The sequence below is a fragment of the Thalassotalea mangrovi genome, assembly GCF_005116735.1.
In the GTDB taxonomy this organism is placed as follows: Bacteria; Pseudomonadota; Gammaproteobacteria; order Enterobacterales; family Alteromonadaceae; genus Thalassotalea_A; species Thalassotalea_A mangrovi.
Map to the genome: position 1 here is coordinate 115,343 of NZ_SWDB01000022.1, position 46,828 is coordinate 162,170.

Consider the following 46,828-nt stretch of genomic DNA (forward strand, 5'->3'; position numbering starts at 1 on the left):
CATCAGGCAATTAATGAGTTGGTTGCCCGGCAACAGCAAACCCGAGAACAGCGAGCGTTGCAAATCGGTGAGAAACTTGCCAAAGCGGGCTTTAGTGATGCTTATAATGAAGCGAAAAACCTCGCCGGTGGCGGCAGTATTACCCGTGCCCACTTTGCCAAGGTGCTTCTTCTCCAGGGACACGTTAGCGGCATGCAAAAAGCGTTTGATAAATACCTGGGAAAAGGCAAACGTGCCTATGTCAAACCCGGCTGGGTCGATATCGAGCAGGCGGTAACTGCCATTCGCTCTGCTGGCGGCATCGCGGTGATAGCACATCCGATGAAATATGGGTTGTCGACAAAATGGCTACGACGACTAATTGTCGACTTTAAGGCGGCAGCTGGCCAGGCTATGGAAGTCGCATCGCCACAAATGAGTTTTCAGCAGCAACAGCTTTTATTGGCTTTTTGTAAAGAATATGAATTACTAGCCTCAGTAGGTTCCGACTTTCATTATCCGACTCGCTGGAGCGATTTAGGTCGCAACCTTAATGTGCCTGAAGACACTCAGGTAGTCTGGCAGCACTGGTAATTTACAACAGCAAAGCGCTGCAAAACCATTAGAGGTTCAAATCATGAGTCAGTTTTTTTATTTGCATCCGGATAATCCGCAGCCGAGGTTAATTAAGCAGGCCTGTGAAACGATCCATCAGGGGGCAGTAATTGTCTATCCGACCGATTCTGGTTATGCCCTGGGGTGTCATATCGGCGATAAACGGGCGCTGGAGAGAATCTGCCGAATTCGAAATATCGACAAACAACACAATTTTACCCTGTTATGTCGGGATTTGTCTGAATTAGCAACCTATGCACGGGTTGATAATGCTTATTTTCGCCTGTTGAAAAACAATACCCCTGGGAAATACACCTTTATTTTTAAAGGGACCAAAGAGGTACCAAAACGCTTATTAAACGAAAAAAGAAAAACTATCGGTATCCGTATTCCCGAAAACAATATTGCCATGGCATTGTTGACTGAGTTAGGTGAGCCGTTAATGTCTACCAGCCTGATCTTACCCGGAAATGACAGCACAGAATTTGATCCGGAATTGATCCGTGATAACTTAGAAAAACAGGTGGATTTGATCTTAAATGGCGGATATCTCGGAGAAAAGCCGACAACCGTGGTTGATTTGACCGATGAATATCCGGTCATTCTTCGCCACGGAGAGGGCGATCCATCACCGTTTGAGTAAACCGATCGGGCGAGATCTTAATGGCAACGAAAAACGTGGAAAATTCAGCATTAAATAAGGACCAGGGAGAGATGCAGCAACAGGTGTTGCCGCTGGCGCTCGTCCATGGGGAAGCCGTGGTGGAAAAGCCGCAGGATTTGTTTATCCCCCCTGATGCGTTGGAAATAATACTCGAGGCGTTTGAAGGGCCGCTGGATTTATTATTGTATCTGATTCGCAAACAAAAATTCGATATCATCGATTTACCAATTGCTGACATCACCCACCAGTACATGGAATATGTAGAAGTGATGAAGTCACTCAAGCTGGAACTGGCGGCGGAATACCTGGTTATGGCGGCAATACTTGCGGAGATTAAGTCGCGATTGTTGTTACCAAAAACCACGGTGGAAGATGATGAGGAAGATCCCAGGGCTGAATTGGTACGTCGTTTGCAGGAATACGAGGTGATTAAACAAGCCGCTGAAGAAATTGAACAACTGCCTCGCCTGGAACGGGATATCCATTTAACCAATGTCGATTTACCGGAAAGTTACAAACCGCGGGTGGTTGAAGTCCAGGTCGACCTACAGGATCTGATGCTGGCGATGCAAGGCGTATTAAAGCGAGCCGAAGCATTTGAACATCATCATATTCAACGTGAAAACCTGTCTACCCGGGAACGAATGAGCGAAATCTTATCGCGATTACAATCGGCAGGATTCGTCGAGTTCAGTCAGTTATTTCAGGTACAGGAAGGGCGCTCTGGTGTCGTGGTGACATTCCTCGCGATTCTGGAGTTAATCAAGGAATCTTTGATAGAATGTGTGCAGTCTCAGGTGTTTGGCCGCATTCAGGTCAAGGCAGTGTGATCATAACGCATGTTGCCATCAATTAACCTCAGGGATGATTATGAGTAAAAATAAGCAATTGAAAAACCTGATTGAGTCGATGCTATTCGTGGCCGATTCGCCATTATCCATTAAGGCGATACAGACCACATTGGAAGATGATTTGGCGTTGTCAAAAAAGCAACTTCAGGAAATCCTCTCTGAGTTGAAACAAGATTATGCCGACCGAGGAATCCACCTGGTGGAAGTGGCCAGTGGTTTTCGCTTTCAGGCAGCCAATGAACATGCCGATCAGATCGCCTTGCTTTGGAAAGAAAAAGCACCGCGCTACTCCCGGGCGATGTTGGAAACATTAGCATTGATTGCCTATCGTCAGCCTATTACCCGAGGCGAAATTGAAGATATACGTGGCGTTTCTGTGTCTAGTTATATAATTAAAACATTGCAGGAGCGTAACTGGGTGAAAGTAGTCGGTCATAAGGAAGTTCCCGGACGTCCAGCCTTACTGGCGACAACCGATGAGTTCCTTGATTATTTTTCGCTAAAATCACTGGCAGAGTTACCTGAGTTAATGCCAGTTTCTGAAATTAACCTGAATATTGAACAGGTTGAAGAACAGTTAGAAACCGCAGAGGCCTAGTCAAGCCTTTGTCTTAGAGAACATAAATGTCTGAAAAATTGCAAAAAGTGCTGGCACGTGCCGGCAAAGGCTCCCGTCGTGAGATGGAGGCTATGATCAGTGCTGGCCGTGTCAGCGTTGATGGGAAAGTCGCTTATCTGGGCGATCGTGTCGAGGGCACAGAACAGATTCGTTTAGATGGTCATCCGGTCAAAATCGTCGATGTCAAAGAACAGATTTGCCGGGTTCTGGTTTACAACAAACCAGAAGGTGAAATGTGTACCCGTAAAGACCCTGAAGGCCGTCCGACAGTCTTTGATCGTTTACCAAACATTACCGGTAGTCGCTGGATAGCGGTAGGTCGGTTAGATATTAACACATCAGGAATGCTGATTTTCACCAACGATGGTGAGTTGGCAAATCGTCTGATGCATCCGTCTCATGAAGTTGAGCGTGAGTATGCGGTACGGGTATTTGGTGAAATTGACGAGGCCATGTTGCAGCGTCTGCGCCATGGGGTGCAACTCGAAGATGGAATGGCAAAATTCAAAAAGATTACTTACCGTGGCGGTGAGGGGCGCAATCACTGGTTCCATGTGGTGTTAACGGAAGGACGTAATCGTGAAGTGCGTCGTTTGTGGGAAAGTCAGGACGTACAAGTGTCGCGACTTATTCGTGTGCGGTACGGTGATATGACCATGGAGCGCCGGTTACCCCTCGGTGGCTGGCTTGAACTTGGTTTAAAGGATGTGAATTACTACCGTAAACTGGTGCAGCTACCACCAGAGACACAATCCAAAGTCAAAGTTGATGAGAAACGTATCGATAATACCAAAAGTCGTAAGATTCGCCGCAATGTGAAAAAACATCAACAGCGTCGCCAGACCGCCAAGAAACGCTGATAATTCTCTTTTTTACTAACCATGGGTTGTCGAAACTTATTCGGGCAACCCTGGCACCATTTCTTGCTTTTGCATACGCAAATCCAACTTTTTTAATTTTTTCATTAAGTTATAAAAAATCAGCTGAGCTCCATCCTCAGTCCCCGGAGATGTTGAGATTTCAACAATAATTTTTTGTAATATGCACTAGGACGCCCGCAAGCCTTTTGCTACAATCGGGCGATAAATTTTTAAGGTCCTGTTTAAAAAGAGACACTCATGTTAGAAAAAATTAGAGAAGGCTCAAAGGGAGTTACTGCCAAAGTTATACTTGGTCTCGTGATCGCTACCTTTATTTTTGCCGGTGTAGGAACATATACCAATCAAGTTGATACCTCTGTTGCTAAAGTCAATGGTGAGGAAATCAGCCAGCAGGCTTTCCAGGAAGCCTACCGTCAGCAGCGTAACCGACTGCAGAGCCAGTTTGGTGAGATGTTTGCAACATTAGAGTCAAACGATGCATACATGGCTAATTTACGCGAGAGCGTACTTGAGCAACTGATCAACGAAGAGTTGCTTGACCAAAATGCCGTGTCTCTGGACATGCGCATTGGCGCCGAGCAAATCAAACAAACGATTTTGCAAATGCCTGAATTCCAACTGGATGGCAAGTTTGATAATGGTCGCTTCCAGGCCCTGATTCAACAGGCTGGCTTTTATGATGCATCTTCGTTCAGCCGTTATCTGAGCGAAACCATGCTACGTCAGCAACTTGCACAGAGCATCAGCGCTACTGAATTTAGTCTGCCATACCAGCAGGAAATGGCGATTAAATTGAATAACCAGACTCGTGACGTCCGCTACGCCATTCTGTCAACCGAAGGATTCAAGTCTGATATCCAGGTTAGTGCAGAAGAAGTGGAAGAATATTACCAGGCGAATCAGGCTCGTTTTGCGACACCAGAAATGGTAAAGCTTGACTATGTCGATTTAAACCTGGCTGATTTACTTGACGATATTTCCGTGACTGAGCAACAGGCACAGGAATTCTACGAGCAAAATACGAATTCATATACAAAAGCCGAACGCCGTCGCGCAGCGCATATCCTGTTTGAATTTGGTGACGACAAATCTGCCGCGAAAAAGCAGGCTGAAGAGGTACTTGCCAAAGCGAAAGCCGGTGAAGACTTTGCTGAGTTAGCGAAACAATACTCTGCTGATACGTTCAGTGCTGAAAATGGTGGTGATCTTGATTGGTACACGCCAGGTTCAATGGATGAAGCGGTGATGGATGAAGCGTTATTCAGCGTGTCTGAAGATGCACCAGTAGCTGACCTGGTTGAGACCGATTATGGTTTCCATGTGATTAAAATGACAGGTTTCGAAGCCGAGCAGGTAAAAACCTTTGCTGAGGTGAAAGACGAAATTCTGGCGTCGCTAAAAAATGACCAGGCACTGGAACGCTTTTACGAGCAACAGTCAACCATGGAGCAGTTAAGCTTTGAAGTAGCAAACTCCCTGGATGACGTGGCAGCGGCATTAAATACAACCGTTAAAACCACTGACTGGCTGACTCGTGCCGGTAACCCGGAACCATTCAACAATGTCAGCATTCTAGATGCAGCATTTTCAAATGAGTTGATGGAAGAGGGGTTAAATTCGGAAGTTATCGAAGTGACTCCTGAGCAGTTGTCTGTGGTTGTCCGGGTAGCTGATTACAAAGCCGCTGATACTAAACCTCTCGCGGATGTTAAAGATGAAATTAGCGACATCTTAATTCAGCAAAAAGCGACTGAAATTGCGCGTAGCAAAACGGATAACCTGATTGAACAACTACAGGCCGGAGAAAATGTTGATGCCGGATTAACTGAGTTGGGCACGGAATTTGTCGAGCATGCAGCGTTGACCCGTCGTGATGCGACCGTCGAAGGCGCGATTGTACAAACCGCATTTAGCCTTCCACAGCCAACTGCAGATGCTTTATCGGTAAGTAGTGTTGAGCTGGCGAATGGCGATTACGCGCTTATCCACCTTGTAGCAGTAAACGAAGGTGTTGCCGGTGAACAAGATGCCACCGTTGCTGAACAACAGCAACGCATGTTGGCACAATCGGCATTTGCTGCTTATCTTGAGCAGTTAAAAGCCAACGCGGAAGTGGTAAAAACCCTGTCTAAGGCAGACGCACCGCTATATTAATCCGGTATTGTCCTGTTAGCAGAAAGGTCGCATTAGCGGCCTTTTTTTTACTCTGAATGTGCGATTAATCGGGATTAATAGCGGATAACCATTTGTCAAAATTGGTATTTTCGAATTTGTACTATACTTCCCGGGTAGAAAATTAATCGCAGTTTTCATAATCCGAAGTATGGAGTTGTAATATGAAATTGATTAACGTTTTCAGGAGTGCGTTGTTAATGCTGCTGCTTCTGTGCAGCTCCAGCACGTTTGCAGAACTGGTGCAACTCGTTGATTTCAAGAAACTAGCCAATCAGCGTTCGATTAACACCAGCATGCAAAGCTTCTCCATCCCTCTTGATATCCTTGAGCCTGGCCTGGCAATTAATATTGATAACCCGGCAAATATTTCCTCTTTGCTAGACCCTGCTAATGGATTACTGGTATGTCGCGGTAACCGTGCCTGTGGTGCCGACCCTGACGATATACTTGGTATTGGTGAATTCTTACAGTTTACCTTTACCTACCAGGGAGAAATGCTTGATCTCGGTGAATTTGACTACCAGGTAATTCAGTCCGATTCTGCGGGCACCCTGTTCATTACCAGTTCTAATGCAAATATCAACTCGTTCGGCATTGAGACTTACCTGGAAATACATTTTGATTATTCTGGAGCCAGCCGTGCCGGAGAACTGTTTATTACTTCAATTTATACCCGTATTCCCGATCAAAACGGTGGCGACCTGACTGACCCTGGCGGCGGTTCAGGTGGTGGTTCAGGTGGTGGAAGTGGTCCGGATGAGGTGGATCCTCCCTCGCAACAGGTACCCGAACCCTCAGGCCTGTTTCTGTTAGCAAGTGGCATAATATTGATTTTGCTTCGCCGTCAGCGCGACTGAGCTGAGTTGCGATAAGGAATTATCAGACGAGTCTGGCTGCTTCAATCACTTGTTGCCGCAACCAGATATGGCTGGGTTCGTGATGGATCAGCGGACTCCAGATCATTTTCAGTTCAATATCGGGAATTGCAAACGGTGGCGGTTGAACCCGATAACTCGCCTGCGAAGTATGAATGGTTGTGGCCTTACTCGGCAAAGTCGCTAGCAGGTGATCATCGTGAGCAAGTTGCATCGCAACCTGATAATTTCGCGTAAACAGCTTGATGTTGCGCTTTTTGCCGATTTTAGCCAGGGCTTCATCGACCCAGCCAAGCTTTTGCACGTCTTTCGGATTCATACCGACACCTACGCCAAATCCGGTTTTCGACACCCAGACATGCTGGGCCTGTAAATAGTTTTTCAGAGTTAGCGGGTTGGCTAAATGATTATCGCTATGAGTGATGCAGGAAAAGCTGTCTTGCCATAACACCTTTTGATGAAAAGACTGGGGTAATTTCTCGAAGTGATTAATGGCCATATCAATTTTGCCATTTTCTACATCAACAAAATCCACATCACTGGGCGTCATTATATCTAAGGTAATGCCTGGAGCCTGTTCATTTAATCGATGCAGCAGCGAAGGGAGTAAGGCGGAAGCCGCGTAATCACTGGCCATAATTCGAAACAGGCGGTGACTCGCCGTCGGATTGAAACTATCAACTTTTTGCAGGGCATCGGTTAAATCGAGGAGGATTTTTCGTAATTTGGGTGCCAGCTTCCTGGCCTTTTCGGTGGGCTGCATGCCCTCAGACGTTCTGACCAGAACCGGATCATTGAGTAACTGCCGCAGTCGCTTCAGGTTACTGCTCATGGCCGGTTGGGTCATATTTAACTGTGCTGCTGCGCGACTGACATTTTTTTCCCGAAGCAGCACATCAAAGGCAACGAGTAGATTTAGATCGATATTTGCTAAATTCATCTCACCTGCCTGGATTCCAATAACGTTGCTTAAATACTATATACCAAAGTCAGTGAGGTTTCGGTACGGGTCTTTTTAATATTTCCCTGTACTTTCGAGTTGTAATCGACGGTAAAAGCAAATTTCAATGCCAGTGACCCAATCAGGTCGGTGGTAAAAGCAGTAATGGATTTATATTTACTGCTCTCGTCAGCCTTCGGTGCCAATTCCGCACTGACAATCTGTTTAAACAGAATGGTTTCAAACACCGAAGTTTCGTAGGTTGCCGCGGTACGGACAATAAATGCTTTTTCAGTGCGGTTGTTTTCGGTAGCCGTCTCACTGATTTCATCAATCTTGTAACCAGGTCCGATTTCCGCATCGAAATAAGAGATATCGTCTTCATACCAGCGACGACCCCAACCGGCCGCGACGGAACTTTGGTATTCGTAGCCGTTAAAGCGGTCATCTTCATAGGACGCGAAACCGAATCCATAATTTTTACCACCTCTCTCAAAGGTGTAGTTACTTTGCAGGTTGGTTGACCATTTTTGATCTGTGGTGCGATATTCTTCCGTCTGGGTTAGTTGGTCAAACTGCTTGGTCTTACGGATAAACATATCGACACGAACATTGGTTCTTAGCTTGCCGCGCTCGTGATCAAGGTCGATGCCGGTTTTGGCAAACGCAGAATTGGTAGCATCGGTCTTAAAGAAAGCTCCTACCTCAAATGCCCCGGAATAGGACGACGGAATATTATTACACTCAGGTAAGGCAATATATTGTTCAGGTGGTATCTCGTCGGTGAAGTTATAACAGGTTGGCTCTTTTTCATCGTAAAGTGCTTTGACCAGCGCCTCATTTGCTTCGGAGATGGAATCTTGATCTTGTGCAGCAATGACCGGTAAAGACAGGGCGCAAAGGCCAATAATGGAAATGATTTTATGCATAGCCTCTCTGGTGGCTTATCACCAGCCTTATTGTTATTAGTGGGGATGCGTCATTATATCGACAAATCTGCGGCTATGGCTAGGCCTTGTTGGCCATTCATGAGTGAAATTTGTGCAATTAAATGTGAAGTTGCAATTCTTACAGAGATTGGTGAATCGATGTCGTCTGGACAGGGAATGAGAATTGGGGAAAGGCCAGTAGCTTAGCCACCGGCCCCGGGGAGACGTAATCGTTATTTGATTAACGCATCAAGTTCGCCGTTGGCATATTTCATTGCCATATCGTCGAGCGAAATCGCTTTGATTTTGCTGGCCTGACCGGCAGTGTTGAATGCTTCGTAACGGGCTTTACAGATTTCGTACATCGCCTGAGTGCTAACCGCAAGATACTTACGAGGATCAAACTCACTCGGGTTTTCAGCCATAAAACGACGAATCGCACCGGTAGATGCCAGGCGTAAATCCGTATCTATGTTTACTTTACGCACACCATTCTTGATACCTTCCTGAATCTGCTCGACCGGAACGCCATAAGTTTCCGGGATAGCACCACCGAACTCATTGATTACCGCTAGCCAATCCTGAGGCACTGAAGAAGAACCGTGCATCACCAGGTGAGTGTTTGGGATTCGGCGATTGATTTCTTTAATGCGATCAATGGCCAGGATGTCACCTGTTGGTGGACGAGTGAATTTATAAGCACCATGTGATGTACCACAGGCAATCGCCAGGGCATCAACCTGAGTTTTAGCTACAAAATCGGCAGCCTCTTCCGGGTCAGTAAGAAGCTGTTCATGGCTGAGAACACCTTCAGCGCCGACACCGTCTTCTTCGCCAGCCATACCAGTTTCTAATGAACCCAGGCAACCTAATTCACCTTCAACACTCACGCCACAGGCATGTGCCATTGCTACCGCTTGTTGAGTAACTTTAAGGTTGTACTCATAGCTTGATGGTGTTTTACCATCTTCCATCAGCGAGCCGTCCATCATCACCGATGAAAAACCCAATTGAATAGAGCGCTGACACACCGCTGGAGAGGTACCGTGATCCTGGTGCATAACCACAGGAATGTCAGGAAACTCCTCAATAGCTGCCTGGATTAAGTGGCGCAAAAATGGTGCGCCTGCATATTTTCGGGCACCTGCGGATGCCTGTAAAATAGCCGGGCTGTTGGTGGCCTGCGCCGCCATCATAATCGCACGTACCTGTTCCAGGTTATTGACGTTAAAAGCGGGGATACCGTAATCATGCTCGGCCGCATGATCCAGCATTTGTCGCATGGAAATTAAAGGCATAGAAATTCTCCTGCAATAATAATGGGACAACACCGTTGTCCCGGTTGTTCTTTTGTTTTCGCGAGTTACTGTTTTAGCGCTTTATTATTATTTTTGTGAAGCGCGTTGTTCTAATATGGCGACGGCGGGTAACTTCTTCCCTTCCAGAAATTCAAGAAAGGCGCCACCACCGGTCGAAATGTAAGAAATTTTATCGGCAATGCCATACTTATCGACGGCAGCCAGGGTATCGCCGCCACCGGCAATAGAAAATGCGTTGGAATTGGCAATCGCATTGGCAACGATTTCTGTGCCATTGCCAAACTGATCAAATTCAAACACGCCGACCGGGCCATTCCAGACAATGGTGCCAGCGTTTTCTAGAATCTTAGCTAAAGTATTGGCCGAATCCGGACCAATATCAAAAATCATGTCCTGGTCGCTGACGTCCCCGACCGGCTTAGTGGTCGCTGTCGCATTCTCTGAAAATTCATTACCGACAACCACATCGGTAGGGATTGGAATATCACCGCCAGACTGTTGGGCACTAGTGCGCAGGCGTTGCGCTTCGTCGATTAAGTCCGCCTCATAAAGAGACTTACCAACGGTATGGCCTTGGGCAGCGATAAATGTATTAGCGATACCGCCGCCAACAATGAGTTGATCTACGACACCGGAAAGGGATTCAAGTACCGTCAATTTAGTCGATACTTTCGAACCACCGACGATAGCGACCATCGGTCGCGCCGGGTTATCCATCGCCTGAGCCAGTGCGGACAATTCATTCGCTAATAGTGGTCCTGCACACGCAACCGGAGCATACTCTGCTACACCATAGGTACTTGCCTGGGCGCGATGGGCGGTACCAAACGCATCCATGACGAATACATCACACAAAGCTGCCAGTTGTTTTGCCAGTTGTGGATCGTTTTTCTTTTCACCGACATTGAAACGTACGTTTTCAAACAACAGTACTTCGTCTTGCTTACTCTCTACACCATCGAGGTAATCGCGAACCAGACGAACCGGTGTGTTTAATGCGGCCTGCAGATAATCAGCCACTGGTTGCAATGAAAACTTATCGTCAAACTCACCTTCGACAGGTCGACCCAGGTGCGACATTACCATAACCTGAGCGCCTTGTTGCAATGCCAGTTTGATGGTTGGTAATGCAGCCTTCAGGCGGGCATCAGACGTGATTTTTCCATCTTTTACTGGCACGTTTAAATCTTCACGGATAAGCACCCGTTGGTTCGCTAGGTCAAGTTCAGTCATTTTGATGACAGACATGAGTTTTCTCCATTAAGCTACAAAATTCTTATTGATGCCGCGGCCCCTGATATCTCATATAGGGTTAATCGGCGAGGTTAAATATTGCTGAACTGGTATCCAGCATACGGTTGGCAAAACCCCATTCGTTGTCACACCAGGCCAGTATTTTCACCAGGCGATTGTGACTAACCCGGGTTTGATTGCCGTCAATGATGCACGAATGGGAGTCGTGATTAAAATCTGTGGACACCAGAGGCTCAGTAGTAAAGCCAAGAATGCCTTGCAGATCTCCTTGTTGGGCCTGACTTAATGCCCGGTTGACCGCTTCTATATCAACATCGGTGTTGAGCGTGACGCTCAAATCCATGGCGGTAACATTGACGGTTGGCACGCGCACGGCAATGGCTTCGAAGCGTCCTGCAAATTTTGGCAAAATGCGCTCAATGCCAGCCGCCAGTTTGGTATTGACCGGAATAATCGATTGACTGGCTGCACGCGCCAGTCGCAGGTCATCATGATAGGCATCGATTACCTGTTGGTCATGCATGGAAGAGTGGATCGTGGTGATAGTACCTTTTTGCACGCCAAAGACGTCATCAAGCACCTGAATAACCGGCACGATACAGTTGGTGGTACAAGAACCATTGGAGATAATCTGGTCTTCGGCGGTTAAGGTTTCATGGTTAATGCCATAGATTATGGTTTTATCGACATCATTGTAGGCGGGCTGTGAATAGAGGACTTTCTTTGCCCCTTGTTCAATATGTTTCAGAGCTTCATGTTTACCCTGATAGATACCGGTACAGTCGAGCACAATATCGACACCCATTTCGCCCCAGGGCAGGCCACTTACGTCCGGTTGATGGAACAGGGCTATCGCATCGTTATCAACATTTAAATAGCCGTGAGACAAGGATACGTCAAAACCAAAACGGCCATGATTGGTGTCGTATTTTAACAGGTGCGCAATGCCTTCTGGCTTTGCCAGTTCATTGATGGCAACAATGCTGAATTCGTCGGTACGGCCACTCTCATATAAAGCCCGCAGAATTGAACGGCCGATCCGGCCAAAGCCATTTATTGCAATTTTTATTGTCATAATTCAAAGGTTTTCGAGATAACCTTGTGTTTTGAAGAAGAAAGATACTCGGCGTAAAGTCGAGTTCAACTTATTGATGAACTATAGACGAGCCAGGTAATAATGCCTATTATCGCTCAGGGCTGTCGCCAGCCCGGTAAAAATCGGGGGTATTTTCCCTTACCTTGGTTAAAGGTGCAATGAAATTGTGTAGATTTTTTTCATTTACTGCTGGTTTGTCCTGTTCGTTTTTTTCACAATTGCTTTGTTGAACAAGGCGGAACAGGTTAGGGAAGTGTTGTAAAACAGTCGGTTACATTTATTTCTGTATATCTGTAGCGGGTTTTGAAAGTTTTCGTTGTGGTTTTGCAGCGGGTGTTGGTAACGATTCGGGGAGTGATATGTCAATAGCATTAGTTATTCAGGGGCGTGATGTCAGTACTTTGCAACAAGGCATAGAAAAGCAACTGCCTGAGGTAAATGTTCAGGTGTGGCCTGAGCTGGACGACGTGTCAAAAATTGAATTCGTTATCGCCTGGAAATGCCCGGATAACCTGTTGTCACAGTTCCCTAATTTAAAAGCTGTGTGTTCGCTCGGCGCTGGGGTTGACGGGCTTCTTGCCTTGCCCGATCTGCCTGTGGTGCCAATTTGTCGCATCGTTGAGCAAGATTTGGCAAAACAAATGTCCGACTATGTATTAGCGCAACTATTAAGTTTTCAGTACCGGTTACATCAATACACACAACAGCAACAGGATGCCCTTTGGGCGGAACAATCTGACCGGATGGTAAAATCTGTTACCGTCCTTGGAATTGGTCTGCTCGGGCATCAGGTTGCCAGCTGTTTGCTACAGCATGGCTATCGGGTGACTGGCTGGAGTCGCACCAAGAAGACGGGCAGGGATTATCCTTGTTTGCACGGGTCAGAGACATTAGTACAAGCCGTTGCTGATGCGGACTGTGTGGTCAGTATCTTGCCGGCAACTACAGAGACGGATAATTTGTTTGGGCGGTCATTTTTCCAACAAATGAAACCGTCAGCCTTGTTTATCAATGTCGGACGTGGCAACACGGTTGTTGAGGACGACTTATTGTATGCATTGCAGCACAACGTAATCACGGGTGCCTGCCTGGATGTGTTTAAAACCGAACCGTTGCCCGAAAACCATCCGTTCTGGCAATTAAAAAACCTGGTAATTACTCCTCATATTGCCGCCGTAACCCGGCAACAGAACATTATTGATCAAATTGTCGAACATTTTAGAAATCTTCAACATGGGCAACCACTTAGTAATCAGGTTAATATTCAGCAAGGATATTAATGAAAGGGTTTTCGCTAATGTTCAGACAGCAAATTGGAAGGTCGTAGACTAAAACTCATCGTTTGCAAATATTTTTTGCAATATATCTCAGATTGTTCTTGTATCCCCTGGGTAAACAGGATAAATTGACCCTGCTAATAAATATTTTTCGACTTTCAAAGGCAAGGTTATGCATAAATCGTCTTTAAGGGAAGTTAAACTAAGCACTGTGTTTATTGCGGTGCTGGTGTTGGGAGTATCGGCGATGTTTACCACATCAAACGCCTCTCAGAATACGGAAGTTAACCAACAAATCGAACAACAATAAGAAATTCATGTTAATTTCTCGAGCCCCGCAATAGCGGGGCTTTTTTTTATGGCGGAAATCAGGGGGTATTTCTGATTTCGTGGCTATAAGCGGTAAGTCGTTTTGTTATTTAGAGCTTTGATAGGGCGTGGGCTTGAAGCTGTAAGCGGCAAGTTATTTTATCATACTCGGTTACAGAGCATTTGTTCCGTTCGAAGGAAAGTGAGACGGTTGCCAATCTTGGCGTCCCCTACAGGAATCGAACCTGTATCTAAGACTTAGGAGGTCCTTGTTTTATCCATTAAACTAAGGGGACTCAATGTCGAATATATCAAAAAAAATCAATAAGTAATACTCTTCAATAAGTGAGAAGGCTGAAATTGACAAGGCCTTAATAGCTTGACGCTGTTTATTAAAATACCAACTATCAGTCACACTTTCCTATGAATAACGGGGGTCTCAAACAAGCGGCAATTCGTTGCCACCTTGATTGCCGCCGTTCACTTTTATCACTTTTTCATGGCATGAAAAGGGCCTTTTATTTGTCAATCGGTGCTCTGATACTGTCCTGGCTGGTTGAAAGTTGAGCGTATCGGGCGGGTATTGAGCATTTGAGTTGGTTGTTAAAGAGGTTTTCGTGTTTTTGGCACAAAAATTGTATGATTTTTTAGTGGTGAATTCGATAATGAAGTTACCAAAATTTACGTTGCTTAATGTTGTTCCTGGAAAATAACCCATTAACCGACATTGATTTTAAGAGAGCAAGAATTTAAAGGCAGGAAGCCCCTATGGCCAGAATTGAACCATCACTTATCTCGACAATAACCAGAGTTGAACGAATTTCAGATTTGTTGGCGAGAATACTACCGACACCAAAAGTTGTGGTCGAAAGTGATCCCCTCGACGTTAAGTCGGACGTTGCACAAATGCTCGCTGATACCGGGGGGCGTGTTTCGGGTATGCAAACGTCAGAACTAAAGGGCGATGGTCATGCTATGTCCGGTTTTTCATCGTCGAATGCGGCATTGCAAGCCAGCGCGTTAGTAGGGCGCTATCTGCTAATAGAAGATGCTCAGGTTGAAATAGAACAGGCTGAAGAAGTACAGGGGCACATAGATCTACCAAGACCGGGTAAGCAAACCCTGGTATATGTACAAGACAGCAAAGCCGATGTGGTAAAAATGATCCCCTTGGGGAATTTGCCGCAGGGGCCAGCGTTTTTCCGTTGGCAAGGCGATGACAGGCATGGTAATGCCGTGCAACCTGGGATGTATCGATTTCTTGCCTCCGCCGTATCTGGCTTTGAGATGAAATCTTTACCGGTCAGCACCTTTCAGAAGATAGTCCGAATTAATGTACACCCCAAGAACCAGTCACTACAACTGGTGCTGGAAAACGGCACTCATGTTGCTTACTCTCCCAATTTATTGATCCGCGATGAGTTGATTTAACAGATAAGGCTTTTTCTCACCCTACAATTACCCTATGATGGTAGTTTCTTTGGATAGCGCTAAGCGAGTTAGATGGTATGTGCCTGATTTGGTACGGGAATGCTCAACTCGTTAAATAATAACAATAATGTAGAGGTAAGATATGCCCGGGGCGAAGCAAGGACTGTCAACTGCCACTAATCCCGAAATTCCGACCCACCTTCAATCGGATGGCAACGAAGATCCTCAATCGCTGGATTTGAGTGCGTTATTACTGGAGTCAAATCAGTTAAATCAGTTGTTCGACGTGATGCCCGCAGGGGTAGTCATCATTGATGGCGACGGTAAAGTCGTTAAAGCTAACACCGCAGCGAAGTCGATGCTTGGTTGTCAACTGCTTGAACGCAATTGGATTTCGGTGATTTCTGAGGTGTTTAATCCGCGTGCGGATGACGGCCATGAGGTGTCTCTGCGAAATGGTCGCCGGGTAAAGCTGGATATTTCTTCATTTGACTCCCAGGCCGGGCAGTTAATTCAAATTACCGACTTGACCGAAACCCGCATTCTTCAGGAAAAGATAAGCCAGATGCAGCGCTTGTCTTCACTGGGGCGAATGGTTTCGACGTTAGCTCATCAAATCCGCACTCCGTTATCGTCAGCCATGCTTTATTGCGCCAACCTCAATGCCAAAAACATGACGCCTGCCAAACAGCAATTATTTCAGGAAAAGCTGCAAGCCAGGCTGCAGGAATTAGAACAACAGGTTAACGATATGCTGCTGTATGCCAAAAGTGGCGGTAAACAGGTTGTCGAAGTAGTTGAGGTAAAAACGGTTATCGATGATGCCGTAGCGGGGATTGAAGCGCAGCTGAATGAAGCGGCAGCAACGTGTGAAATTGAATACCAGCCACATCGTGGCGAACCATTAAAGCTACTGGCCAATAAGGCGGCATTGGAAGGCGCGATTCAGAATCTGATGCAGAACGCCCTCGAGGTGATCAACGATAATGCCCATATCAATATTCGCGTAGAAGCGGAAGGCGACTGGATCCTGATCTGGGTCAAAGATAATGGTGATGGTATTGCCATTGAAGATAAGGACAAAATATTCGAACCGTTTTATACCTCAAAAATGCAGGGCACTGGCCTTGGGCTGGCGGTAGTCAAATCCGTAGCCAAAGCTCATCATGGAGATGTCAGCTTGAATGCAGAAAGTAACGGCGGCGCAGAGTTTTGCCTGAAACTTCCGCAATTTAAAACCGAACATAAAGAAATAGAAAAATAACAAAGGGATAACCATGAAACAGAATCTGGTATTGGTGGTTGAGGATGATCCGGGCCTTCGAGAGGCGATTGTCGACACCCTGATGTTATCAGATTACCACTGCGTCGAGGCTGACAGCGGCGAATCGGCAATGCTGATGCTTAAGCAGCACGAAGTCGATATCGTGGTGACCGATGTACAAATGGGTGGCATGAGTGGTTTAGATTTGCTGCGCAGTATTAAGCTCAACTATCCGGATTTGCCAGTGTTAATTATGACGGCTTATGCCACCATTGATGATGCCGTTCAGGCGATGAAAGACGGGGCCAGCAACTACATGGCCAAGCCATTCGCGCCGGAAGTTCTGGTAAATATGATCAGTCAGTATATGCCGGTAACGCAAAACGTCACTGACCAACCTGTAGTTGAGGACGATAAAAGTGTGCATTTACTTTCGCTGGCACGTAAGGTCGCTGGTTCCGATGCCTCGGTAATGGTGCTTGGACCAAGCGGTTCAGGTAAAGAAGTATTGTCCCAGTATATTCATAATCAATCTTCCCGTGCCGACCAGCCCTTTGTCGCCATTAATTGTGCGGCTATTCCGGAAAATATGCTGGAAGCTACATTGTTTGGTTATGAAAAAGGTGCCTTTACCGGTGCCATTAATGCCTGCCCCGGTAAGTTTGAGCAAGCCCAGAATGGTACCATTTTGCTGGACGAGATCACCGAAATGGATCTTGCATTACAGGCAAAAATATTACGGGTAATTCAGGAACGGCAAGTGGAACGATTAGGAGGTCGAAAAACTATCAGCCTCGATGTGCGAGTGATAGCAACCTCAAACCGGGACTTAAAACAGGCGGTAGCTGAGGGCATTTTTCGTGAGGATTTGTATTATCGCCTCAATGTGTTTCCGCTTACCTGGCCACCGCTATGTGAACGACGTGGTGATATTCTCCCGCTGGCAAGACATTTGCTAACTAAATACCAGCCAAATCAACCAGTGAGTTTGAGCGATGACGCTCAGCGAAAGTTGGTTAGCTATGACTGGCCGGGTAATGTTCGTGAGCTTGATAACATCATTCAGCGGGCATTGATTCTCAATCAGGATCAAACCATTCATGCGGCAGACCTGATGATCGAAGATTTATGCGTCAGTTCTGAGGCGGAAATACAACCTCTGGGTCAAGCTGTCAACGCTTATTCGGATGATCTTGAGTCTGGGTTGAAACATCAGGAATTTCAGATAATCCTCGAAGCCCTGCGTGCCTGTAATGGTTCTCGTAAGGAGGTTGCAGATCGCCTTGGCGTGAGCGCTCGTACTTTACGATATAAACTGGCAAAAATGCGCGAACATGGTATCGAAATAGAGAGTTAGTCACTACCAACGTTGGCAGATCACGCGCGATCAGGGCCGTAAATGGGCCTCTGATAAATTCTCACTGAGTGGGAAAACACTTAGTGGAATTGGTATAACAGGGTATAATCCGCCTCTCATTGAATTTTTGTTTGTATTTCAGGCGACTAGAATGAAACTTTCTCCATCATTAATAACAAGACTCGTATTCGCATGTGTCGCGATTGTCCTAACTGGTTGTTCAACAACCAATTCTGCAAATAATGAGCATTCCGATCCGCTTGAGCCGGTCAACCGCGCAATCTGGACGTTTAACTGGGATTACGCCGATAAATATGTGTTAAAGCCCGCTTCCAAGACCTATGTGACTTATGTTCCGCAACCGCTGCGCAAAGGTATTTATAATGTTGTGCTTAACATTAATGAGCCTTTTAGCGCGGTAAATAGTCTGTTGCAGTTAAAAGTAAATCGGGCCGCCCAGACAACCGGTCGGTTTGTGCTTAACTCAACCGTTGGCTTACTGGGCTTTTTCGACGTTGCTTCGTATGCGGGCTTGACTCGGGAAGAAGAGGAGTTTGGCGAAGTACTCGGCTATTATGGTGTCGAAGACGGACCCTACTTAATGTTGCCACTGTTTGGTCCTAGTTCGGTCAGGGATGGCACCGGTGATCTGGTTGACAGTATCTACTGGCCTTTGGCAGTGATAGACTTCTGGCCCAATGTTGCCCGTTACATGGTGATTGGCCTTGAGACCCGGGCACAGCTGGAAGACCAGGAAGCCCTGTTAAATGACTCGGTCGATCCTTATGAGTTTGTAAAGCAGGTATATTTCCAGAATATCGAATATCGCCTGTATGATGGTAATCCACCGTTAGTCATCGATGAAGAAGAAGAGGCGGAACTGGATGAAGATCTCGATGATTTGCTTGAGGATCTGTAACTATTAACGTTCAGATTATCCTTCCGCGCGGTTGCCTGTGACTTAGGTCCAGGCAACTTCAATAGTGCCTAATTTTCTTGCTGGCGCTTAAAATCACGGATTGCTTTGTCTATGTACTGACTCGCAAAATACAGTGAAAACGGGCGCAGTAAGATAAAATACCCACCCAAAACGAAAACCAATGGCAGGATGAACATCCAGGAATCCACCTTGGCCAGCATCATGAATGGCGGGATTAAAATTGCCAGTTTTATCAGGTTTAACACGAATTTCTGTGTAGGCTTTATTTTATTACCGGCAATCTCGATAATCTGCTGTCGCTCGCGCATGTTAAATGTCTGTAGCGCCTCGATCTGATTGCTTGAGAAATAGAATTTCATAGGGATTGAGCTAGACTTTGCAAAGTTTCAAAGTTGAAAAGATGGCTATTCTAGCAAATAAATTAGAGCGTGTTTATCTTTGGAGGTTAATTTTGCAGCGAATTGTTTGGGATGTGGGCAAGGATTTTTCTATTTAGCGTACTTATCGTACGGTAATTAGAAAAAACGCGGGCCAGGTTCAAAACAAACGCTGTTCGAAGAATTCAATGGCAAGGTTTCACGCAATAAGCCTGCTGTTAGTATCAACAGATTATCGATTAATTGTCTCTTATTGAACAAAGTTGGGCCTGCAAAGGTCAACACACTTTAGTTGTTTACTAAATCTACTCTGAATTCGCGGTTTTAATTTCATAAATCGATACCTTATTGCAACAGCTTTTGTTAAAATTGCCGACAATTTTTTTAAAGACAGGTTGATAAAAATGAACGTTATTGAAGGATCTTTCGCAGCGCAGGGGAAAAAGTTCGCTATCGTTGTATCGCGTTTTAACAGTTTTATTGTTGAAAGCTTACTGGAAGGTGCGATTGATGCGTTAAAACGTCAGGGCCAGGTAAATGACGAAGACATTACTGTGGTTCGCGTTCCCGGTGCATACGAGTTGCCGGTTGCTGCTAAACGTTTAGCCAAAAAAGGCCAGTTCGATGCGATTATCGCTATCGGCGCAGTGATTCGTGGTGGCACACCACACTTTGATTTTGTCGCCGGTGAATGTAACAAAGGCCTGGCACAGGTTGCAATGGAATTTGATACGCCTGTTGCGTTTGGTGTTATCACCACAGATACCATTGAGCAAGCCATTGAGCGCGCTGGTACGAAGGCGGGCAACAAAGGTGCTGAAGCCGCGCTAAGTGCGATTGAAATGGTTAATGTTCTTGAACAATTATAGGCGGTACCTTTAGTGAAACCATCTCCACGACGTAAAGCCAGAGAAATTGCCGTACAAGCGGTATATTCCTGGCAACTGACCAATAACGATATTAGCGAAATCGAAGCAAATTTCCTTGCTGATAATGCTAAACGTCGCCTCGATACCGATTACTTTTCGGCGTTGCTTCGTGGCGTAGCCGCCAATGTCTCGCAACTGGATGAAGCGATTCGTCCGCATGTCGATCGTCCATTGGAAGAAATTGACCACGTCGAAAAAGCGATTTTACGGGTCGGTGTGTTTGAATTAAGTCAAAATGACGTCCCATATAAAGTCGTTATCAATGAAGCCATTGAGCTGGCAAAAGCGTTTGCCGCCGATGACAGCCACAAATTTGTCAATGGTGTGCTGGATAAAGTGGTTAAAACCATCAGAGCATAAGGCTTCTTTTAACCAATGAAAGAATTTGAAGTAATCAGGGAGTTCTTTACCGCTCAACCTGTGAGTCGTAAAGACGTGGCCATGGGAATAGGCGATGATTGTGCGCTGATTCAGGCCAATAATGATAAATATATTGCGATTACTACCGATACCCTGGTCGCAGGTGTTCATTTTCCTAACGATGCCTCGGCCAGATCCATTGGTCATAAGGCCGTTGCGGTAAACCTGAGTGATTTGGCAGCAATGGGAGCGGAGCCTTGCTGGATCAGTGTTGCGGTAACCCTGCCAGAAGTAGATACGGAATGGCTAAGGGAGTTTACTGCAGGAATATTTGAGCTGACCGAATATTTCAATGTCCAGCTTATCGGTGGTGATACCACCAGTGGCCCATTGAGTATAACCATTACCGCCCAAGGTACCGTACCCCAGGGTAAGGCATTATGTCGCAATGGCGCTGCCAATGGTGACTGGGTTTACATCACTGGTGATGTCGGTAAGGCAGGCCTGGCATTACAGGCAATTCGTAACCAGGTGGAACTGTCGCCGCGCGAGAAAAACGCCGTAATGGAAGCTTTGAATTATCCGAAACCTCAGGTATTGGCCGGCCAGATTATTCGTGAATACGCATCTGCGGCAATCGATATATCTGATGGCTTGCTTGCGGACGTGACGCATCTATGTCGTGCCTCTAAGTTGGGGGTAAACATTGATGTTAATGATATTCCGATTGCCGAAGTGTTGATTGACAAACTTGGTGAAGAGGGTGCTGCTCGTTTAGCGTTAACCGCTGGCGATGATTATCAGTTGATTTTTACCGTTTCTGATACCAACAAAGTGGCACTAGAGACAGAGCTAAGTCACGCCAACATTAAGATATCCTGTATCGGCCAGATGAATAAATCTGAGCAGATTAATATCACGCGTGGCGACACTTCATTGTCTTTTTCTGAATCCGGATTTGAGCATTTCAGTTGAATATGACTATGGAACAAAAACCAGCCCATCAGCTGTTTAATATGCTAAATCCTGTTCATTTCCTGGCCGTGGGATTTGGTTCCGGCCTGGCACCGAAAGCACCGGGTACATTTGGAACCGCCGTTGCGGTTCCCTTGTTCGTATTGTGCTGGACATTTCTCCCACATAGCTACCTGGTCGCGCTAACCGTGGTTATGGCTGTGGCAGGCGTCTATATCTGTGGCAAAGCCGCGGAAGATGCTGGGGTTCACGATCATGGTGCTATCGTCTGGGATGAAATCGTCGGCTTTTTTATATGTATGCTCGGCATCACGGTCAATTGGATGACGTTATTGGTGGGTTTTCTGCTGTTTCGTTTTTTCGATATTGTAAAGCCCTGGCCAATAAAGCTTGCCGACCAACGTGTCAGCGGTGGCTTTGGTATCATGCTCGATGATGTGCTTGCCGGTTTTATGGCACTGGCGGCAATGCATATAATCTTTTAATCGCGATTTTTATTACTTGTCAGCAAAAAAGGACCGAATTCGGTCCTTTTTTTATGGCTCTGTTGCGGTAATTCATCGCTTTGACTTTTTGTGCTATCTCGGTAAATTAGCTATGGATGCCGCTGAGGTAAACTTTCGCACATAGCGAACAACGGACGGATGAAAATACTAAAAAATGAAAAAGTTAATTTTATTGCTTGCGCTGGTAATGCCCTTATCTGGATGTGTAGGGCTGGCCGTTGGTACGTTTGGAACATTTGAAACTAAAGTAAGTAAGCCAGATATTAGTGAAGAGCGAAATCAATTCGATTATAAAATTGAAGCTCCTACCTTTACTAAAGAAGCGCTTGTGAATTCTTGGGGGGAAGCTGACGAAATAATCCAAGATGGAGTATGTGAAGTTCTGATTTATCATGATGGCTATTCATGGTCAGGTGTTGGGGCTTTTGTCGTAGTAGTTCCGATTCCGTTATTAGTACCTAGTGGTTATGATGAAAACCGGTTTTACTTTAAAGATGGCTACTCAGTTGGATTAATCAAAGAATACGGCGAAGTCACTTCTGCTTTAGGTTACATGTGCGGAAGCAACGAGTGTAAATTTTTATCAGGTACAGTCAACACAGAGAAGACCAAAAAAGTAGAAATGGCAGAGTGTCATGATTCAACTGGCATTGACGTATCGTCAACTAATTGAAAGGCTCAATTGACGCTAACAGATTGAAAAGGTTAATGTCTCTAACGAGCGAACTGCAGTCGTTGAGTTCATGGCAGGGAAAACATGCCGACATGCCTACATATCGAAAGGTTAAGAAAGTTAGGAAACCCATGATTCCAGATTATTCAAAATACTCAATTGATGAGTTAAAGGAGGTTTGTTTTAATATCAATAACCACAAATATCCTGAAAGATATGAGGCAGCAAAACTTCAATTGGAATCGAAGCTTTTTATCGAAAATCAAAGGCTTGTCAACCAAGAAAAGTCATATAATAAACAAGCCTCTGAAACCCTAAACGTATCTAGTACAGCTCACCTTCAAGAATTCTTTCCTACTGCAATTACGTTAATTCTTGGTCTTTCTATTTGGGCACACTTTTCTCTCCAGCAAGGCTTAGGATGGACCGGGTTTCATAGTATTTTCATTCTAATTTGGTTTGCAGTAGCTTTTATCCCCCAACTAATACTCCACGCCAGGTACTCAATAATTAATCATGCTTTTCGCGTAAAGCAGGTTGGGACATCTATTTCGATTTCATCGAAAACTTTAACTCGTAGCTTCAATTGGGACGATATAGAGAAGATTGATATTTATGCCCCTAGCAGCATATTTTTTGGATTTATTCGATTTATACCTTCTGAAAATTACTTATATGGAAAAATCCGCATTAAAGGTGAGAAACAAGAAGTGATTATTACCTCTCTATTGGATCAAGAGTTACTTTGGTTACGTTGGCTGAAACCCAGCGTAACGGAACGCCACTGGAGAATGATTTGTCTCCTCTAAAGAGTCGGATGATAAAAACACATTAAACGATAGTAATGCGCGCTGTTATAGAAAAATTTAGTTTAGAATATAAGTACATCTGCAGTAGAGTCGTGCAACCTTTAGATAACCTTATATTAGAAGTTGCTGACGGACCGAGTTTGGCACAATTCGGTCTTTCAAGGTTGGCCAAGATTCCCTGTAGTATCAGGGAATGACACAAGGGCTTTTGCTTTTTGCTCGGAACAGCGTGTGCTCGGAGTGGCATTTTCTGCCACGTACTCGGAGTATCGCTTGCGATACGTGCTCAGGGAGTTTCAACTCCCGTCATTGACACTTAAGAGACACTCGGACTTAGTTTAAGATACCGTGTAGTATCACGGTATGACGATTTTGATTTGCTTTTAACTCGGAGCGACGTTTTGTGTCGCGTGCTAGGAACAATCTTTGATTGTGTGCTCGAAGGGACGTTTTACGTCACGTGCTCGGAGTATCGTGCGCGATACGTGCTCAGGGAGTTTCAACTCCCGTCATTGGCACGTTAGATACATTCGGCCTGAGTTAAGATTCCCTGTCGTGGCAGGGAATGACTCAATCACTTACAACTTACCGCTTACCGCTTTCTTCCCAGCATAAAAAAAGGCAGCCAATGCTGCCTTTTTTGACTCTGACGGACTAATTAGTGCGTTTCACGCATTCCATCTTTCTCACCGGAAATTTTCAGTTCTTCTTCCAGTTTTTCTGTCATATCTTGTGGGTGGCTGTCTTCTGCGCCATGCATCCAGTCAACCAGCTTATCACTAAGTAACCATAGTAATACACCGGCAATGAAGGCCATGATAGCTACGCCACCAAAGGTTGCCATTGGACCGGCTTCACCAACCAGCTTACCAATTTCGGCAGCGGCTTTGTTGCCCAGACCCGAGAACAGGAACCAGATACCCATAAGTAGGGAAGTGTATTTCAGAGGGGCGAGCTTAGAAACCATAGATAGACCAATCGGTGACAGGCAAAGTTCACCCATCGTATGGAATATGTAAGCCATTACTAACCAGATAACGTGTGCTTTGGCAGAATCAGAATCACCAATTTGTAATGCCGCGCCACACATGGAAATGAAACCAAGGCCAAGGAAGAACATACCTAAGGCGAATTTCTTTGGCGAATTAGGTTCGGCTTCACCCATTCTCAACCACAATGCGGCAAACATAGGTGCCATGATGATGATGAATAATGGGTTTACTGATTGTAACCAGCTCGCAGGCATTTCCCAGCCGAAGAACACCAAGTCGGTTTTGTACTTGGCAAACAGGTTCATTGAGCCTGCAGCTTGTTCAAAACCTGCCCAGAATACAATGGTGAAGAAACTCATAATCAAGATAACTTTTACGCGATCACGTTCTTCCAGCGTCAGAGGTTTGTTTGACGCAGCACCACCAACAGACTGCTTTTTAGCAGAAGGTTCGATACCCAATTCGCCCAGGTATTTGTTTGATAAGGCCAGTTGCAACAACACACCGATTAGCATACCGACACCAGCAGCCAGGAAGCCATATTGATAGTGAAGTTTTTCACCGATGGTACCAACTACCATATAGCCCAGAATTGAGCCCAGGTTGATACCCATATAGAAAATGGTAAAGGCCGCATCACGACGCTTGTCACCATCTTCATACAAATCACCAACCATTGTAGAAATATTTGGTTTGAAGAAGCCATTACCGACAATCATCAGGCCAAGACCTAACCACAGGAAGGTTGTTTCCATGCCTGCAACCATCGCGTGAGGCGTACCTAAGGCAAATTGACCGAGCATCATCAGGATACCACCAACGATGATCGACTTTCTCTGGCCCCAAACGTTGTCAGCCATCCAACCACCAAGCACTGGCGTGATATAAACTAACATTGCATAGGTACCCAAAATACCCAGAGCGTTAGAACTAATTGCTTTTTCCAGATCCGCATCGGCTGAAGCGGAATTTGGGTCGATACCAAAGTAGGCCATATCCCAGCCAAAATTACTGGCAAACGCAACCAGGTATAAGACAAAAATACCACGCATGCCGTAGTAGCTCATTCGTTCCCACATTTCTGTACCAAACAGCAGGAACAAGCCTTTCGGATGACCAAACATGGTATCCGTTTTTACGTTAGACATTGAAACTTCCTTAAAATTAGTAATACCGAACCACTTAGATGGGTTGGTAAGAATTATTTTTTTGCCACTCGTTTATACCTATCGGCCTTGCTAAATGCAAGATGTTCTGCTTTAAGGTAGCCTACTTGGATAATTATTCATCTATTCAGTTAACATAAATTTTGCATAGTGGAGAGAGATGCAGGGGGAATTTCAGGGATCGGAGAGAAAATCCGTCCAGAAAAAATTAGTAAATTTTTTCTCTAAAACACTGATTGTTGAATATACTGAAGCAAGTTATGCGAAAAATTTGTGCGGATAGAGTCGTAGATGGAGCTAGTTTGTAACTTAACTCCGTCAGGTTTTAGCCCGAAATTCAGGAACCCATTCATTACCAACCGGGAGGGAGTGAGGGTCCAAGACAAGTTGAGCAATAGCTATGCCAGAGTGGTTGACCTTGAGCTGTCAGGTTCTAACGTCATTTGTGTTTGCGTTTGCGGCGATCAAAGTATTGAATCCGCTTGCTCAGGATATTGGTCTGGTCGACAGGCCCAGCGCCCGAAAACTTCATCAGGGCAACATTCCGCTTATCGGTGGCCTTGCGGTGTTCACCGCGGTTCTATTCGCCTCAGTATTATGGCTGCCTAACACTCAGGAATTACGTCTATACCTCATTGCTTCGGCGATGACGGTTTTCATTGGTGCACTTGATGATAAATACGATTTAAGCGTGCGGGTACGTTTGATCGGTCAGGTGATTATTGCCAGTCTGATGATTCATGGCGTTGGCGCTTATATCAGTAATCTTGGTGACCTGTTTAATTTAGGTGATATTGATATTGGCTGGCTTGGTATACCTTTCACCTACTTTGTGATTATTGTCGCCGTCAATGCCTTTAATATGATAGATGGCATTGATGGATTAATTGGTTCATTGAGTATCAATACCTTCGCGTCGATCGGCTTGCTGTTTTTACTCAGTGGTCAGGACAACTACCTGAGCGTATCGCTGATTATGGCTACCGCCTTGTTACCGTTTTTATTGTTCAACCTGAAACTAGGTAAGCGGATAAAGTCGAAGATATTTATGGGCGACTCGGGAAGCATGTTTATCGGACTCAGTGTTGTATGGCTGCTTGCCTGTGGCACGCAGGGCGAGGGTAGGGCATTTAATCCGGTTACTGCACTGTGGTTAATTGCGCTGCCGCTTATGGATATGCTGTCTATTGTAATACGCCGATTTAAGCAGGGGTTGTCACCATTAAAACCGGATCGCGATCACATACACCATATTTTAATACGCCTTGGCAACAGTCCTGGGAAGGCATTGCTTATGATCACCGGTGCTGCGGTGGTTATGTCGGTGCTTGGCATTTTGGGAGAAAGCCTCGGTGTCCCACAAAGCGTTATGTTTGCCTTGTTTATTGCTATTTTTGCGGTGTATCACTGGGCACTAACCGACAATACCGTGCTCAGGCAGTTCCTGAAAGATCATACTCAGGATAAGTCACAATACCACAAAGAAATCTGATATTAGCAGTACCGGGATAACACTGGTTATGCCCGGTCCTGAATCATCTTTCCTGAAGACGGTTTTTTCGTCCACTTCAATCACATCTTTACTGCCCAAAGAATTAGCCTCATATGGCCTAACGACAATAAATACCGCGATGGCCGTTCGCGACTTATCGAAATTGTAATAAATGAACTAAAATAGTTAGTTATCTCAACAAAATAACGATTGCTGCTAATACGTCAATGCCTCAGATTCAGTTGCTTGTGCCAGCTTTATTCGTCCCCTCTTTGCTTAGCGGAGGCACTTTGCTTTTGTCTTACGTTTCCGCTTTGGTATTTTTCGTGTGGCGAAACTGCGGGTATGTGATCACAACGTCCTTGCTTGTGCTGGCACTGAGCAATAATGCGATGGCTCAGGCTACCGCCGAAAAAGCGGATAGCCTGGAACTCGACAATCACTTTCGATTGAACAGCCACAGCTCCGTCAGGGAACGCGTCAGTCAGATTGAATCTTCGCTGGTGATGCCATTTGGTTCATCACTATTTCAGCAATCTAAGCGTATCGAGTCCAATGCGGCGGTTAGGCCACAGTACCGCCTGCGCAGTGGTGATGTGATTAGTATCTGGATGTGGGGCGCTTTTGAATATCAACAGCAACATAAAATTGATTCACGAGGGCAAATATTCCTGGAGCAAGTAGGGCCGGTCGAAGTCGCTGGTGTCAGCGTCGCCAACCTGAGTGATTATTTGCAAAAAAAGTTGGCAAAAGTTTACCACAGCGGTGTTGAACTATACGCCAACCTTCAGGAAGCCGCGCCTGTTGCGATTCTGGTTAGTGGCGCCGTTAATGCACCTGGTCAATATCTTGGCGCAAGCGGTGATGGTGTGCTGTTTTTTCTGAATCGGGCGCAGGGTATCGATATACGACGGGGGAGCTTTCGCCGTATTGAATTGCAACGGGACGGCGAAACCATTGAAAAAATCGACCTGTATCCCTTCTTACAACGAGGCGAATTAGCGAACAGCGCGTTACAGGATTTTGACGTTATTTTTGTACGCCAATCGCAGCTCAGGGTAAATGTCATATTACCGAATCAACTTCCTGTCAGTTATGAACTGTTAGAACGTCCAGCGAAGGGACAGGAGCTGCTGTCATTGCTGTCCTTGCCGGGTTACATCAGCCAGGTCACTATTGTTAACGAGGGCGTTGCAACTAACGTGAAGCAAAATTATTCATTGGAGGAGTTTCGGCGACAGCCCCTCAAAGACGGGGACAGTATCATCTTTGCTGTCAGGGAAGACCAGGCCGCACGGGAAAATAATCGTAATCCTGCGCGCAGTTCGCACCGGAAAACGGAGGGGCATTATGGCTCAGGTTAAGGCGAGAGCTCCGGTTAAGGTCTGGCAGGATGTTGTGTTTGCGATTTTTATCCGCGAGATTCGCAGTAAATTCGATGATAAAGTCGGCATCAGCTGGGCTGTGATTCAACCGGTCTCCTTTATTTTTATCCTCTCTTTCATTCGCGGCAGAATGGATGGTGGCCTGACACATACGATGCCGACGTTTATCTTCATGATGTATGGCATGATAATGATCCAGTTATTTCTTTCCACATTGGCCTCAACAGCGACGGCGATTCATCGCAATAAGGCCTTATTTTCCTTTCGTCAGGTCCAGCCCCTGAGCGCCGTCATGGCCAATGCTTTGTTTGAGATTCTGGTCAAGGTCGCGGTTATTATCGTGCTTTGGGTCGCGGTGTACTTTATTGGTGTCGAAATGCGACTTGATGATCCTTTGATGGTGTTGCTGATGTTGCTCAATGTCTGGTTGCTGGCCGCCAGTCTCGGCTTGATCATGGCGTTGGCGAAAGAGTTTGTGGTAGAAATTGATAAGATTCGCAACCTGATTACCCGACCCATGTTTTTTATTTCCGGGGTGTTTTTCAGCCTTCAGGACATTTCCGAGCAATACTGGCCATTTCTTAACTGGAATCCTTTAGTGCACAGTATTGAGTTATCTCGTCAGGCGGCCTATAGCGGTTATCAGGCGCAAGGGGTGTCGCTGACCTATCTCAACCTGACGACAATGATGCTGCTAATCACCGCACTTATTTTCTATCAGTTGAGCTGGCGCCAGGTGGTAAGTCGATGATTGAATTGATTAACGTCTGCAAGTACTACCCGTCGAAACTCGGACGTCAGTATGTGTTTAACAATCTCAACTTTACCATTCCGGGAGGGCACAATATCGCCTTATTAGGAAAAAATGGTGCCGGTAAGTCGACCTTGTTCCGGTTACTGGCCGGCAGTGAGTATCCCAATCAGGGGCAGGTAACAACACCGTATAATATTTCCTGGCCGGTGGCGCTGGCAACCGGTGTCCATCCGAAAATGACCGGCCGGGAAAATACGCGTTTTATTGGCCGGGTAAATGGTGTAACGGATTTAGAGTATTACGAAGAACGGGTCAAACAGTTTGCCGAACTCAAACAAAAGTATGATCTCCCGGTTCGTACATATTCATCGGGTATGCGCTCACGCCTGGCATTTGCCTGTTGCATTGCCATTGATTTCGACATTTATCTGATTGATGAAGCAATTTCGGTGGGGGATCCTAAATTTCGTCGGAAAACCAAACATGCCTTGCTGAATAAGAGTAAAACCTCCAACGTTATTATGGTCAGTCATGAGTTGGACGATGTGCGCCTGTTTTGTGACAGTGCCATTCTTATTCAACATGGACAGCTAAGCTTTTTCAACGATCTCGAACAAGCGATTGATATTTATGAGGCGAACTGATTATGAGCCAAACTGATATTGATAAATTAGAACAACGTTTTCGGGAGTTGGAGGATAAGTGGAGTGAATCTGAATGGCAGGATGCGGATTTCCTTCGGGAAAGAGCCCTGGAATTTGAAGATACCGATGTAGAACTGGCTTATCGAATCATGCAGCGGGCCCACAATCTTCGCCCCAATGGCGGATTAATCAAAAACAAGTTGCAGGAATATCGGCAACTGCTGTTAGAGCAGGGGTCACCGATTTTGATGTCATCATCGCAACCTGCAGAAAGTGCCCCTGCCGCATCAATAGCGACTGACACGGCACTGCCAGCACCGAAAACTGCAATTGAGAGGTTAATTTTCTGGTGCCAACAACCGGTTACCTTGCTGGTCGTCGTGCCCTGGTTATTACTAGCAATTTACTTCACCATTCTGGCGAGTCCCAGATATGAAAGTCACGCCCAGGTAATTGTCCGTAAACCAGATATTCAACATGGCCAGGAGCCATCTTCAGCACTATTAGGGGGCAGGACTGCAAGCGCTGCCGGCGACACGCAACTGATTCGAGCCTTTATTCATTCTCGGGATATGCTGGTGCACCTGCAAACTGAATTGGCGTTATTTGAACATTACACGGCGAGAGAGCGAGATGTGTTTTCCCGGCTTGGCAAAGATGCCAGTAACGATGAGTTCCTGGCGTTTTATGAAAAGCATATCGTTGTCGATGTTGATGAAGCCTCCTCGGTCGTGACCATAAAAACCCAGGCTTTCAGCGGTGAATACGCGCAACAGTTAAACCAGCAAATTATTGCAAAATCGGAAGATTATATTAACAGTATTGGTCAGTCTCTGGCTCGTAAACGGTTAACCTTTATCGAGGCTGAGCATAGACTCATTGAAGAACGGTTGCGCAAGGCAAAAACCGATCAACTGCGCTTTCAGCAGAAATATCGATTATTTGATCCTCAACAGGAAGCACAGGCAGTGCAACAAATTGCCTTCAACCTTGAGGAAGTACTGTCAGATAAAAAAACTCAGTTGTTGGCGTTGCAGGAATATATGCAGGAGTCTTCCCCTAAGATTCGCTCATTACAACGAGAAATAACGGCCCTGGAAAAGCAACTGGTCAGTGAAAAACAGCGGCTGATTTCACAGAAAGGGCAGCAGCAGGATATTTCCTTCGGTGAAGTTCTTGCCCGTTATTCCGCTTTTCAAATTAAAGTTGACCTGGCAATGCAGGCGTATACCTCCTCGCTGGTGTCTTTAGAGCGTTCCCGCATTGAGGCGTATCGGCAACTTCAGTACATGGTGGTCGTGGAAAGCCCGACTTTGCCGGAAGATCACAGCTATCCGGACAAGCTGTACAACTTATCCCTGGCGGCTGTGGTACTGATGATTTTATTTGGAATAGGAAAAATTCTGATAGCGACCATTAAGGAGTTGGCTTAATCCGACAGCTAAGCTATTACCGGGATATTTGCTAAGCTGATTATATTGCTTGCCGATCGAGCGTTACGGCCCTGAATAATAAATGACTCGATGATCAATACGTTATATATTCATGCCGGTTCACATAAAACTGGCTCAACATCTATCCAACGTTTTTTGCGCCTGAATGAGGATTCACTGCGCGAGGACGGCATTGCGACTCCTGGCCTGAAGGGCATCTTAAAACCCACCCCTGATCTCAATAATTACGGTCTGTTTCCACAGGCTTTTCACGCTCTTGCCAGGGTGCGCCAACCGATAGCCCTGATCTCCCGGGAAAATTTTTCCTGGGTGGACGATATTAATAAATTATTAGAATTGCGCGATGTGCTCTATCAGTATGCGCACAAAGTGAAAATTATTTTTTATCTGCGGCGACAGGATAGCCTGGCGATTTCCCAGAAACAGGAAGGGACTAAGTGGTTTGATTGTTCAATCGCTTATGGCCATGAACCAACGGCCTTGCCTGGAGAATTGTCCTCAGTGGCACGGCGTTACCTGGACTTTGAAAGTAAAATTTCGATGTGGGCGAAAGTGTTTGCTAAAGACAACATGATTCTTCGGGTATTTGAGCCTGAGCACCTGGTCGAATGCGATGTGGTAAAAGATTTTTGTCATGTACTGGGCCTTGAGACTGACTACTACCAATTTCCGGAGAAAGCCAATGAATCCTTAGGACGCATAAGCCAACTGTTTTTGCATCAAAGTCATCCGGCATTTGCTGATGGGAGCATGGCCCGGCACCGACTGATACGGGCGGTTCGTGATTTTGACAAACGAGTAACGGATGAGCAAAAACTGTTACCCGGCCGGCAACAGGCGGTGGAATTTTATCAACAATTTAAGGCTGCGAATGGCAGGTTGAATCAGGATTATCAACTCACCGAACGTGAGTATTTATTTAATGATGATTTCTCTCACTACCCGGAAACGGGAAATGGCGAGATCTTAAGCCTGACCCAGGTGAATGAGATCTATGCCGATTTATTTGCCGATTTCAGTTTTGTCGACAGTCATGAAGAAAGTGACTATAAACGCAGGCAGAGTGCCAAGCTCAGAGATATCGCCATGAGTTTGCCCGCAGCGTGTCATGACCAAAAAGTGCAATTGCTGACATTGGCTTTACAGCTAAACCCCAATGGTCATTTTATTCGTAAGCAATTAACCCAGTTAACGACGCGAACCATGGTGGAACAATAATGTTTACAAATCCATTTCGGCCAAAACTGATTCAGTGCGATGACATCGAATTATTTGTGATTTTCGGTGCGATGCGTTCAGGCTCTAACCTGCTTCAGGAAAAACTCAATTATTTTGATGATTTAATCTGCCTGGGAGAGCTGTATAACCCGTCTTTTGTTGGCGTTGACCGACCTCATATTAATAAGTTTTCTTATGCCGGATACGGGCGGAATGACCCCGAGTCACGAAAAAGCCGGCAAAAGGACCCGTTTTTGTTATTACAGCAGGTTCAGGATCAGGCCCAAAAAGAAGGAAAAATACCTGGATTTCGCCTGTTTGATGGCCACAACAAGGATGTGCGCAGGGTATTATTAAACAATCCACGGGTACGTAAAATATTACTCCAGCGAGACCTTGTTGATTCATTTGTTTCCCTGGCCCTGGCAAGGGAGTCAGGGCAGTGGGTTAAACGAGATGAAAAAGCCAACAAGGTCACCCAGGTGCACTTTGATATTGACGAGTTTGAACAATACGTGCGTAAAACTCAGCGCTATTTCGGCGCACTTAAGCAAAGACTGGACGAAACTCAGCAGCAGTATAAAGTGATCGATTATTATGATGTCCTGGATGACGAAAAAGTCGAGGAAATTGCCAAATTTGCCGGATCTACTGTCGAGATGCGAAAGCAACCGACAACCCTGCGCAAGCAAAACAAAGGAGGACTCGAACAAAAGCTATCCAACTTCGAACAGGTCAAAGATTACCTGCATGGGTTCAATCAGTCGGCCCTGGGCTAAGGAGAGATAAATGCACCCGCTATTAAATCAGCTTTTGCGGCCCTATCGTATGGTAAAACATGGCGGGCAAATCGCTCTTTACTTGCTGAAATCTTCATATTATTCCAGGCAATTGAGTGTTTTTCAGGATAATACCCAATTGATCAATCGCGGCGATATCATTTTATTTGCCACATTGCGCAATGAAGCGCATCGAATGGAATATTTTCTTGATTATTACCGCCGCCTCGGCGTTGATCATTTTATTCTGGTGGATAACGACTCGAATGACGGTTTTCGTTTCTGGGTAAAAGAACATCAGGATGTTACTGTGTTTTTCACCCGGGAGTCATATAAAGCTTCGAATTTTGGTATGCACTGGCTAAATTATTTATTGCGTAAATTTGGCTCCGGGCACTGGTGCCTGACCTGCGACCCCGATGAGTTTCTGGTCTATCCCAAGCAGGAGGAAATGGATCTCAAGCAACTTTGTCAGTACCTGCAACAAACTCATCGTCCGAGTTTCTATACCAATATGGTCGACATGTATGGCAAAGGAGCGTTAAAGGAGTGCCTCTATCAGCCTGGTAGTGATCCACTGCAAAGCCACCCATATTTTGACCGCAGTGGTTATTTTTACCGGGAAAATAAAGCCTACTCATCCCTTTGGGCTCAGGGCGGTGTAAGGTTACGCACCCTGTTCAAAGATACCCCCGAACATGGCCCGGCACTGAATAAAACGCCCTTGATTAACTGGCGCTGGTACTATGCTTACATCTCATCAATGCATATGGCAATTCCAAGAAAACTCAACAAAGGTTATCAGCAGGGACTGACTGGCGCATTATTGCACTTTAAGTTCATTGCCGAATTTGAACAAAAAATTGTCGAAGAAATGGAGCGCAAGGAGCATTACGGCGATTCGATAGAGTATAAAAAATATCAGCAGTTTTTAAAGGACTCGATGCATTTTGAACCACGCTTGTCGGTCAAATATCAAGGCTGGCAACAATTGCAGCAATTGGGGCTCATCGTTAATCAGGAGTTGATTTAATGCCTCTTGCCTATGCGATTCTCGCCCATGAACCCTTTAGCCGGTTAAGACCTCTGCTCGATTGCCTGACCGACAACGGTGATATTATCGTCCTGCACTACGATTTGGCGACCCCTCATGCTAATGATATTGAGCTGATTAAACGCTATTTCCCCAAGGTTATTTTAGCTGAGAGGGTTAGGGTCGAGTGGGGGGAATCTTCAATAGTATTCGCGACGTTAAATTGTTTACGAGCGTTACAACAAGCGGGGGCGAATTATGAATACGTCACCCTGTTAAGTGGTAGTTGTTTTCCGGTTAAAGGCAGCACCCACATCGAACAATTTCTGCATAATTTTGACGGCGCTGAATTCATTGAAGCGGTAAATGTCGAACATCAGCGCTGGATAACCGAGGGCATTCAACAGGAACGTTGGCAACTGCCCCACTGGTGTAACTGGCGACATCATCCCAAATGGTTTTCCTGGTCGATACGAATTCTATCCTGGCTTGGTGTCAAACGTCGGTTTCCGCTGGACTGCCCGGTACATATGGGATCCCAGTGGTGGACCTTAAGTCATGGAATGGTTGAGAAAATATTGACCTTGTGCGAACAGACACCAGAATTACTGACCTTTTTAAAGCATACCTGGATACCGGATGAGTTTTTTTTCCAGACATTGGTCGCTCACCTGATCAAGGATAAGTCCAATATACACCCTCCGTTGATGAACTATCGGTTTAATTGCAAAGGGATCCCAAAAACCTATTCAATCAATGACTTAAATGAATTGGTGCGGTTGCCGGAAAATAAGTGTTTCACCCGGAAAATTCAGGCCAGAGACGAGAAATTTGTCTCCCTGTTCAGACGTGTATACTTAAATCAGATGCCTGTGCCAGAGGAGATAAATATCGTCGCCCACTCAAAAGTTCCGGATAATTTGCGTTGGTACAAACGTGAGTGCTTATTTTCCGACAACCTCGACCAGCTTCCCGTTCCTTGCAGCGTTTTGATCTGGCATAAAGGAGCCGAAGGGGTTTTGCCTGGATTGTACCATGCACTGTCGCAGAATATGACCGATATGGGCGTATTCGCCAACTTATTTGCCGCCGACACTATTGGGTATGGCAAGCAACCGCCATTACCCGGCTACGAGGCGGGTGATACTTCGCTGAGGGATTATGATCGAATGGAATTTATCCAACAACTTTGTTTGCGTGACCCGAAAGGGATTGTATTTTTATATCAGTTTTCCGTGGCGGATAAATTTCTAAAGGCCATCAGCAGCGCAAGCCAGGTGCAGTTGCTGGAAGTATTTGCTGCTAACGATAACCAGATAAACGATTTTACCCGCCTGGAAAAAGAGCAGGTCGAGTCTCGCTGGCAGAAAAAACATGTCGCTCAGTTTACCAGTGACAACATTGAGGGACTTTGTAGGTGCATTACGGCTCATCAACAGGCGTCGGTGTTTTACCAGGCATTAAATGGCACTAAGGATTACTCAAAAAATGTTATCAATGGCGAGCCAGATGGCAAGGTCAAGCATACTCAGTAGTGCGATAGCGATGATTCCCAGGCCAACGCCCGTATTAGCAAGCGCACAACCGAACAGTAAAAAAACAGGCTCGGCTTAACCCATATACCGCAGGCAACTATGTCAATGAAATACCTAACCGCCGCCATCATTTCCTGGCTGTTCGCCCCCGTCGTCGAATGGCAAAGGTTACGTGCGTTGCGTTTAGCAAAAACACATTTCCAACAGTTACAACTTATTCAGGATAACTTACGACAAATTAACCATTCAAATATCCTTGTTTTTGCCACCATGTTCAATGAAGCCCATCTGTTGCCAGCATATCTTGAGCATTATCGACGGCTCGGGGTAAATCATTTTATTTTTATCGATAATGATTCAACGGATAAAAGCCTGGATCTGCTTACCGGTTGCGAAGATGTATCTGTATTTCAAACCCATAACAGCTATAAACAGGCTAACTTTGGCATGCACTGGGTCAATGCTTTGTTACGGAAGTATGGCTGCGGACATTGGTGCCTGGTATGCGATCTCGATGAATTGCTGATTTTCGAAAATGGCTCGTATCAGAGCAGTCCGACAACGAATAACCCGACACCATTAACGGCGCTAACGCAACGATTGGATAACGGTCAGCAAGAATCTTTCTATACGATGATGCTGGATATGTATCCACGGCAGATAGATGAAAGACGGCAACCGTCACCTGCAGGTGCAAAGGAGTTATTGGCATCGGCGCCATATTTCGACAAGAGAGGTTATCAGTGGCGGTTCAACAAAAAATATCGATCGCAGATGGTCCGTGGTGGGGTAAGGCAACGGCTTTTATATTCGCACGATCCGGATAAGGCTCCGGCATTGCAGAAAATTCCTCTGGTAAAATGGCAAGCATCCTACGCCTATTTGTCATCGATGCATACACTGGCACCCAGGCGGCTTAACCTTAGCTTTCAGGCTCCTGAAACCGGCGCCTTGTTACATTTTAAATTTGCGCCCGGTTTTGCGGCTAAAGTCAGCCAAGAATCAGTTCGTCAACAACATTATGACAATTCCAGTGAGTATCAGTGTTACCAAGCCTTGAATGATGCGACCGCTATGTTTGATGACGGCGTATCAATTCGTTTTGAATCCGCCAGGCAATTGGCCGATCTTGGACTGATACGTGCAGTACATCAGGTTAGTGACGAGCCAACACCAGCGACATACGCGCAAATAAAAACGAGAACGGACGCTGATGGGCCAAAGGTCACCGATAATGGCTGAGCAAAAGCAAGATAAAGCTAGCCAGTCGCCACTTATAAGCGTCATTATGCCGGTGTATAACGCTCAGGCTTATGTCAAAGAGGCCGTGTTTAGTATTCTTGAACAGAGTTTTACTGATTTTGAGGTGATCATTGTCGATGATGGCTCAACTGATGCAAGCGGCCGTATTCTTGCTGATATTGCCCGGCAAGACTCGAGAATTCATCTCTATTCCCGCACCAATCATGGCCTGATTAGCAGCCTTAATTTTGCCCTGGATAAAGCCAGGGGGCAGTACCTGGCGCGCATGGATGCCGATGATGTCAGTACACCACAGCGGCTGCAGCAGCAGTTACAATTTCTGCAACAACACCCGGATATTGCGGTACTGGGTACCGGCTATGTCTATATTGATCAACACGGACATCGTTTAGGAAAACGACATACTTGCATGTATCATGATGATATTGTCGCCAGCTTCTTTTTTGGTAATCCGATTGCTCACCCTTCGGTGATGGTGAATCGCAGATTATTGAGGCAGCCGCTGAATTACGAAGCGGATTATATCGGGGCTGAGGATTTTCAACTCTGGCTACGATTGAGTCAACAGGTACGTTTTGCCAATTTGCCAGAACCGCTGTTGTATTATCGCCTGAGCGGACAATCCCATTCTGATCACCTGCAGCAAGTCCAGCGCGACAGTGCGATTCGTGCGATCAGCAAATTTACCTTTTTAAAACTTTCGCCAGATCCCGAATCTCTGGCACAAGCCCTGTTTAATTCTGCTGGCGCGTGGCGGGATTATCCACAATTTCTTTTTGCCTGTATAAAACTGAATTTATTTAATATCAAAGCATCGGGGGTATCAGCCTGGGCATTATTAAAACGAACACTGATTGCCCAACGAAGTTATTTTCGTCGACGCTTGCGAGCATCGACGATGACGGAGGAGCGCCGCATTGAATAAGCAACCCTTGCTAACACTGGGCTTTTCTGCGACAACGACACGGCTTGAACCTTTACTGACTATGCTTGCCAGGCTTGAGCCGGACAGGCACTTTGAGGTATTGATTGTTGTCCAAGGCGAAATGGTTCATGGCAGAAATATCCCTGCCCATATTCGCGTGATCCATGATAAACGGCTGGGGCTAAGCCGCAGTCGTAATCAGGTCATTGACCATAGCAACGGTCAATACATCTGGTTTCTGGATGATGATGTCATTATTCAGCAAAATTCATTGCAAATGTTGTTAGGTGCACTGACTACGAATCAGCGTTCCCAGGCGTTGCGAGGCAGGGTTGGCTGTATTGAAAACCCAAATCGTTACTATAAATCCTATGGTGAGAACGAGCGACTAAATCGCTGGCAATTGCTACAGGCAAGCTCAATAGAGCTGGTAATCGACCGTCACTTTATCCGAGCCCATGGTATTCGCTTTAATGAGAGCCTTGGATTAGGCACGGCAATGCCTGCCACCGAAGAAGTGAATTTCCTGCTCGATATTGAACAGGCGGGAGGGACTTTAACTAACCTGAATCAGGTCCTGGCCTATCATACCTGCAACGACCAGGGACGGGTCCTGGCAAACGAAGGCATTTTCCGGGCCAGGGGAGCGACCGCATCGAGGTTTGGTTTGCTGGGAATCGCACTATTACTGCGCTGGGGCATCCGTTATTTTCTTCGCTATCGGCGCTTAAGTTATGTCAAGAGTATGATTCATGGCTATTATCAAGGATACGGGAAGCTTGTGCAGTGAAGTAACAATGGCGATGCCTTCTCAACATAATCAGATGATAAAGAACTCAATATGGCACAGCATTTAGACAAAGTTTCTATTATAATGTCGACCTTTAATTCACTGGCCTGGGTCGGTGAAGCCATTGAAAGTGTTATAGCCCAGAGCTACGGTAACTGGGAACTGCTGATTACCGACGATGCTTCCGAGGATAATACCAGGCAGTTACTCGAATTTTATGCCCAACAATATGATAATGTTTATATTTTTTTCAACGAGAAAAATATGGGGGCAGCGTACTCTCGAAACCGGGGGATAGCGAAGGCTACGGGCCGATACCTGGCATTCCTTGATGCGGATGATAGCTGGCAGCCAAATAAGCTGGCCGAGCAGGTTGAATTTATGCAGCGCTATCATATCCCACTGTCGTGTACCAGCTATCAGGTGGTAGATGAACATGGGAAAAAGCTGGGGCTGATAGACCAGCAGCCACATGGCCAGATTGATTACGATGATTTGCTGAAAAAAAGAGTGACATTTGGTTGTTCAACCGTGATTGTCGATAAAAACGAAACGGGCTACTTTTTGATGCCTGAAATGCGCACCGGCCAGGATTATGCTACCTGGCTGGGAATTATTAAAAAAACCGGGTACGCATATCACTACCCCCAGTGTTTGACGAATTATCGTATTACGCCAGGTTCAATATCGCGTAATAAGTTTCGTAAGGCGCTAAGACAATGGCAGATATACCGGCAACAGGAAAAATTAAGTTTGCGTCGATCTACTGTGTGTTTTCTAAATTACGCGTATCGGGCAATCTTTCGAAAATAGAAATAACAACTAAGGGAATAAAACATGCACTACGATGTGTTTAATGGTGATGCCGATGGTATCCTGGCGCTATTGCAATTGCGCCTGGCGGATCCCAAAGATTCAACTCTGATCACCGGGGTAAAACGCGATATCTCGTTATTGAAACAGGTTGATACGCAGCAAGCCTCTTCGGTAACCGTTCTTGATGTGTCGATGGAGAAGAACATCGATGCGCTGGAAAAGCTGCTTGAACGTCAAATACCGGTATTTTATGCGGATCATCATCGCGCGCCGGCTATCCCGCAAAGCTCATACCTGCATGCCATGATCAATACCTCACCAGACGTATGCACCGGCTTACTGGTTAATGACCATTTGAAGGGGAAATATTATCTTTGGGCGATAGCCGCTGCTTTTGGTGATAACTTAAAAGCCAGCGCATTACGTCAGGCAAAATTGCGCGGTGTTTCAGAGAGCCTTGCCGCCAATCTTGAGCAACTGGGTATCTATATTAACTACAATGGCTATGGTCGCAGTATTGAAGATTTACACTTCCACCCGGCTCAGCTTTATAAGATGTTATTGAATTTTGAAAATCCGGAGCCACTATTTACCGACAAAGAATCGATTTTCTATCAGCTACAGCAGGCTTATCATCAGGACATGGGCAGGGCAGAATCGGCTCAGGTGTTATTCAATAACGATCATTGTAAGGTCGTATGTCTTGAGGATGCCGCATGGTCTCGTCGAGTGAGTGGCGTTTTTGGTAATGATTTAGCCAATCAATCTCCTGATAAAGCCCATGCAGTGTTTACCAAAAATATCGACGACAGCTTCACGATTTCTGTGCGCGCGCCACTGAATAATAAACAGGGTGCGGATGAAATCTGCGTGCAGTTTCCAACCGGAGGCGGTCGGGCGGGTGCTGCCGGTGTTAATGCCTTACCGGCAGCTCAGCTAGAAGAGTTTATTCAGGTATTTTCAGATTACTATAAATAATATTTAAAGAAGGAAAGGACATGAGTTTATTAATTACGGGGGGCACCGGCTATATCGGCAGCCATACCGTTGTCGAATTAATTAAGGCCGATAAAGACGTTGTTATTGTTGATAATTTGAGTAACTCTTCAACACTGGTACTGGATCGAATCGAAAAAATTACCGGTCTGCGTCCGACATTCATCAAAGCGGATATTTGCGATGAAGCGGCGATGCGCCAGGTCTTCAGCGATCATGATATAGACGGCGTCATTCATTTTGCCGGATTGAAAGCGGTGGGTGAGTCGACACAAATTCCTTTGTCTTACTATCAAAACAATGTGGCTGGCACCTTGGTCTTATTGCAGGTCATGGCCGACTTTAATGTCAAAAACATGGTATTCAGCTCGTCTGCGACTGTATACGGCGAGCACAACGTTTCACCGTTACTGGAAACTATGCCAACGTCCGCTACTAACCCTTATGGGCAAACCAAATTGATGATCGAACATATCTTGTTTGATTTAGCGAAGAGCGATCCTGAATGGTCGATAATATCGTTGCGTTACTTTAACCCGATCGGCGCTCATGAAAGCGGCCTGATTGGTGAAAATCCGAACGGAATTCCGAATAACCTGCTGCCTTACGTTGCTCAGGTTGCGGTTGGCAGACTTGCTCAATTGCAGGTGTTTGGCGATGATTACGATACGGTAGATGGAACCGGAGTGCGCGACTACATTCATGTGGTGGATCTGGCTCTGGGCCACCTGAAAGCGGTTGAAGCCCTGGCGGAAAAACCCGGTTGCACGGCGATAAACCTGGGTACCGGTAATGGTACCTCGGTATTGCAAATCGTCGAGCAATTTAAAGCAATTTCAGGTGTTGATATACCTTATCAAATTGTCGAACGTCGTCCGGGCGACATTGCTACTGTGTTTGCCAATGCAAATCTAGCCAGGGAAGCCCTGGACTGGCAGGCCGAACGCGGGTTAAAAGAAATGATTGCCGATACCTGGAAGTGGCAGTCGAATAACCCGAATGGATTCGAGTAATTAGCTACTACGAAGCGATTATCATAAAAAAAGCCAGTCATCATGACTGGCTTTTTTGTGTCTTCCGCGCGCTAATTGCCGGGCATTGCTTCGGTTCTTTTAGCGGGTTAGTGTTTTAAACATTTCAGACTCAGGCGCGTTTTCACGGTGAGTGAATTTTGATACCAGGTAACCGGATAACAGCGCCAGGGTGAATCCAGGAATCATTTCATAAAGCGCAAAGAGGCCACCAAGGTGGGCAAGTTCACCCCAGACAATGACAATAACGGCACCCGTAACGATCGATGCCATGGCGCCGAAGCGGGTATAGCCCTGCCAGTACAATGCAAGGATGATAGTCGGGCCGAAGGCACTACCAAATCCAGCCCAGGCATAGCTGACCAGGCCCAGTACTGAACTTTGTGGGTCCAGGGCTATGATAGTAGCGAGTGTCGCTATTGCCAATAAAGAAAACCGTGTCAGCCATACTAATTGTCCTTCTGTGGCAGGTTTTTTACTGTATTTTTTATAAAAGTCTTCAACGATAACCGAGGAGCAGACAATTAACTGCGAATCAATGGTACTCATGATTGCCGATAGGATTGCCGCAATGATGACCCCTGCAACCCATGGATTTAATAGTGCTTTGGCAAGAAAAATAAAGACGGTTTCACTATTTTCAAGCGGCGCATCGGCGTAATAGGCGATGCCAACAAGACCCACGGCAAGGGCACCGAGCAAGGATAAAATCATCCAGCTCATCGCAATATTACGAGACGTGGGGATATCCTCAACCGAGCGAATTGCCATAAAGCGAGACAGGATATGCGGTTGACCGAAATATCCCAGGCCCCAGGCCATTAACGAGATAAACCCTATCCAGGAAAAATTCGTAAATAGCTCTGCATATTGCGGGTTGGTTGAGGTTAAAATTTGTTCGGTCTGCTGCCAGCCTCCCAGTTCCTGAATCGCTACAATCGGCAAGATAACCAGTGCCAGCAACATCAGGCAACCTTGAAAAAAGTCGGTCCAGCTAACGGCAAGAAATCCACCGAGAAAGGTATAAGAGACAATAATGATGGCGCCAAAAATTAGCGCCTGCAGGTAATTGAGCTCGAAGACTTTTTCAAACAGAATGGCTCCGCCAACCAGTCCGGAAGATACATAAAAGGTGAAAAAAATCAGAATGGTAATGGCCGATGCTAAACGTAATATGCCTGATTTATCCTGAAAACGATTTTCAAAAAATTCAGGGATGGTTAATGCATTTCCGGCCTTTTCCGTGAATCCCCGTAAGCGCGGAGCGACGATAATCCAGTTGAAAAAGGCTCCGATAAGTAGCCCGACTCCGATCCAAATCTCTCCCAGGCCGGAAAGGTAGATGGCGCCAGGTAGTCCAAGTAATAACCAGCCACTCATATCTGAAGCGCCAACGCTCAGGGCTGTGACCGCAGGACCCAGTTGCCTGCCACCAAGGATATAGTCACTCAGGGTGTTGGTTGCCCGATAGGCGAAATAGCCGATTAGTAATGTTGTTAACAGATAACCAATAAAGGTTATGATCAGGGGAAGTTCCAGTGTCATAGTTGTAATTATTTGTATCCCATATAATGCTGTGCATCCTAGCAGGGAAACGAAAAATCTACCAGCCAAATTGCCTGGCGACGGGGGAATACACCCTCTATTTCGATGGCTAGCTGTTGTGGTGCCATGAAATAAACGGGCACCCATTTCGATGTCAGAATATCGGGAGCCCTAAGAATGGTGTTGCTGAATTTCTGCTAAATCGACCACTCAATGGTGTCGTCAATTTTTTGCTGCCACTGTCCCAGCGATTCTCGTTTGTCGCCAAGAATAATGACGTCGCCTTGTTTGAACTGACGAGTTAAGCCATGAACTTTACTGTCGGCAAATTGGGGAGTATTACTGAGATGTTTGACTTTCGGGATCACAAATATGGTGACATTATCGTACTGGCCCCTGATCACCAGGTGGAGACTGTCCATACCGTCAAAATAACAGTCCTTAACGGCGATGATTGAGCCAATATCATCTTTAAACCTGACGTTCATGTCACTTGATTTGTCATTTAATGTCGCTAGGGTGATGCCTTCGCCGTCGGAATCGTCAAACTTGCCCTGTTCATGGTAATAGTGTGCTAGAGAATAATCAGCCGTGGAGCTGTAAACCGGTGACGCAGTGAAATACTGGACGCCAATACCCACAGCAAACGCGACCGATGCGGCCACGGCTAAATGCCAGCGTCGTTTTTTACTTTGTTGGCGGTGGCTATCCAGGGTCTGCCGGAGAATCAAATTACTGGCTAGGTTATCTGGCACCGAAACATGAAGAGCACTGTCCAGGCGCTTTTCAAACTGATTAATGTCGTTGAAGAATTTCTCGTTTGCCGGATGCCCGGCCATACTTTTCCTGATGTCTGCACCGGGATCTTTTGGATTCGCATATAACCGACGCCGGAATTCCAATTCATCCATTACTCTGCCCCTTAACCAATTTTTCGGAATCAATAGCTTCTTTCAACTGATTCCGGGCACGGAATAACCGCGTCATTACCGTGTTTTTATTCAAATTCAACATGCTCGCTATTTCTTCACCACTAAATCCGCCAATAACCTGTAACACTAAAGGTTCCCGATAGTCGGCTGGCAACCTGGCAATGCGTTCGCGTAACCAGTGATCTTCCAGTTGTTGCTCGGTAGATGCACTGACGTTATCGACAATACTGGGTTCTTCATAGTCGCTCATATCCAGCTGTTTGCGTTCAAATCGTCGCGCATTTTCGCGGCGCAGAATGGTGATAAGCCACGACTTAGCGGCCTTCTGGTCCTTTAAAGAATCGAGGGCACGCCATGCCCTCAGGAAGGTTTCCTGCACCAAATCTTCTGCGACATGTTGATCATGCACTAACCAAAACGCATACCGATACAGATCGGCATGAAGCGCATTGACCAAGGCTTCATATCTTTTTTGTTTACTCGCCATATCTGTAGAGACCTGAGCGGGTGAAGAATTATTTCGAAATTTTTTTGGGATCATAGAGTTAACGTAAGTTTAACACCATTTTAATATGGTGCTATTACCGTTGATGTCAGATGGCTTACGGATTTTATTTGCAGCCAACCACAAGATAACGGTTGGTTCGTAACCGTTATCTTGTGTCACCTTAACTGTACGTTACAACAGACGCTTTTGATCTGCCAATGCGGTGATTTAAGAGTAGGAACCGTTAGGGGTTCATTTGCATCTGTGGCTCAGAGGTGGGTTTGTTTTTTTGCAACGACATAATTTTGGTTAATAACGGCGAGCCGTTCCAGCTCTTACTTTCGTTGCCAAAATAACAAGCTTGTAACTGTGTAACCAGGCGTTCCAATTCCGTGTCTTCGAATGCAACTAGTACCTGGTTAATGGCGGTGATGGAGCGATCATCATACAGTTCTGCGGCCCATTCAGGTAAAACTGCCAGAGCTTTGTGCCCGTCGTTTGCTTTACAGGCTGCCATTAACTTCAGATACGGCTGGCTGCCACCGTTGGTTACAGGTAACCATTTGCTTCGCGTCGGCCAGATTGACAACCCTTTGGCTTTCATCGCGGTTATTAACCAGGCCAGGGCGGTGAGGATCCAGCCAGTTAGGAACCACCACTGCAGTGTGTTGTCTTTTTGAATAATAACCGGTGTAGGGGTATCGGTATTAACGGTGGTCGAGACTGGCGCAGAAATTGCGCCTTCAATGGTAAAAGTACGTTGCGGTAAGGTAGCGTATTCAATGCGGTTAGTTTTCGTATTCCACCATGGAATCTGCACTTGCGGAATGGTATAGGTTCCCGGCTTGGCAGGGACAATGGCAAAGTCCTGAACCTTTTGTGAGATCAATAAACCGGCCTGGACATTGGTTTGTGCCTGATCTTGATCCGGATAGATTTTTAACCCATCCGGAACCTGGAAGTTGATTTGCGGAAGTTGTTCTTCCGACAGGGCTGCGGCCGTCACGGTAACTTTGCGGGTGATTGGCTCTCCTAACGGAAACGTATCCTGATCAGGCCATTCGTCTTCAATGGTAAGAATTTCGCTTGGCAACCAGTCACCGATATATTCTTCCGGTTTTGGCTTTACCTCTACGCTTATATTCTTGCCCACGACTCTGACTGGTTTACCCTGGTCAAAGCTTGAAAATAACGCCCGGCGCTGACCAGTCACGATCTCTCCGGAAAATACCGGACTATGCAAGGTAAACTCGCCGCTGGTGTTTGGTTTTACCGAATAGGAACGTTCGATAATCCGGTAGCGTATGCCATTAATGATTTCCATGGATTCACTATCTTCACCGATTTGTTTAATCTCGGCACCCGTCATTTTGGGTTCAGTCAGAGTACCGGTTTTTAACTCCTGAGCCAGGTGCAGTTTTACGGTTAAGGTAAATTGTTGCTGCACATAGACTCGGGTGTCAGATACTTTGGTGCTGATGAAAACATCATTATCCTGTTTGGCTCGGCTATCATTGGCGGCGACGATCTCGACCTTGATAGGCTTGGAACTGACGCCATCAATGGTGAATGCCGGGATGGTATAGGTACCCGGTTTATGTGGTACCAGAACCGTAGTCCAGCGAGTCATTCGGGTTGTTTTAAAGTTGACCATACTGGTCTGGCTGCTCACCGAGGTGCGACCAACGATAAAGTCCTGATTGAGGCTGGATGGGTCGAATGCACTAGCATCGATAGAGTCATCAGCAATAACGGTTAGTACCAAAGATTCATTAACCGTGGCCGGGTTTTTATCGATGCTTGCATTTAAAGAGCTGATCGCATGAGCAAGCGGCGATACCAGGGCTAAAAGTATTAACCAGATAAAAGATGTTAGTTTTACCACTTTTCCTTCACTCCAATACTGCTGCGATTTTGGCGACGTTTACGATATTCAAGTCGCATTTTATTTCTAAGCAATAAATTTGGGTCATCGGTGACCCGGTTTAATATCTGCTGATGTTTTTGCTGTTGTTCCAGCTCCTGCTCTGTGAGCTGTGCCTGTGACTCTTTAGCCTGACCAGGCTCATCGGATTTTTCGCTTTCCGGTTCCTGTTGCTGGTAATTTGCTCCTTCAGGCTCTGCCTGAGGCTCAGACTCCTGGTTATGCTGGTCCTGATTTTGCTGGTCCTGATTTTGCTGGTCCTG

45 protein-coding genes, 1 tRNA gene and 1 pseudogene (1 of these 47 only partly in view) are annotated in these 46,828 nt (G+C 45.9%); 34 read left to right on the forward strand and 13 right to left on the reverse strand.

Going from position 1 to position 46,828, the window contains the following annotated elements; translation table 11 throughout:
- The 7 genes from rnm to E8M12_RS09990 form a co-directional block, all read left to right on the forward strand.
- A protein-coding gene (gene rnm, locus E8M12_RS09960; protein ID WP_136736051.1) for an RNase RNM crosses the window boundary here: on the forward strand, positions 1 to 573 show its 3' portion. 288 nt of this gene lie to the left of the window's left edge; 573 of the gene's 861 nt are visible here — the last part of the coding sequence; its start codon lies beyond the left edge, outside the window; it ends in the stop codon at positions 571 to 573.
- Between the two features lie 43 nt (positions 574 to 616).
- Positions 617 to 1,237 carry an L-threonylcarbamoyladenylate synthase gene (locus E8M12_RS09965; protein ID WP_136736001.1) on the forward strand — a complete coding sequence of 207 codons (621 nt, stop codon included), beginning with the start codon at positions 617 to 619 and terminating at the stop codon, positions 1,235 to 1,237.
- 20 nt (positions 1,238 to 1,257) lie between these two features.
- The gene (locus tag E8M12_RS09970) at positions 1,258 to 2,088 is read left to right on the forward strand and encodes a segregation and condensation protein A (RefSeq protein WP_136736002.1); all 831 of its coding nucleotides are present in this window, start codon (positions 1,258 to 1,260) and stop codon (positions 2,086 to 2,088) included.
- A gap of 40 nt (positions 2,089 to 2,128) precedes the next feature.
- Positions 2,129 to 2,707 carry an SMC-Scp complex subunit ScpB gene (scpB, locus tag E8M12_RS09975; protein ID WP_136736003.1) on the forward strand — a complete coding sequence of 193 codons (579 nt, stop codon included), beginning with the start codon at positions 2,129 to 2,131 and terminating at the stop codon, positions 2,705 to 2,707.
- A gap of 26 nt (positions 2,708 to 2,733) precedes the next feature.
- Entirely contained in the window at positions 2,734 to 3,588 is an 855-nt protein-coding gene (rluB, locus tag E8M12_RS09980; protein WP_136736004.1) for a 23S rRNA pseudouridine(2605) synthase RluB, read from the forward strand.
- Positions 3,589 to 3,846: 258 nt separating this feature from the next.
- Positions 3,847 to 5,763 (forward strand): SurA N-terminal domain-containing protein, encoded by a 1,917-nt coding sequence (locus tag E8M12_RS09985; protein ID WP_136736005.1) that lies wholly within the window; start codon positions 3,847 to 3,849, stop codon positions 5,761 to 5,763.
- 182 nt (positions 5,764 to 5,945) lie between these two features.
- The gene (locus tag E8M12_RS09990) at positions 5,946 to 6,641 is read left to right on the forward strand and encodes a PEP-CTERM sorting domain-containing protein (RefSeq protein WP_136736006.1); all 696 of its coding nucleotides are present in this window, start codon (positions 5,946 to 5,948) and stop codon (positions 6,639 to 6,641) included.
- Between the two features lie 22 nt (positions 6,642 to 6,663).
- Here E8M12_RS09990 and E8M12_RS09995 read toward each other — a convergent pair whose 3' ends face one another.
- The 5 genes from E8M12_RS09995 to epd form a co-directional block, all read right to left on the reverse strand.
- A complete protein-coding gene (locus tag E8M12_RS09995) occupies positions 6,664 to 7,599 on the reverse strand; it encodes a LysR family transcriptional regulator (RefSeq protein ID WP_136736007.1) in 936 nt (311 codons plus the stop codon).
- 29 nt (positions 7,600 to 7,628) lie between these two features.
- A complete protein-coding gene (locus E8M12_RS10000; RefSeq protein ID WP_136736008.1) occupies positions 7,629 to 8,528 on the reverse strand; it encodes a DUF481 domain-containing protein in 900 nt (299 codons plus the stop codon).
- 233 nt (positions 8,529 to 8,761) lie between these two features.
- The gene (gene fba / locus E8M12_RS10005) at positions 8,762 to 9,826 is read right to left on the reverse strand and encodes a class II fructose-bisphosphate aldolase (protein ID WP_136736009.1); all 1,065 of its coding nucleotides are present in this window, start codon (positions 9,824 to 9,826) and stop codon (positions 8,762 to 8,764) included.
- Between the two features lie 87 nt (positions 9,827 to 9,913).
- The gene (locus E8M12_RS10010) at positions 9,914 to 11,095 is read right to left on the reverse strand and encodes a phosphoglycerate kinase (protein ID WP_136736010.1); all 1,182 of its coding nucleotides are present in this window, start codon (positions 11,093 to 11,095) and stop codon (positions 9,914 to 9,916) included.
- A 64-nt stretch (positions 11,096 to 11,159) separates the two neighbouring features.
- Entirely contained in the window at positions 11,160 to 12,176 is a 1,017-nt protein-coding gene (epd, locus tag E8M12_RS10015; protein WP_136736011.1) for an erythrose-4-phosphate dehydrogenase, read from the reverse strand.
- 380 nt (positions 12,177 to 12,556) lie between these two features.
- Between epd and E8M12_RS10020 the strand changes: the two genes are divergently transcribed.
- Both E8M12_RS10020 and E8M12_RS16320 read left to right on the forward strand, forming a co-directional pair.
- Complete coding sequence (locus E8M12_RS10020) at positions 12,557 to 13,477, forward strand: 2-hydroxyacid dehydrogenase (RefSeq protein WP_136736012.1); 921 nt, start codon at positions 12,557 to 12,559, stop codon at positions 13,475 to 13,477.
- A gap of 169 nt (positions 13,478 to 13,646) precedes the next feature.
- Positions 13,647 to 13,784 carry a hypothetical protein gene (locus tag E8M12_RS16320; RefSeq protein ID WP_169303107.1) on the forward strand — a complete coding sequence of 46 codons (138 nt, stop codon included), beginning with the start codon at positions 13,647 to 13,649 and terminating at the stop codon, positions 13,782 to 13,784.
- Between the two features lie 220 nt (positions 13,785 to 14,004).
- On the opposite strand, the gene E8M12_RS10025 is transcribed toward E8M12_RS16320, so the two are convergent.
- A tRNA-Arg gene (locus E8M12_RS10025) sits at positions 14,005 to 14,079 on the reverse strand.
- A 472-nt stretch (positions 14,080 to 14,551) separates the two neighbouring features.
- Between E8M12_RS10025 and E8M12_RS10030 the strand changes: the two genes are divergently transcribed.
- From E8M12_RS10030 to E8M12_RS10045, 4 genes are all read left to right on the forward strand, one after another.
- The gene (locus tag E8M12_RS10030) at positions 14,552 to 15,214 is read left to right on the forward strand and encodes a flagellar hook assembly protein FlgD (RefSeq protein ID WP_136736013.1); all 663 of its coding nucleotides are present in this window, start codon (positions 14,552 to 14,554) and stop codon (positions 15,212 to 15,214) included.
- 142 nt (positions 15,215 to 15,356) lie between these two features.
- Positions 15,357 to 16,478, forward strand: a complete 1,122-nt coding sequence (locus E8M12_RS10035; RefSeq protein ID WP_136736014.1) for a sensor histidine kinase — start codon at positions 15,357 to 15,359, stop codon at positions 16,476 to 16,478.
- 13 nt (positions 16,479 to 16,491) lie between these two features.
- Entirely contained in the window at positions 16,492 to 17,835 is a 1,344-nt protein-coding gene (locus E8M12_RS10040; RefSeq protein WP_136736015.1) for a sigma-54-dependent transcriptional regulator, read from the forward strand.
- 151 nt (positions 17,836 to 17,986) lie between these two features.
- Entirely contained in the window at positions 17,987 to 18,754 is a 768-nt protein-coding gene (locus E8M12_RS10045; protein WP_136736016.1) for an MlaA family lipoprotein, read from the forward strand.
- A gap of 68 nt (positions 18,755 to 18,822) precedes the next feature.
- On the opposite strand, the gene E8M12_RS10050 is transcribed toward E8M12_RS10045, so the two are convergent.
- On the reverse strand, positions 18,823 to 19,134 hold the full coding sequence (locus E8M12_RS10050) for a DUF6170 family protein (RefSeq protein ID WP_136736017.1): 312 nt from the start codon (positions 19,132 to 19,134) through the stop codon (positions 18,823 to 18,825).
- Between the two features lie 422 nt (positions 19,135 to 19,556).
- On the opposite strand from E8M12_RS10050, the gene ribH reads away from it, so the two are divergent.
- The 6 genes from ribH (at position 19,557) to E8M12_RS10080 (ending at position 23,404) form a co-directional block, all read left to right on the forward strand.
- On the forward strand, positions 19,557 to 20,021 hold the full coding sequence (gene ribH / locus E8M12_RS10055) for a 6,7-dimethyl-8-ribityllumazine synthase (protein ID WP_136736018.1): 465 nt from the start codon (positions 19,557 to 19,559) through the stop codon (positions 20,019 to 20,021).
- A gap of 12 nt (positions 20,022 to 20,033) precedes the next feature.
- Positions 20,034 to 20,441 (forward strand): transcription antitermination factor NusB, encoded by a 408-nt coding sequence (gene nusB, locus E8M12_RS10060; protein ID WP_136736019.1) that lies wholly within the window; start codon positions 20,034 to 20,036, stop codon positions 20,439 to 20,441.
- A gap of 15 nt (positions 20,442 to 20,456) precedes the next feature.
- On the forward strand, positions 20,457 to 21,416 hold the full coding sequence (thiL, locus tag E8M12_RS10065) for a thiamine-phosphate kinase (RefSeq protein WP_136736020.1): 960 nt from the start codon (positions 20,457 to 20,459) through the stop codon (positions 21,414 to 21,416).
- 8 nt (positions 21,417 to 21,424) lie between these two features.
- Complete coding sequence (locus E8M12_RS10070; RefSeq protein ID WP_438363458.1) at positions 21,425 to 21,901, forward strand: phosphatidylglycerophosphatase A family protein; 477 nt, start codon at positions 21,425 to 21,427, stop codon at positions 21,899 to 21,901.
- 175 nt (positions 21,902 to 22,076) lie between these two features.
- Positions 22,077 to 22,595 (forward strand): hypothetical protein, encoded by a 519-nt coding sequence (locus E8M12_RS10075; RefSeq protein ID WP_136736022.1) that lies wholly within the window; start codon positions 22,077 to 22,079, stop codon positions 22,593 to 22,595.
- Between the two features lie 131 nt (positions 22,596 to 22,726).
- On the forward strand, positions 22,727 to 23,404 hold the full coding sequence (locus E8M12_RS10080) for a hypothetical protein (RefSeq protein ID WP_136736023.1): 678 nt from the start codon (positions 22,727 to 22,729) through the stop codon (positions 23,402 to 23,404).
- 658 nt (positions 23,405 to 24,062) lie between these two features.
- Here E8M12_RS10080 and E8M12_RS10085 read toward each other — a convergent pair.
- Positions 24,063 to 25,544 (reverse strand): peptide MFS transporter, encoded by a 1,482-nt coding sequence (locus E8M12_RS10085; protein WP_136736024.1) that lies wholly within the window; start codon positions 25,542 to 25,544, stop codon positions 24,063 to 24,065.
- A 418-nt stretch (positions 25,545 to 25,962) separates the two neighbouring features.
- Between E8M12_RS10085 and wecA the strand changes: the two genes are divergently transcribed.
- The 15 genes from wecA to galE all read left to right on the forward strand — a co-directional run bounded on the left by wecA (position 25,963) and on the right by galE (position 41,659).
- Entirely contained in the window at positions 25,963 to 27,054 is a 1,092-nt protein-coding gene (gene wecA, locus E8M12_RS10090) for a UDP-N-acetylglucosamine--undecaprenyl-phosphate N-acetylglucosaminephosphotransferase (protein ID WP_136736025.1), read from the forward strand.
- A 296-nt stretch (positions 27,055 to 27,350) separates the two neighbouring features.
- Positions 27,351 to 28,418, forward strand: a complete 1,068-nt coding sequence (locus E8M12_RS10095) for a polysaccharide biosynthesis/export family protein (RefSeq protein ID WP_169303109.1) — start codon at positions 27,351 to 27,353, stop codon at positions 28,416 to 28,418.
- Positions 28,405 to 29,190, forward strand: a complete 786-nt coding sequence (locus E8M12_RS10100) for an ABC transporter permease (protein WP_136736027.1) — start codon at positions 28,405 to 28,407, stop codon at positions 29,188 to 29,190. Before E8M12_RS10095 ends, E8M12_RS10100 begins: the two co-directional genes overlap by 14 nt.
- Positions 29,187 to 29,837 carry an ABC transporter ATP-binding protein gene (locus E8M12_RS10105; protein ID WP_136736028.1) on the forward strand — a complete coding sequence of 217 codons (651 nt, stop codon included), beginning with the start codon at positions 29,187 to 29,189 and terminating at the stop codon, positions 29,835 to 29,837. The genes E8M12_RS10100 and E8M12_RS10105 overlap by 4 nt, the downstream gene beginning before the upstream one ends.
- 2 nt (positions 29,838 to 29,839) lie before the next feature.
- A complete protein-coding gene (locus E8M12_RS10110; protein ID WP_136736029.1) occupies positions 29,840 to 31,270 on the forward strand; it encodes a KpsE/RkpR family capsule polysaccharide export protein in 1,431 nt (476 codons plus the stop codon).
- Between the two features lie 90 nt (positions 31,271 to 31,360).
- Positions 31,361 to 32,509, forward strand: coding sequence for a hypothetical protein (locus tag E8M12_RS10115; protein WP_136736030.1), 1,149 nt, complete (start codon positions 31,361 to 31,363; stop codon positions 32,507 to 32,509).
- Positions 32,509 to 33,288, forward strand: coding sequence for a hypothetical protein (locus E8M12_RS10120; RefSeq protein ID WP_136736031.1), 780 nt, complete (start codon positions 32,509 to 32,511; stop codon positions 33,286 to 33,288). Before E8M12_RS10115 ends, E8M12_RS10120 begins: the two co-directional genes overlap by 1 nt.
- Positions 33,289 to 33,298: 10 nt before the next feature.
- On the forward strand, positions 33,299 to 34,321 hold the full coding sequence (locus tag E8M12_RS10125) for a glycosyltransferase family 2 protein (protein WP_136736032.1): 1,023 nt from the start codon (positions 33,299 to 33,301) through the stop codon (positions 34,319 to 34,321).
- Positions 34,321 to 35,856 (forward strand): beta-1,6-N-acetylglucosaminyltransferase, encoded by a 1,536-nt coding sequence (locus E8M12_RS10130; RefSeq protein WP_136736033.1) that lies wholly within the window; start codon positions 34,321 to 34,323, stop codon positions 35,854 to 35,856. The genes E8M12_RS10125 and E8M12_RS10130 overlap by 1 nt, the downstream gene beginning before the upstream one ends.
- A 105-nt stretch (positions 35,857 to 35,961) precedes the next feature.
- The gene (locus E8M12_RS10135; protein ID WP_169303110.1) at positions 35,962 to 37,098 is read left to right on the forward strand and encodes a glycosyltransferase family 2 protein; all 1,137 of its coding nucleotides are present in this window, start codon (positions 35,962 to 35,964) and stop codon (positions 37,096 to 37,098) included.
- Positions 37,091 to 38,044 (forward strand): glycosyltransferase family 2 protein, encoded by a 954-nt coding sequence (locus E8M12_RS10140; RefSeq protein WP_169303111.1) that lies wholly within the window; start codon positions 37,091 to 37,093, stop codon positions 38,042 to 38,044. Before E8M12_RS10135 ends, E8M12_RS10140 begins: the two co-directional genes overlap by 8 nt.
- Positions 38,037 to 38,834 carry a glycosyltransferase gene (locus E8M12_RS10145; RefSeq protein ID WP_136736036.1) on the forward strand — a complete coding sequence of 266 codons (798 nt, stop codon included), beginning with the start codon at positions 38,037 to 38,039 and terminating at the stop codon, positions 38,832 to 38,834. Before E8M12_RS10140 ends, E8M12_RS10145 begins: the two co-directional genes overlap by 8 nt.
- 51 nt (positions 38,835 to 38,885) lie before the next feature.
- Entirely contained in the window at positions 38,886 to 39,647 is a 762-nt protein-coding gene (locus E8M12_RS10150) for a glycosyltransferase family 2 protein (protein WP_136736037.1), read from the forward strand.
- A 24-nt stretch (positions 39,648 to 39,671) separates the two neighbouring features.
- Positions 39,672 to 40,628: a DHHA1 domain-containing protein gene (locus E8M12_RS10155; protein WP_136736038.1), complete on the forward strand. Its 957-nt coding sequence runs from the start codon at positions 39,672 to 39,674 to the stop codon at positions 40,626 to 40,628.
- 20 nt (positions 40,629 to 40,648) lie between these two features.
- Positions 40,649 to 41,659: a UDP-glucose 4-epimerase GalE gene (gene galE / locus E8M12_RS10160; RefSeq protein ID WP_136736039.1), complete on the forward strand. Its 1,011-nt coding sequence runs from the start codon at positions 40,649 to 40,651 to the stop codon at positions 41,657 to 41,659.
- Between the two features lie 99 nt (positions 41,660 to 41,758).
- On the opposite strand, the gene putP is transcribed toward galE, so the two are convergent.
- The 5 genes and pseudogenes from putP to E8M12_RS16325 form a co-directional block, all read right to left on the reverse strand.
- Entirely contained in the window at positions 41,759 to 43,222 is a 1,464-nt protein-coding gene (gene putP / locus E8M12_RS10165) for a sodium/proline symporter PutP (protein ID WP_136736040.1), read from the reverse strand.
- Between the two features lie 197 nt (positions 43,223 to 43,419).
- Positions 43,420 to 44,133 carry a DUF3379 family protein gene (locus E8M12_RS10170; RefSeq protein WP_136736041.1) on the reverse strand — a complete coding sequence of 238 codons (714 nt, stop codon included), beginning with the start codon at positions 44,131 to 44,133 and terminating at the stop codon, positions 43,420 to 43,422.
- Positions 44,126 to 44,641, reverse strand: coding sequence for a sigma-70 family RNA polymerase sigma factor (locus E8M12_RS10175; RefSeq protein ID WP_246034101.1), 516 nt, complete (start codon positions 44,639 to 44,641; stop codon positions 44,126 to 44,128). Before E8M12_RS10175 ends, E8M12_RS10170 begins: the two co-directional genes overlap by 8 nt.
- A 244-nt stretch (positions 44,642 to 44,885) precedes the next feature.
- Positions 44,886 to 46,526, reverse strand: coding sequence for a BatD family protein (locus E8M12_RS10180; protein ID WP_136736043.1), 1,641 nt, complete (start codon positions 46,524 to 46,526; stop codon positions 44,886 to 44,888).
- Positions 46,520 to 46,828 (reverse strand): annotated as a pseudogene (locus E8M12_RS16325) (hypothetical protein); the annotation flags it as partial. The gene E8M12_RS10180 and the pseudogene E8M12_RS16325, both read right to left, overlap by 7 nt.

Bases quoted from the DNA above. Each gene is read 5' to 3' on its own strand.
- E8M12_RS10000 (WP_136736008.1), bottom strand. From the start codon at position 8,528: ATGCATAAAATCATTTCCATTATTGGCCTTTGCGCCCTGTCTTTACCG.
- putP (WP_136736040.1), bottom strand. From the start codon at position 43,222: ATGACACTGGAACTTCCCCTGATCATAACCTTTATTGGTTATCTGTTA.
- E8M12_RS10035 (WP_136736014.1), top strand. From the start codon at position 15,357: ATGCCCGGGGCGAAGCAAGGACTGTCAACTGCCACTAATCCCGAAATT.
- epd (WP_136736011.1), bottom strand. From the start codon at position 12,176: ATGACAATAAAAATTGCAATAAATGGCTTTGGCCGGATCGGCCGTTCA.
- E8M12_RS10085 (WP_136736024.1), bottom strand. From the start codon at position 25,544: ATGTCTAACGTAAAAACGGATACCATGTTTGGTCATCCGAAAGGCTTG.
- E8M12_RS09995 (WP_136736007.1), bottom strand. From the start codon at position 7,599: ATGAATTTAGCAAATATCGATCTAAATCTACTCGTTGCCTTTGATGTG.
- E8M12_RS10050 (WP_136736017.1), bottom strand. From the start codon at position 19,134: ATGAAATTCTATTTCTCAAGCAATCAGATCGAGGCGCTACAGACATTT.
- E8M12_RS09970 (WP_136736002.1), top strand. From the start codon at position 1,258: ATGGCAACGAAAAACGTGGAAAATTCAGCATTAAATAAGGACCAGGGA.
- E8M12_RS10040 (WP_136736015.1), top strand. From the start codon at position 16,492: ATGAAACAGAATCTGGTATTGGTGGTTGAGGATGATCCGGGCCTTCGA.
- galE (WP_136736039.1), top strand. From the start codon at position 40,649: ATGAGTTTATTAATTACGGGGGGCACCGGCTATATCGGCAGCCATACC.
- E8M12_RS10115 (WP_136736030.1), top strand. From the start codon at position 31,361: ATGATCAATACGTTATATATTCATGCCGGTTCACATAAAACTGGCTCA.
- wecA (WP_136736025.1), top strand. From the start codon at position 25,963: ATGCCAGAGTGGTTGACCTTGAGCTGTCAGGTTCTAACGTCATTTGTG.
- E8M12_RS10170 (WP_136736041.1), bottom strand. From the start codon at position 44,133: ATGGATGAATTGGAATTCCGGCGTCGGTTATATGCGAATCCAAAAGAT.
- E8M12_RS10130 (WP_136736033.1), top strand. From the start codon at position 34,321: ATGCCTCTTGCCTATGCGATTCTCGCCCATGAACCCTTTAGCCGGTTA.
- E8M12_RS10080 (WP_136736023.1), top strand. From the start codon at position 22,727: ATGATTCCAGATTATTCAAAATACTCAATTGATGAGTTAAAGGAGGTT.
- thiL (WP_136736020.1), top strand. From the start codon at position 20,457: ATGAAAGAATTTGAAGTAATCAGGGAGTTCTTTACCGCTCAACCTGTG.
- E8M12_RS10045 (WP_136736016.1), top strand. From the start codon at position 17,987: ATGAAACTTTCTCCATCATTAATAACAAGACTCGTATTCGCATGTGTC.
- E8M12_RS10155 (WP_136736038.1), top strand. From the start codon at position 39,672: ATGCACTACGATGTGTTTAATGGTGATGCCGATGGTATCCTGGCGCTA.
- E8M12_RS10020 (WP_136736012.1), top strand. From the start codon at position 12,557: ATGTCAATAGCATTAGTTATTCAGGGGCGTGATGTCAGTACTTTGCAA.
- E8M12_RS09985 (WP_136736005.1), top strand. From the start codon at position 3,847: ATGTTAGAAAAAATTAGAGAAGGCTCAAAGGGAGTTACTGCCAAAGTT.
- E8M12_RS10150 (WP_136736037.1), top strand. From the start codon at position 38,886: ATGGCACAGCATTTAGACAAAGTTTCTATTATAATGTCGACCTTTAAT.
- E8M12_RS10120 (WP_136736031.1), top strand. From the start codon at position 32,509: ATGTTTACAAATCCATTTCGGCCAAAACTGATTCAGTGCGATGACATC.
- ribH (WP_136736018.1), top strand. From the start codon at position 19,557: ATGAACGTTATTGAAGGATCTTTCGCAGCGCAGGGGAAAAAGTTCGCT.
- E8M12_RS10010 (WP_136736010.1), bottom strand. From the start codon at position 11,095: ATGTCTGTCATCAAAATGACTGAACTTGACCTAGCGAACCAACGGGTG.
- fba (WP_136736009.1), bottom strand. From the start codon at position 9,826: ATGCCTTTAATTTCCATGCGACAAATGCTGGATCATGCGGCCGAGCAT.
- E8M12_RS10075 (WP_136736022.1), top strand. From the start codon at position 22,077: ATGAAAAAGTTAATTTTATTGCTTGCGCTGGTAATGCCCTTATCTGGA.
- rluB (WP_136736004.1), top strand. From the start codon at position 2,734: ATGTCTGAAAAATTGCAAAAAGTGCTGGCACGTGCCGGCAAAGGCTCC.
- E8M12_RS16320 (WP_169303107.1), top strand. From the start codon at position 13,647: ATGCATAAATCGTCTTTAAGGGAAGTTAAACTAAGCACTGTGTTTATT.
- E8M12_RS09965 (WP_136736001.1), top strand. From the start codon at position 617: ATGAGTCAGTTTTTTTATTTGCATCCGGATAATCCGCAGCCGAGGTTA.
- E8M12_RS09990 (WP_136736006.1), top strand. From the start codon at position 5,946: ATGAAATTGATTAACGTTTTCAGGAGTGCGTTGTTAATGCTGCTGCTT.
- E8M12_RS10175 (WP_246034101.1), bottom strand. From the start codon at position 44,641: ATGGCGAGTAAACAAAAAAGATATGAAGCCTTGGTCAATGCGCTTCAT.
- E8M12_RS10100 (WP_136736027.1), top strand. From the start codon at position 28,405: ATGGCTCAGGTTAAGGCGAGAGCTCCGGTTAAGGTCTGGCAGGATGTT.
- E8M12_RS10110 (WP_136736029.1), top strand. From the start codon at position 29,840: ATGAGCCAAACTGATATTGATAAATTAGAACAACGTTTTCGGGAGTTG.
- E8M12_RS10070 (WP_438363458.1), top strand. From the start codon at position 21,425: ATGGAACAAAAACCAGCCCATCAGCTGTTTAATATGCTAAATCCTGTT.
- E8M12_RS10140 (WP_169303111.1), top strand. From the start codon at position 37,091: ATGGCTGAGCAAAAGCAAGATAAAGCTAGCCAGTCGCCACTTATAAGC.
- E8M12_RS10135 (WP_169303110.1), top strand. From the start codon at position 35,962: ATGAAATACCTAACCGCCGCCATCATTTCCTGGCTGTTCGCCCCCGTC.
- scpB (WP_136736003.1), top strand. From the start codon at position 2,129: ATGAGTAAAAATAAGCAATTGAAAAACCTGATTGAGTCGATGCTATTC.
- E8M12_RS10030 (WP_136736013.1), top strand. From the start codon at position 14,552: ATGGCCAGAATTGAACCATCACTTATCTCGACAATAACCAGAGTTGAA.
- E8M12_RS10105 (WP_136736028.1), top strand. From the start codon at position 29,187: ATGATTGAATTGATTAACGTCTGCAAGTACTACCCGTCGAAACTCGGA.
- E8M12_RS10125 (WP_136736032.1), top strand. From the start codon at position 33,299: ATGCACCCGCTATTAAATCAGCTTTTGCGGCCCTATCGTATGGTAAAA.